This window comes from Chryseobacterium sp. 22543 (assembly GCF_052044565.1).
Taxonomy (GTDB): Bacteria; Bacteroidota; Bacteroidia; order Flavobacteriales; family Weeksellaceae; genus Chryseobacterium.
In genome coordinates, this window is sequence record NZ_JBQENH010000001.1 from 344183 (window position 1) to 401853 (window position 57671).

The window sequence follows — 57671 nt, forward strand, 5'->3', positions numbered from 1 at the left end:
GTCTAAACTAGATTTGGCTGAAAAATGGTTTTCAGTTGCTTATTCGGCAAAAAAAGATGATTCGGAAGACGCTGATTTAAAGAGAGATTCACATCTTAACAACCTAAAATCAAGAAGATTTTATGCAGGAGCTAAAGGAGTTGGTCGTTTTTCTTGCGACAGATTAGGAAGCAAATTAAAATTAGTTACTTCAAAGATCTTGTCAAATCAGGCTTATAAGGTACAAGTTAATTGGGATGAATTTGAAGTTGATGCGAAACAAAGTTTTGGATCAATTAATATTCCATTTGAAGAAATTTCTAATACCTATATTTTTCCCAGATCCTCTAAAAACGGAACTATTCTAAAAATTACAAATCTTAATTCCATATGGAATAAAAATAAACTAAACGAACTTAGAAGATCTTTAGAAAAATTAATAAATCCATTTTCTAAACAAGATGATTTTTCAATAGAAATTGATGCATCAGAAATCATTGATGATCTTTCTTTTCCAAATTCTAATCTAAAAATCAATGGAGTTATTGATAATTCTATTTTAAAAGTTCTAGACTTAAAAACAACTCAAATTGATTTAGTTGTAAAGGACGATTTAATTACTACAAAAATTACTGATAGAGGGGCTTTAATTTATCATATTGAAGAACCTAATATTTATAAATCACTAATTGATAATCTAGAAATTAATCTTTACTTTTTAAATAAAAGTGCTAAAATTAATTTTGGTAAATTAATGGATATAGAGCCAATTAATTATGGGAACGTATTCTTATTTAAAAATGGTTTTAGAGTTCAACCTTACGGAAATGTTGGAGATGACAGTTGGGAATTAGATAACAGAAAACAACAGGGCTATAATCGGTTTTTAGGAACAAGAGACCTATTTGGTTCAGTAGAATTAATTACTGAAAACTTTAATGAGTTTAAAGAAGTTTCCAGCCGAGATGGCGGTCTGGTTGAGACCATTGGTAAAAGAACATTATTTGACTTATTTAGACAAAAGGCATTTTTAAGGCTTGAAAGATACGTAGTGGGTGTACTTTGGGGAGAAGCTTTTAAGAAAAAAAATTATTTTTTAGATGTTGATATTGCACAAAAGCACAGAAAGGAATTATCAGGAGATAAAAACAAAGATATATTTGAAGATGCATTGAATAATTTAGGTAGTAAAATTGATTTTGTTAATTTAATTAAAACATTAAGTGATGATAAAAACATCACGATTATATCATATAACAAAGATTTAGTAAACCTAGTAAATGAAAAGCTAGATATTGTTCAACCTAAATTCATTTCTGATTTAGAAAAAATTGCCGAAAAAACAAATGATAATATTTTATTGAATCAGATTAGATTAACTGAAAATAATTTCAATAAAATTTTAAAGGAGAAATCAGATGCTTTATTAAGAGAGGAACAAGAACGTAAATTACGTTTAGAAGCTGAACAAAAAGCTAAACAAGAAGCTGAAAAAAGAGCTGAAGCTGAACGTAAACAAAAAGATGAGGAAGAAAAAAGAAGAAAGGCCGAATTAGAAGCTAAAGAGAATGAGGTAAAAAGACGCGAAGAAGAAGTAATGCGTAAAGAAGCTGAACAAAAAGCTAAAGAGGAAGAGGAAAATAGAAAAAAAGCTGAACAAAGAGCTGAAAACCAAAAAAGACAAATTGATAGATTCCGATCTGCTGAAACTGTTACATATAAAGATTTAAGAGACTCAAACCATATCATAGGTGTTTATGCGGACGATATTTCTAAGAAAATTCAACTTTTTAAAAGAAAACTTGATAAAAATAATAATCTATCAAAAAGTGTCATTATTGATTTTCTTCAGGGAATAAGTCTAGTAAATGAAAAAATAAATACAATAACTAAATTTACAACTAAGTCTAATTTTTTAGAAGCGACATTATCCGCAAATGAGGATATTGTACATTATATAGAGAATTATGTACTCAATATATATGGAGCATTACATAAAGAGCTAAAATATCAAATAATTACTAATAATATTAAGTTTGAAAAAAGTTTTCAACCAATTGAGTTATCAGTAGTTTTAGATAATATCTTAAATAATTCTAAAAAGAAAAATGCATCTAAGGTAATTTTTGAATTTCACAAAATTGAAAATAACTTAAGCTTATCAATAAAAGATGTAGGCAAAGAGCTTGATAAATCAATTCTTGCTGAGCTAATCTTTGATGAAGGAGTAACTTCTACTAAAGGTGCTGGTCTAGGACTAAACCATGTTAAAAGATTACTTGAGCAATATTTCAATGCAACTATCAAATATAATCCTGAATATAAAAAAGGATTTGAATTAATAATAACTTTTACTAAATGAAACTAAATTACTATTTATTATGGGTTGAAGATGATGACTCATGGTTTGAAACAACTTCGGAATTGTTCAAAGAGACTATAATTGATTACGGTTTTAGTCCAGTAATTGAGAGAAAGGTAAGTTTAAATGAAGTAGTAGAAGAAATTGTAGCTTCCAATTTGAAAAAATATGACATACTATTAATTGATTTCAATTTAAAAGATTCTAAATCTGGAGATTCCATTATTGACTTTTTAAGGGATAAAGATGTTTACACTGATATTGTTTTTTATTCAAGTGACAAGAGTTTAATTTTAGAGTCTGTCAGCAAGCATCAATTTGAAGGTGTTTATCACTCTGATAGGAAAGAGATCGAAGATAAATTTGAAAAAGTTTTTAAAACAACAATTAAAAAGATAGAGGAAATAAATTCAATGCGAGGATTAATAGTTGGAGAGACATCAGAATTAGATGCACTCATAGAAGAACATCTATTAGTATATATTCAAAAACCTTATATTGATAGTTTTGATTGTGATAAATTTTTAAAGACTGAAATTTTTGATAGTTCTCAGAAAAGACTCGAAAACTTGAAGACTTCTTATTCTGAAAAGGGAATCAGTGAAGTATTCAAATCTTTCGATGCTATAAAAAAATGGAAATTACTTAGAGCGATTTTAAAAAAGAATCTGGATAAGGATCAGTACATTACAGAATTTTTAGATGCAAATAAAGAATACAATGATGAGGTAATCGATATCCGAAATAAATTTGCTCATGCACAAGTTATTGTATTAGAAAATGGAAGAGAAGTTTTAAAATCACAATTTGGAGATGATCATTTTGAATTTGGAGAAAATGAATTCAAAAGAATTCGCGAAAAATTAATTCTTCATAGAGAATCATTATTAAAATTAAAACAAGCTAAATCATTCTCCTAGTAATCAACTTCTGAGATTATATTTTAAGCGACCAACAACGAAAACAATGTAAAATTTGTAATCTTTACTAAGAGTATTCAAATATTTCCACAAGAATTGTTTTTTTACACTACAAATACTATCTTAAAAAATAATATCACGCTCTCCAAAGTCTCCCAACTTTGGAGATTCTATTTCAAACAAATACCTATTCTATTTGTCAATATTGAAGAGAGTTGCCTATATTTGAGATTTATCGAAATTGTAGAATACCCCCAACACTTACCATATGAAAACAAAACTTAGCTATCTGTTTATTCTGTTATGTGCTCTTGTAAGTGGTCAGGAAAAATCTATCATTAATGACCTGAAGTTTTCTAACTATTTCGGGCATCCCAAAACCATCACAGAGATCATCACTTATTCACCGGAGAATATCTATAAAAACATTTCCTATTATGACAAAGAGGGTTTTCTGAAAAAAGTAGAATATTACAATGCTATCGGAAGCGGACCTTCTCATGAAAGGTCTATCAATAAAATCATTACCTACCATTCTAAGGACAAAGCCAAACGCCATTTTGAAGCCTTTAATCCTGGAAATAAGAAGATAGAAACTACAGGCTATTTTGAAAAAGTTTCGGATTCTCTGTACAAAAGAGTTTCAAATGATTCTGCTCACAATATATCCCTTAGCAAGCTATTTTATTTCGACAAAAATAGCCGTCTTATAAAAACAGAAGAAACCGGAATTTTTTTTGAAACCCCAGTTAACAGCACTATTTTCTACACTTACATCAATGAAATGAGAAGTGAAACCCTTCTTGAAGATGCCACTAAGCAAAAAAAATCTAAGCTCATTTATAAGAATGTAAAGCTTGATCCGCAAGCCAACTCCATTTATGAAGAATTAGTAGATGATCAGGGAGAAATACAACAAAAAATAGAAAGAGTATTTGAATATTATTAACCAGATTGGTTCACCGCTTTCATAAACCTCTTACCCCCCTTAAAAATTAATCGGCAACACTTACTCAAGTGTCTGAAACCACTTACAGAAATAGCTTCAGCTTCTTCCTTAGTCGTTCTGACCACTTAAAGAACTGTCTACTGACACTTAGATAAGTGTATATTGACAATGATATAAGTATGTCCTGAAACCTACAAACTACCTCCAGACCGTTATCTAAGGGGCTCTACCCACTTATCATACCCTCTCCAGGGACTTCCGAACAGCCTCTACCCCCTTGAGCAAGGGGCTCTACCCTGTTCAGTAAGGGTATCTACCCCCTTGGGTAAGGGGGTATAGGGGGTTGCACAAGGGGGTGAAGGGGGTTACATAAGGGGCTCGAGACCGTTATCAGAAGGGGGCTAGCCCCTTATCATACTGTCTCGAGGGACTTCTGAAGGGGGTAAAGGGATAAAGCTTGTTTGTAGCTATCCTTTCTGCAAAGTCATTCAACATTATAGTTGAGGTTAAGATTTTCGGTTTCTAATAATTAATTCCAAATTTCTAATCAGAAAATGAAGGAAAACACCGATACCGATACAATAGATTATGATATAATGAATCGTATAAAATATATTAGCTGTTGGTGTTAATGGAGACATATTTCCTGTGAATAGAGAAGATGCACTATATGGAAGTAATGTTGTATAAGTCCAAAAATTATTTTTATCTAATTCGGCTTTTTTAACTTTGTAAAAGTTTAATTCATTCTTAAGATAGTTAATATCTTGGGTGATTACAGTTCCGATTTTCATAGAATCCAGACCAATTTGGCTTCCAATTTTGTGTAGTTTCTTTTTTAAAATACCTTTCCTATCGAATATGTAAATAGTTGCAGTAAGGTCATTACCCCTTTGAGGAAAGTTAAAACTAAAATCTGTATGTATTATATAATTCTCTGTAAAAGTCAATTGCTCTAATTCTTTTAACGACTTGTTTAAGATCGTGTAATTTGACGATTTAATATTTTCAAGATATTTAATTTGATATGGAATATCTTTAGAATCATCAATCCACTCATTCATCACTACCTGCTTTTGACTATCATGAATAGCAGTTTTAAATTCAAAGCTATTGGGGTTACTCTTGAGCATTAAAGTATACAATAAAGGGAAGACAACTAAATGTAATACCAACATGATTGCAAGAGATGAAATTGCATATTTAGATTTCTGATACTTTTTAGAAATCCTATAGAGATATGCACAGATTGATAAAATGACTAAAATTATAAATGTTGTAGAAAAGAATTCACCAATACCAAATGAGATATTAATTAAAGTTAGTAGCATAGTTTTTATTGATAAAAGTAAAAGAGATTATAACATTCCAATTATGGGAAACCGTAATTACACTTACACTTCAGAGAATCATTACTACTGAGTTTTTTTAAATGATTTGTTTACAGATAAGCTTAAAATCAAGAAATTTTGTGCAACGTTGAAATTGTTTTTGAGCCCAATATTTAATTATATTTGAAAATCAACCAACACACCATTCCAAATGAAAAACAATGCCAATGAAATACAGCTCAGGCCGACTGTAGTGGCTGATCTGGATGTTCTTTTTGAATTTCAGCTTGATCCTGAAGCCAGGCATCTGGCAGCCTTTACTTCAAAAGATTCCACCGATAAAAAAGCTTATCTGGCCAAATACACAAAATTGCTGGCTGATCCTACCATCAACAACCAGACGATTATCGCTGATAATGAAATCGCCGGAAGTATTGCGAAGTTTATCATGGAAGGTGATGCAGAAATCACTTATTGGATTGATAAGTCTTTCTGGGGAAAAGGCGTTGCCACCACAGCGCTGAAAGATTTTCTTACCCTTGAAACCACCAGACCTATTTTCGGACGTGTTGCCTTTGACAATCTGGGTTCACAGAAAGTACTGGAAAACTGTGGTTTTGTAAAAACCGGTACAGATAAAGGCTTTGCCAATGAGAGACAAACCGAGATTGAGGAGTTTATTTACAGACTTGACCGTTAATGCAGCCATGTACAGTAGAGATTAATTGAAAGACTTCCTGAATTCTAAAGGAGAAAGTTTGGTTTTGGTTTTAAATAAATTACTGAATGACTGGGAATGCTCAAACCCCAGTGCATATGCCACTTCACTCACAGACAGATTGGTGGTGGAAAGCATTTCTTTGGCCTGGCTGATCAGTTTATCATGAATATGCTGCTGGGTACTCTGCCCCGTTAAGGAACGCAGCATATCACTTAAATAGCTGGGTGAAAGATGGAGGTTTTCTGCAAAATAACTCACCGTAGGTATTCCTTTATTAAGAGACATTTCATCTTTAAAATATCCATCCAGCAAATCTTCAAATTTTTGCAAAAGAGTGCTGCTGGTTGCTTTACGGGTGATAAACTGGCGCTTATAAAAGCGGTTGGCATAGTTCAGAAGCAATTCTATCTGAGAAATCATCACATCATGGCTGAAATCATCAATACGGCTGTTGAGTTCAGATTCAATAAAATTGAAAATAGAAAGTACCGTATTTTTCTCTTCCTCAGAAAGATGCAGGGTTTCTTTTGTGGAATAGGAGAAAAAACCATATTGTCTGATCTTCCTGGCGATGGGATATCCTAAAAAGAAATCAGGATGAATGAGCAGAGAATATTGTGAGCACACCGTATCACTGTTCCCGTTCCCTCCTATCACCTGGCCGGGTGCTGCAAAGAGCAGTCCGCCCTCATTAAAATCGTAGTAGCCCTGTCCGTATTCTATTCTGCCTTCCAGTTTGGGTTTATAGGATATTTTATAGAAACTCAGAACATGTTTTTGAGACAATCTATCAGTAGCGACCAGATTATGCGCCCCATTCATTAAGCTAATGAGAGGGTGCTTCGGTTTTGGCAGTCCGAAAAACTGGCTGGCCTCTGATAACGATTCAAATTTGAACGGAGTTTGATCTGTCTTTTTCATAAATGGTATTTTAAAGGTACGAAAAACCGGCTATAATTTTATAACCGGTTGTTACAGTTTATTATGATCCCTGCGCGGCACTGGAAACTTCATCCCAGGCTTCCCAAAGATTGATTCTTTCTGCATATACAGACTTTACCAAAGGAAGATTATGACTTCCGAGATGAAAACGTAACGGTGGATTTTCAGCATCTACCACTTTGAAGAGCGCTTCCGGTGTTGCTCTAGGATCTCCTTTCTCATAAGACTGAATGATCTTCATAAATTCTGTCTTAAAGTCATTGTACACCTCCATGTTCTGGGAAAACTTCAGGGAATCCTGACTTCCGAATTCTGTAGCATAGGCCCCAGGTTCTATAATAGTCACTTTGATCCCGAATTGCTTGATCTCTTCTGCAAGGCTCTCATGGATGGCTTCAAAAGCCCATTTGGAAGAACTGTAATACCCAATGACTGGCAATGTAACGTGTCCGAGATTACTGGATGTCCCCAGAATATGCCCGTATCCCTGCTCTCTCATGATCGGCAACGCTGCCTGAATGACACTTACAGGACCCAAAATATTGGTTTCATATAAAGCACGGATTTCATCTGCACCCGCCTCTTCTATGGTTCCTACCAGCGAATATCCGGCATTATTCAGTACAATATCCAGTTTTCCGAAATGCTGATGAGCTTTATGTACAGCTTCTTTTACCTGTTCAGGATGGGTAACATCCAGTGCTAAAGTAAGTACGTTATCCCCATATTTCTCCTTCAAATCGGCTATGCTCTCCAGTTTTCTTGCGGTGGCCACTACTTTATCACCACGTTCCAACGCTGCTTCAGTCCAGATACGTCCGAACCCTCTTGATGCTCCGGTTATAAACCAGATTCTATTTTGTTGTATCATAATTTTAAATGTTTTATTGACAAAGCAAAATTATAAAGCCTGTTTCCTGAAATTGTAGTCTAATCGCAGAGCTTTGTAGGCGAATTGAGGATCTTTAATTTTTAAACCAAAACATAAGAGCTTTAAACACTTAAGTAAGTTTTGGGGGACAGAAGCATCATACTATGTAATATTCTTACCCCTAAGGTTGTTTTATGAATGACTGACCCACAAAAACTCATCATGAATATTAAAATTACATTACTACTTCTTCTTATTTCCAATTATTTTTTTTCACAAACCATCAACCCGGAAAAATTAGATCATTATTTCAGTTATATTGAAAAGAATAATCTGGGAGTGGGCAGTTTATCTATTTTTAAAAATGGTAAAGAGGTTTATTCTAAAAATTTCGGACAAAAAAATATCCCGGAATTAACTTATAATAAGAATACTAAATATCAGGTAGGCTCTGTTACGAAAATGATTACAGCCGTTTTAATTTTCAGGTTAATTGAAAAAAACAAACTGAATCTCAATACTCAACTTTCAGAGTTTTATCCGGAGATTCCCAATTCTGATAAAATGACCATTAAAAATTTATTGGAACATACCAGCGGGCTGGGAAGCTATGTGGTGAAAGATGGAGAAGTATGGGTTACCGGAAAAGTAAAGGACAAAGAGATAATGGATTTGATCATCAAACAGGGAAAGAGTTTTGAGCCCGGTGAAAAAGTGGCCTACTCTAACTCTGCTTATTATCTTTTAACGAAAATTCTCGAAAGAAAATATGAGAAATCGTTTTACAAGATCGTTCAATCAGAAATTATAAATCCTCTCCAATTAAAAAATTTAATACCTTTCAAAGCCAATCAAAAAAACATATTCCTGCCTTATCGTTATGAAAACAATTCCTGGAGTATGTTGAAAGAGGAAATAGACTTTCTCAATGTAATCGGCGTGGGTGATATCTCTTCAACACCTTATGATCTGAATATTTTCATCAACAGTTTATTCCATAATGTCATTCTGAAAAAAGAAACACTGAAACTGATGGAACCTGTATTGGGAAAGGAAAATTGGGGAAGAGGAATGGCAATCTGGGACTTTAATGGCATTACATTTTACGGCCATGGCGGCGATACCTTAGGATCACACGCTATTCTCATCTATAATAAAGAGGCAGATCTCTCCATCGCTTATAATACCAATGGAGAACGGATTAAAAAGGAGGATTTCATAAAAAATGTAGTTAATCTGCTCTATAACAAAGAAATTACGCTTCCTGAAATCAAAAACAAATTGTAATAGATCATAATAATTGCGCATGCATATCAATAAAGCACTGCAAAGCTTTGGACTGCGGTCCGTCTTTTCTGAAAACAAGAATGGTGTTCATGGTTCCCAGCTGCTTATTGAGGCCATAGGTCTTAATGTTTCTTCCTGCGTAATATTTGGAGACAATTTCTTCCGGCAGTATGCTGATTCCCAAACCTGCTTCTACGAAATTAATCACACCCTCAATAGAATTCAGGGTGGTACTTTTATAATTCAGAATTCCTTTATGGCTAAGCCACGATTCTAATCTTTCTCTGAAAATACAGCCCTCATCAAATACGACGATCTTCAGGGGTTCGTTCGCAATCAGGGTTTGCAGGTTCGGGCCTTTTGATGAGGTAAGAATGACAAGCTGCTCTTCTTTAATACAGATCTTTTCCAGTCCTTTGGCATTTACGGGAGCGGAAACGAAAGCAGCATCAAGCCTGTAATCCAGAACTCCGGAAAGTACGGCATCTCTTGTATCAGATTTAAACTCCAGCTCGATACCGGGATATTTTTCGTCAAAAGTATTGAGGATCTCGGGTACTTTCAAAGCCATTGTTGTTTCTATACAGCCTATTTTCAGACATCCTCTTATATTTTCACCGCTCAGAATATTGTTCTTTGCTTCTTCCACCAAATGCTGAATCTGTTTAGAATACTGCATCAGGATCATCCCTTCAGAAGTAAGCTCTACTTTCCTGGATGTACGTGAAAAAAGCTTAGTATCAAACTCATCTTCAAGACTTTTTATTCTTGCCGTAACATTGGACTGAACCGTAAACATCGTGGAAGCGGCTTTGGTAAAACTTCCACTTTCTGCAACGGCTTCAAATATTTTCAAATCGTTTATATTCATTTCAACTAATCATTAAAAGTGATTGTATTGATTATAATTAATCGTTTCCAGTAATCAAATATCCGTATTAATTTTGAACTGTCAAAAAAATCAATGAAAACAATTTCAAGACAATTAATTGCAAGCCTGTCGCTTGGCTTAGTGATGAGCAATATGACCATGACTCAATCCAAACAAAAATTAACTTTAAACAATCACATTATGGAAAACCATCCTATCCACTACAGAAACATTAAAGTAAATGATCTAAACCTATTTTACAGAGAATCAGGCCCAACTGATGCTCCTGCAATACTTTTACTGCACGGATACCCTACTTCATCCCATATGTTCAGAAACCTGATCCCGATTTTGAGTAAAAAATACCATGTCATCGCTCCAGATCTGCCTGGTTTTGGTTATTCTGATGCTCCGGATCACCAGCAGTTCTCATACACCTTTGACCGTCTTGCAGAAACGGTACAGGCATTTATTGATAAACTGGGAATGAAACGTTTTGCGGTTTATATCTTTGATTATGGAGCTCCGGTAGGCTTACGCCTGGCCATGAACAATCCTGAAAAGATCACTGGTATCGTCTCCCAAAACGGAAACGCCTATGAAGAAGGATTAAGCAAGGAATGGAATCCTATACAGAAATACTGGAAAGATCCCTCACAGGAAAACCGCCTTGCATTGAAAGACTTTGTTTCTAAAGAAGCGACCCAATTTCAATATTATCATGGTGTTTCTGATCCTTCTCTCATTGCACCGGAATCGTATACCCTAGATCAGAAATTCCTTGACAGACCGGGTAATATAGAGATCCAGCTGGACTTAATGAAAGATTACAGAACCAATGTAGCTTTATATCCCAAATTCCATGAATATTTCAGAAAACATCAGCCAAAGATGTTATTGGTATGGGGAAACAAAGATCCATACTTTTTGCCTGCAGGAGCTGAAGCTTATAAAAAAGATCTTCCCAATGCAAAATTAAAATTTTATGATACCGGGCACTTTGTGCTGGAAACCAACGCTGAAGAAATAGGTGCCGAAATATTTGAATTTATGGGAACACTGCCTCAATAGTAAATGCAGGTCTTAAACTAATAAAAAGTAAGCGAAATATTTAATTATGAAAACAATTGTCATAAAAAACTACGGAGGACCGGAAGTTCTGGAGGTAACGGAAAGTCCCGCTCCTTTTATAACAAATTCTTCTCAGGTATTAGTAAAAGTAAGGGCAACTTCGGTAAATCCTCTGGATTATCAGGTAAGACGTGGAGACTACGCATCTCAATTTGAATTACCTATCACAACCGGCCATGATATTGCGGGTGATGTTGTTGCCGTGGGTGAAGCTGTAACAAAATGGCAACCTGGTGATAAGGTCTATTATTCGCCACGTTTTGGCGGACCGGGCAGTTATGCAGAATATCACGTTACCGACGAATCCTCATTATCCGGAATGCCAGATAACATCAGCTACGAGGAAGCCGCTGCGATTCCGCTTATTGGAGGAACGGTATGGGAAATGCTCGTGGTAAGGGCTCAGATAAAAAAAGGAGACCGTATTCTCATTCTCGGAGGTGCAGGTGGTGTTGGCTCACTCGCTATACAGGTGGCTAAATCGCTAGGTGCTTATGTGTACACAACAGGGCAGAGCATTTTACACGAAAAGCTTCAGTATCTCGGAGCGGATGTAGTCATTGATCATCATAAAGAAAATTGGGTTGAAGAAATACAGTCTTACACCCAGGGAAAAGGTGTTGATGTCATTATCGATACGGTTGGAGGAACTACGCTCTCAGACAGCCCTCTGGCTTTAGCTGATTATGGTACTGTAGTAACGCTGGTTGATATTGCACAGCCACAAAACCTTATCCATGCCTGGGAAAAAAATGCAACGTATCATTTTGTTTTTACCAGACAAAGCAGAGACGAGCTTCATCATATTACCCAATTGATAGAAACCGGACAGGTAAAACCCGTTATAGACAGTATCTACCCTATTGAAGAGGTTCAAAAAGCCCATCAGAGGATGGAGGATTCAAAACGCAACAAACCTTTATTGGGTAAAATAGTGCTTTCATTGTAAAACACAGGGGCAGCCGTTTTTAACAACCCATAGAACAGGTGGCAAAAACTTAAAAGTATCATTGAATTCAATGATACTTTTTTATTGCATGGAGCATTATCAGTTAAAAATTATCAGTGTAAATTTTGTATCAGGAAAAATGATAAAGAAAAACCACATCTCCTGTATAAGCAGGTTTTATATGATCTTTAATGAGCAGTTTGGCTTCAACAACTGCTTTTACTGTTCCCTTGAGGTTGATTACTGATTTTACCATTGCCTGCAGCTTTACCTCACTGTTTACCGGCACAGCGTCTCCGAATTTAAGATTCTCGATCCCGTAATTGATCTCCATTTTTACATTGCGAACATCGGCAATCTGTTTCCAGAGATAAGGAATCAATGATAAGGTCAGATAACCATGAGCAATGGTTGATTTAAAAGGGCCTTCTTTTTCTGCCCTTTCTTTATCTGTATGGATCCACTGATCGTCTAAAGTAGCATCTGCAAATCTGTTGATCTGCTCCTGATCTATCATATGCCAGGCAGAATCTCCAATCATCTGTCCTTCACAAGCCTTGTACTCATCAAAATTATTGATAACAATCATATTATTTCCTGGACCTTTTAAGGGATTAAAATATGTACAGCATTTATAATGAATGCGGTAACAATTGCATATCAAGTCTCATATTTTATTTTTCAGATATCAATCTTCTTGAATCCCCGAAAAACCTCTCACATAAAGTAAGAGGCTAATGAACATAATGAAAATAAAAAAAATCTACTTACATCAATGTCTTTTCAAACAATATATCCGGATACTAAAGTGTATGGATGTTGAATTGTAAAAAAATATAAAAATATGAGACTTGACATGTCAAAAGATGTTAATTTAACATCTATGCAATTAAGATTTCAATTATGCTAACTTAACGTTAACAGCATTTAAACCTTTATCACTTTTTTGTACATCAAAAACGACTTTATCATTTTCCTGGATCGATCTTGTGTTTAATCCTGAAGAATGTACAAATATATCTTTACTTCCATCTGCTGGAGTAATAAAACCGAAGCCTTTTGCTTCATTGAAAAATTTTACGGTGCCTTCTTGCATTGTAATTATTATTAAAAATTATATATTATAGTCTGTAAACGTTACAGATTCTATTTGTAAAAATGAAATAGCTGTTCATTCTATTCCGGTTCTTGTTCTGATCCTGTAGACATAGATTCAGTGGTGTATACTGAAATTCTACGGCTGCTGGACCAATTTGCTGGTTACATGTTTGGTACGTGTAAGAAGCATTGTTCTTATGTTTTTTTTCTGCAGAGTATCAGTCTGCACATCATTTTTCTTTTCTTTTTCTGCAAAACCATCCGCCTGCTTAGCGGTCTGCGCTGCAGAAGAAACCGGACTGACAATAACCTCCACAGGATTGTTCAGAATTGTTCCGGCAAAATGCCTTACACTTCCCGGGATTGTTGTAGAAAAAAACAGATTTTGTCTTTTCTGGGGAAGCAGTTTTACTACTTTTTTTATATCATTAATGAGGCCTATTTCAAGCATTTTATCTGCTTTATCCAAAACAAATACCTCAATTTTCGAAAGATCAATATGTCTTTGATTTTCCAAATCGAGCAGCCTTCCCGGTGTTGCCACAAGAATGTCCACTCTTTTTCTCAGTGCTGCAAGCTGGCTTCCGACAGGAATACCTTCGTACACAGAAAGCTGAGACAATGGCAAATATTTACTGTAAATTCCAAGATTTTCTTCCAACTGTCTGGCTAATTCCGGTGTGGGCGTAAGTATTAAAATCCGTATTTCTTTATGTTCCGTAGTATGCCTTTTCAACAGTTGCAGAATAGGCATAATAAATGCTGCTGTTTTTCCTGTACCTGACTGGGAACATCCTACAACATCCCTGCCCGTTAAAATAAGTGGAATTGCGTTACACTGTATTTCAGTAGGTCTGGAATATCCTGCTTCTGTCATGGCACGGATAATGGGATTGATTAGGTTTAAATTTTTAAAATTCATTATAAATTCCGGCTTCCCGGTATTTCGTAAGCAAGTCTGTTTATCAGAATTGAGTTGGTATATCATTAAGGATAAACAAATAAAGAAAACTCTTTTCTGCTCATCATTTTTCTTGTTTTAGCTACAATATTATCCTTACTACAGTATGGATTATCCAGCTATGACGCATCGCTTCTCTACAATAGAACTTTATACTCTTTGATTTCTGCCCAAGAAATGAAGACTATAAATTGGTAGCTGAAAAAGCAAAACTGAAAGAAAAAAATGTGATTTTAAACTATGACAGAATAGCAAAGGCAGTGACCTGTTTTATAAATGTTTTGCAAACCTACAATAAAAAAAGGCAAATACAATTTTATTTAAATGATTGATTATCAAAAAATTATTCTTATCTTCTACCAATCAATCAAATTGTTTGCTATCGCGGATGATTTTAAACTCCGAATCATGCAAATTTCCGATCCCATAGCCAAACCTCATCCCAAAACTCTGGAATCACCTACAGGCCCGCATGTAAGGATTGCTTATTTTATTATGGTACATCATAAACCTGAGGTATTTAAAGAGATGTTTCAGAAGATTTATACAAGGGATCAGTTTTATCTTATCCATATCGACAGGAAAGCTAAGCCCGAATTCATTGAAGAAATACAGCTGTACATCGTTCAATTTCCGAATGTCTATATTCTGGACAGCCTGAATATTGTGTCAGGAGGCTTCAATATGGTTCAGGCAGAGCTGAATGCTATGGAATTTCTATTAAATGTAAGTAAAGAATGGGATTATTTTATCAACCTAAGCGGGGAAGATCATCCTCTGAAATCACAAAATATCATCCGCCAGTTTCTTTCCACCAATAAAGACCGGAATTATCTTTTTTATTATGACCAGAAATTTTACAGACCGGATACTCTGCAGAGAATACAGAATCATTTTACGGAATTAGCCTATATGATCTCATCCTTCATCTATAAAAGAACATTTATGAAGGGAGTGGTCCCCTATATTGGCGGAAAATGGTTTATTTTCACCAGAGAAACCTGTACATTTTTAACCAGTAACAAAATAGTAATGGACTTTGAAGATTATTATCTTCATACTTTTCTGCCGGCAGAATCATTTTTTCAGACCGTTCTTATGAATACTTCATTTAGTGATATCATCATCAATGATGATAAAAGAGCGGTAGTTGAGAAATCAATTTTTCAAAACACACAGGACACATCCACTTATATTGAATCCTTACAATCCGGAAATCAGCTTTTTATCAGAAAAATAAATGGCAAAACTGATGAATATATAAGAAAATACATTGAAGAAAGTTTTCATCTCCCGTTGCCCTATGTAAATGAGATTGAAAGAGAATTAAAAAGGGATAACGACCATAACAACTGATGCTTCACCTGTATTCTGTCACCAGCCATCCCATGCGAGTATTTAAATGACATCTTACTCAAAGCTTTCGGTGGAATCATTATATTTGAAAAAATATCACAAACAAATCTGTTTTCTTCGGATATGGAAAAGAAGTTGACTTTGGAGCATTTAAAGCTTGCAACATTAAATAGTCAGGGATTAACCCAAAATACACCATTCGGAACCGGAAAAGATGCGGTTCTTCATGCATTGGAGCATCTCGGATATATACAGATTGATACTTTGTCTATGGTGGAGCGCGCCCATCATCATACGCTCTGGACCAGAATCCCGGACTTTAAAGCAGATGATCTGGAGGAACTGGTAGGAGAACGTAAAGTATTCGAATATTGGTTTCATGCCGCTTCTTATCTTCCAATGCAGGATTTTCGGTATGTTTTACCTCAAATGCTGACCATCAAACGAGGGGAGTCCCGTTACTACAATGCAGACCCAAAAGTAATGCAGTACGTTACAGATACCATCCGCCACGAAGGCCCTAAACGGGCAAGAGATTTCGAAAACGAAAGTCATAAAACAGGAACCTGGTGGAACTGGAAACCTGCCAAACTGGCTCTTGAAAGACTTTTTATGCAGGGAGACCTGATGATCAGCGGACGTTCCGGTATGCAGAAAACATATGACCTGGCCGAAAGAGTTCTACCCACTTCTATTAATACCACAGAACCTACTCCACTTGAGCTGGCGGAATATCTGGTAACAACCAATCTCCGTGCTTATGGATTTACTACGGTAAAGCAGATTACCCATCTTAGGAGTGGAAATGACCTGAAGAAGAATGTCAATATAGTGTTACAAACTATGCTGGAAGAAAACAGAATATCGAAAGTCAGGGTTGATGGAGGAAACTCCGTTTTTGTTCAAAATGATCTGCTGGAAAAAACATTTGCTCTGACAGAATCCAGTGTACGGCTGCTGTCACCGTTTGATAATTCTATTATTCACCGTGACCGGATCAAACAGATTTTTGATTTTGATTTCAGGCTGGAATGTTATACTCCAAAGGAAAAAAGACAATATGGTTATTTCTGTCTGCCGATACTGTTTGGAAATCAGTTTATAGGAAGAGTTGATTGTAAAGCCCACAGAAAAGAAAAAAAATTTGAGCTTATTCATTTACATATTGAAAACAATACAATAGCTCCTGAAGTATGGCTTACCCCTTTTGTAGAAACCGTAAAACGTTTTGCAGTCTTCAACGGTTGTGAATCGTTAGTATTGACAAAGGTAAGTCCATCAAAATTAGGTACTGCTGTAAAAAAGGAGTTATCCAGATCAAGGCTTACAAAATAATCTTCATCAATCTATAAAAGGCAAAAGACCATCTCAAAAGTGTCATTCTGAATGAAATGCAATGTAATGAAGAATCTCATATGTTTGATCGTTAATGAGATTCTTCCTTCGTCAGAATGACAAAAGTCAAATTGTTCGACGTTTGAGACAGGCTCTTTATTTTTTCCGGGAAACCCCTGATTAGTTTAATTTCTGATTTGTTTTCTGGACAAAATCATTCCATTGCTGGTTCAGATAGGTTAATGATTTCTTTTTCTCATTTTCATTCAAAGAAGAATAATTAATGGAATTGAAAACCAGTTTTTTCAATGCTTTTACATCCAGTTCCCAATACACCAGCGCTACCCAGAAATCATAACTAAGCCCTGCGTATCCATAAACTGAAGGATCATCACTGCTGATGGAACACTGTATTCCATTGCTTAACAATACTCTGGCAGGGTGATTTCTCATATCACTCACATATCCCAGAACCTGGTTACTGATGGGGCTTACTTCAACCAGTTTATTCTGTTTTCTGATCTGCTCCATGGTTTTGGGGAAGTAGATAAGATTCAGTCCGTGTCCAATTCTTTTGTTGTTTAATAAAGCTACATCCAGAACATTTTTATTCAAGGCGGAGTTACTTTCTCCGGCGTGAAGGAAAAGAGGTATTTCCACACCATACTTCTTGTTAAGTTCATTCAGTTTTGCCCAGTTCTTCTCGAAAAAACTGATGTTATGTCCCGCAGCTTCATCTGCTACAAGATCAAAACCTGAGATCATATCCGGAAATTCTTTCTTCATCTCAAACGCTGTTTCAAGCTGTTTTCCGATACTTTCATTATCCAGGAATTTAAAGCTTGAATAGATCAGTTTCAGGGTGAACTGCGGATCAGACTTATGTATTTCTTTAAGAATGTCCTGCAGATCTGTGATGGAAGTTTTTAGAGGATATTTCCCATGCTGGAAATCGTAAAGCTCATCAAAAATATATCTGATTTCTACGTGCTGTACTTTATCTTTGATCAAATCCTGAAATCCTTTCAAATAATATTCTTTAAAGAAAGGACGATAAGGAAGCAGCAGATTGATACGCTTAAAACGTTTTTCAAATTCAATCCAATAATCTGTGTAAGAGCATAAGCTATCACGTTTCAGAGTGAGAAGTTCCTGTAATTGTTTTTCAAAATCCGGGGTTGAGTTCAGTTTTTTATCAAGGCTGACAAATCCATTCGGAACTTTTCCTTTTTCAAAAAAAGCCAGCTGTCCAAAAATGAACTGATCATTATCTTTCTGATCGTAAACATAGCATTCCTGATATTTTCTGGCAGCCGAAATAATCCATTGCACCTCCGTTATTCCTCCGCTGTGGGTGTGCAGTAAACCTCCTTTCGGCATGGTCTGTAGGAGTTCATACAGCTTACTGCTTTCTATTAATGGTCTTAATTCATAAAAAGAGCTGTTGTATAAAGATATTTTTTTGGATTCTGTATCGCTCAGAAATTGCTTACGTATTTGGAATATCTTTTTATCCAAAGCTGTTTCAGCATCAGACAGTTTTATATCAGCGTCAAATGCTATATCCTCATTTTCCTTCTCTAACGATTTCCAGTTTTGCTGGTAAGCAGATGTTTCAGTCCCTTTATTTTGCCCCCAAAAGAAAGGTGCTCCCAAAAGTGCTATATAAGTAAGGTATTTTTTCATCATAATATTGGCGTGGTTTTCTACAATTGTTATGCTTTATCGCTCATGATAAAGAATTGTGCAGATAAAATAATTATCAAAAATATAATTAATTTTTCTGTAAAAGAACACCAATTCCATTAAGAATGATGAGAGATATCAATTTTTTAAATTTCAGAAACAGTTTTTCAAGGATGGCAGCAGGTGCAATTCACTGAATTACAAAACAATCTTAAGAAAAAGGCTGTCTCCTCTGTGAAACAGCCTTATTTTTTTATTTTTTTATCAAAACTATAAGAGTTATTTATTTTTAGATATTCTGACAATCAGGATCGGATAATTATGGAGTACAGCATTAATTTATTTTATCAAATTCCGGATATGGAAAGCCTTTTCCTGTTTCACAAAGAGATTTCAGACTTCTGAAAAATAAGGCCCAGTCAAAACTGCAGGATGCAAATTCTGAATTGTATGATTTCCAGCCATCATGATGGAATAATAAAACACATCCTTTTTTATGAGGTTCCAGCTCAAAAGTGAGTGTAGTACCAACCCAGTCCACAAATCCCTTGATACAACGCCACTTCACCAGACTATAAGGTTTCAGATCCACCACTTCCATCTTTTTAAAATAATCAGGTCCAAAACCAAATCTCAGCATACTGCCTATCTCAGCTTTTGCTTCCGTATCCGGAGTCCACCATCCGGCTAATCCTTCCTGGGTAGTGATGGCTTCATATACTTTTTCAACAGGTACAGTAATGAGCAATCTATGATAAATGCTTTTCGTATCTGTATTTTCCTCCGGATGATCAGAGACCGTAAAATCTTCTTTTGGAGTTGCTTTCCCCTGACCTGTCGTAATAAGGGATTTCAGACTGTCCTGAATATAATGAGTCCAGGCGTCATGGCAGACCTCGTAGCATTCACCTTCAGGAATCAGCCCCTGATGGGTAAATGTAAGTTCTGTTTTTCCTTCTTTTTCATGGATATCAAATACGATATGAGTGTCTACCCATTCTGTTTTATCTTCAATGAAATTAAAATCATTATCCAGAACATGCCACATCACTCTGGTATTGGGCTGCATTTCTGTAATTTTTATCCTGCACCGGTGGACATCACGATAATGATAGGCAAATTCGCTGTTCAGTACAGATGTAGATCCTTCAATGTTTTCAGACCACCAGCCCCGGACATTATTAATGGCATCAAATACCTGCTGTGGCGCAGCATCAACGGTAATACTTGTTGTAAAATCCTGTGATTTCATAATTTTATTTGTTATTAGTGTTAGTTTTTTCTTTTCTGCCATCCTTTCGGACTGTATTCTCTTATTTACTTATTCAAAGGTAAGAACATAGAAAGACCTGTAAGGGGTGTAAAATAGACATTATAAGAGGTTGATCCGGACATCTTATTTTTTTATATTTGTATGATACAGATGAGGTTACAATCGGCACAATTTATTCACCTTTACATTCTGCGATATGAAACATTTAACCATATTAGTTCCCGATGCACAGACAGCACCCAATACATTATCCTGTATTATAGGGACCTATCATATTTTTACGGAAGCAAACAGGTATTACAGCCACAACAATAAAGATACGGTATTCACCATCGAGCTGGCCGGAGTTTCTGAGCATTCTGATTTTGTAAATGGTTTGCTTACCGTGATTCCACAGAAAAATATTGCAGCAGTCCAGAAAACCGATCTGATTGTCATTCCTGCCATTGCCCCGAATTTCACAAAAATAGATGACCAAAATACGGCACTTGTCCATTGGATATCGGAACAGTATAAAAAGGGAGCGGATGTAGCCAGCATGTGCACTGGAGCTTATATATTGGCTTCTACAGGACTCCTGGATTCAAAAAGCTGTTCTATCCACTGGAATACGGTTGCCAATTTTAAAAAACTGTTTCCCAAAGTGAATGTAAGGGCAGAAAAAATCATTACGGATGAACACGGTATTTATACAAATGGCGGAGGGTATTCTTTCTTAAACCTTCTTCTTTATCTGGTTGAAAAATATTACGACAGACAAACGGCTATTTATTGTTCCAAAATATTTCAAATTGACATCGACAGGGAAACACAATCGGATTTCATCATCTTTAACGGGCAAAAATCGCATGGTGATGACATGATTATTCAGGCCCAGGAATACATTGAAAAGAATTTTTCTGAGAAAATATCCATGGAAGCACTTTCCCAGAAATTCACAGTTGGAAGACGAAGTTTTGACCGCAGGTTTATAAAAGCAACCGGCAATACTCCTCTTGAATACCAACAAAGAGTAAAGGTGGAATCTGCCAAAAAAGAACTGGAAATCTCCCGAAAAACCATCAATGAAGTGATGTATGAAGCAGGCTATTCTGATGTGAAAGCCTTTCGGGAAATATTCCGCAGAATTACGGGCTTATCTCCTATCGAATACCGGAATAAATACAATAAAACAGGGATTAAATCCAAACAGCACCATTCATAATAAAGCCGTTTGTATCTTATCTTTATCTTCTACTGAAAAGAGGTTCTGAACTCCAGCGGAGAAAGCCGGGTTTTATTTTTAAATAGTTTTGTAAAGGACTGTGGATGCTCAAAGCCCAGTTCATAAGCAATTTCACTTACTGAGAGATCTGTCGTAGAGAGTTTTTCTTTCGCTTTTTCAATCAACTTATCATGGATAAACTGCTGGGTACTTTGCCCGGTAAGGGTTGTTAATAGCCGGCTAAGATAATTGGGTGAAATTCCAAGTTCTTTTGCTGTAAACTGTACCGTAGGCAACCCTTTTGACACCAGATCATTATCATTGAAATAATCAACCAATAAAGTTTCTAAACGGGTAAGAATGTTATGATTGGTTATTTTTCTGGTAATAAACTGCCTTTCATAAAACCTTTCGGAATAATTGAGCAGTGTTTCCATATGGGAGATGATAATATTCTGGCTGAATTTATCAATTATCCCATGATATTCCTGTTCAATATGTTCTATAATTCCATTGATGGTAAGCTCTTCTTTTTTTGAAAGAAACAAAGCTTCATTCACTGAATAGTCAAAAAAATCATATTGTTTTATGGTCTTTGCCATTGAGGTGTTCCACAGAAAATCAGGGTGAATCAACAGCATCCAGCCGGATTGTTTATCCTTCATACCGGAATCTGCTTCAATTCTGAAAACCTGATTCGGGGAAATAAAAAACAGAGTTCCTTCATCAAAATCATATTCCTGCTGGCCATACTTCAGCTTTCCATTCATTCCTGTTTTCAAAGAAATCTGGTAAAAATCCAGCATCCAGTTAACTTCTCCGATATCAGCAGGCCGCTTAACATTTTTGTAATCAATCACACTGATCAGCGGATGCTCAGGAGGCGGTAATCCTCTTGAGCGGTGAAATTCTGTAATGGTTTTTATTCTTTTTGTAACCCGTCTTTCCATATCTATAAAATTACAAATTGTTTTACCACAGAGAACATCGATTTTCACAGATGCTGTGGTTATTATTGTACACTTTTAAAAATCAAAGATTCTAAAAACTTATGTGTTCTTCTTTTGCGTAACAATATCCTCTAAAGTTTATTTAAGTGTTTAAAGCTTTTGTGACTTTTGTTGTTCAATATTTTACACTTCCTCATTTTGGTAAGCAGCGGCAAATTCTTTTGCAAAATCTGCCAGTTTCACCTTCCCCAGGACAGGTGGATGCTGATAATAATCTTCGTACAGAATTCCACTTGCCTGACTTGCCTGAGTTTCTACAAAACCTTTAGCTACCTGTTCATTGAAACCGATGTCAAGCCAGCTTTTCAGTAATTCCTGATCTGAAATCACTTTCCATGACAGCTCTGCCTTCCCGATTGATTCTCCCAAAGATTTTGCAATTTCATTGGGAGAAACCTCATCACTGGCTACATAACGTACTGTCTTCCCATCAAATGGTTTTTCAATTTCCTCAGCTACAACATCTGCAATATCTAACGGAGAAACCCACGGTTCTTTCTGATCACCTCCCCAATTGGAAACAATGGCTCCTTTGTTTTTTATCGTACTGATGAATGAAAACATATTGAAATAAATACCGACAGGACGAATGAATTTAATTGCAATATCATCCGGCAGCTGCTTCAGGATCTGCTCTACATGATAATGAAAGACAATAATGCCTGTCCCCTTATCTGTATGGGCACCAATGCTGCTGAGATGGATAATCTTCTTCACTCCTGAACGTTCTACAGCAGTTTTGTAATGACGACCGATTTCACCGATCTTTCCGATAAAATCAATGTTTTTATCAAACATATCTCCTGCGGCTTCCATTGTTTCCATTAAATAAACAATGTCTGCTCCTGTAAAAGTTTCTGTAAGAAATTCTGCATCAAACATACTGCCTATGGCGGCTTTTGCTCCCAAAGCTTCTATAGCAGCTATTCTTTCTTCCTTACTGCTGATTACTGTAACTGAGTGTCCTTTTTGTACAAGTTCTTTTGTAAGTGGTTTTCCGATGTTCCCAATGGAACCTGTTAAAACAATATTCATTTATTTAATTTTTTGTTGGTGTAAAATTCTGAAATGCATCTAAAGAATATTTCACCAGATCTATCCTCTTCTTAGCCAAAACCAAACCTCTTACAAAAATTTCACTTGCTCAATTCCCAGTTCAGGCAGCAGCTTGTGTTATAAAATAAATAAAAAGTCTACAAAAACAATAGACTTATTATATTAACGTTAATTCACAGTTTCAAATCTTATTTTTTTATAATTTTTTTAACATTTCAGATGATTAATTAAATTAATGGCTATCAGACACATACAATAAAAAAATTCTATAATTTTCAATTAGTCTACTAATTTAGTAGGTTAATATGATTTATCTCATACGTTCTTTTTACTGGGGTTCATCAATTATTAAATAATTTTGACACAGTTAAAAAAAAATAAACTCTATTCTCATGAATAAGAACTACTTTGATTCTTACCTATGCACTATTATGGTGGCAGCTCCGGCACAGCAAAAGTGTTGTAGAATGTCTGCTTTTTCACAGCACACCTGTATTTCTCAAGACATGTGCTTTGATATGATGTGCAACATGATGATGTCATAACTTTTTAAGAGATACATTCATTACTGTAGGAATGAAAGCCATAAGTTCAAGGCTTCTTTAATCCGGGTACATCTCCTGTACATTTTATTATTCTATTTCTTATATCTCCCTGAAAAAGGAGGAGGAAAGTTATTATTGAGTACAGACAGATCAGCAGTAATACACAGTTCAATTTAAACCTTGATTAATATAATGAAAAAGAAACAATGTAAACTTGGTGTATTAGCTTTGCTCCTATTCGCGGAATATGGCTATGCCCAAACTAAAGACAGCCTTTCCAAAGAAACTTCAATAAAGGAAGTGGTTGTGGTAGCCTTCGGGAAGCAGAAAAAAGAGGAGATCACAGGATCTGTACAGTCATTGAAGGCAAAAGACCTGTCTAATCTTCAGAATGGAAATATTCTTCAGGGAATTGGAGGAAAAGTAGCAGGTGTACAGGTGATCTCTTCCGGTCAGCCTGGTTCTCAGCCAACCATCAGAATGAGAGGAATAGGTTCTATCAATGCTTCAAGCGACCCACTGATTGTACTGGATGGTATTCCTTACAGCGGAAACCTGAACAGTATTGCCGCATCGGATATTGAAAGTATTTCTTTTCTTGAAGATGCTTCTTCTAATGCTCTATACGGATCCCGAGGGGCCAATGGAGTGATTATTGTGAATACGAAAAGGGGGAAGAGTAAAGGAGTAAGTATTGAAGCCGATGTAAGAACTGGTGTCAATTTCAGATCTATTGAGGATTACTCCGTTTATACTTCTCCACAGGATTATTATACTGCTTATTATAACAGAGCCAGAATTGGTGAAATTGCAAGACTGAAGCAGCCCGGTGCAGTTCCTTCCGGACCAAGCCCGCATGACGTGGGACTTGCAGCGCTTACCAAACTGGGGTATAATGCTTATAGCGTTCCTTTTAATCAATTGATTTCAAAGGATGGATCTTTCAATCCTGATGCGAAGCTATTGTATCAGGACAACTGGAAGAAACTGCTTTTCAGACCTGCATTGAGAAGAGAAGCCACGGTAGGAATCAATGCCAATGGAGATCAGGTAAAGTCTTATACTTCCCTTAATTATCTGGATGACAAAGGGTATTTAATATCTTCCGGTTTTGAAAGATTCGGGATCAGATCGAATGTAGATTACTCCATCACATCAAAACTGAAGTTGACCAGTGCTTTGTCTTATACCTACAGTAAGCAGGATTTTGGGGAAACAGGAGGCTTTTCCAACCCTTTCCAGTTTGCCAGAAATATTGCACCATTTTATCCTGTTTTCCTCAGGGATAACAATTATCAGCAATTGTATGACAGCAACGGAAATGCTCTGTATGACTATGGAGACGGACAGGGACCCAATGGGGCAACAAGGTCTTACGCCGTTTTTGAAAACCCTGTGGGCAACCTCCAGAAAGATAAATCTCAGATCATAAGTAATATCACCAATCTTAACCTTGGTTTAAATTATGAAATCATCAAAGGACTGGATTTCACCTATAACTTTGGAGCTTATCTTGAAAATACAAGAAATCTTCAGTTCGGAAATACGGAAGGCGGAACTTCATCTTCTGTAGGAGGTACTATTTCGCAAAGTTCAAATTTTAAATATACTCTGAACCATCAGCAATTGCTTACTTATCAGAAAAAACTGGGAAATCACAGTTTCAATCTTCTTGTAGGTCATGAATTAAACAAAATAAAGGATGATGGTTTTTCAGGTTCAAAACAACAGCTTTTATTACCTGATTCTCAAGCCTTCGATAATGCCGTAAAAATTACCGGGCTATCAGGAAATGGCTATGAATATGCTGTAGAAGGGTATTTCACAAGGCTATTGTATAATTATGATGGAAAATATTTCTTTAATGCCAATATCCGTAGGGATGGTTCTTCTGTCTTTTCTCCGGAAAGCAGATGGGGAAACTTCTATGGATTGGGCCTGGCCTGGAATATTGCAAAAGAAGATTTTCTTAAGGACAACAGCGTAATTAATTCTTTAAAATTGAAAGCTTCTTATGGGCAGCAGGGAAATGACAACATTCTTTTAGGAGGTTCCAACAGAGATTATTATGCTTACCAGGATATCTACGGAATTAATAATTTCGGTGATGACAAACCCGTTCTTTCGCTTAAAAAACAAGGAAATAAGGATTTAAAATGGGAAACTTCCAAAAATCTGAATGCCGGTTTTGAGCTGTCACTGTTAAAAAACAGAATCACCCTGAATGCAGATTATTTTGAAAGAAAAGTATCGGATATGATCTACACGCTTCCTCTTCCTCCATCCAATGCAGGTTCTTATGTGAAATACGGAAATATAGGAGATATGACCAACAGAGGTGTTCAGGCTAATATAAGTGTGGATATTCTCCGTGGTGGTGAGTTCCAATGGAGCGCTTATGCCAATGCCACTCATTATAAAAATAAGATTACAAGATTACCGGCTGAGCAGAGAAATACAGGTCTGGTTTCCGGATTATTTATTCTGACAGAAGGTGGAGACCGCTATACGTATTTCCTTAAAGAATTTGCCGGAGTGAATCCTGAAAACGGAGATGCTTTATGGTACCGTACATCCATCAATCCTGCCACTCAGAAAGAAGAGAGAACTGTCACCAACAATTATAAGGAAGCTACAGATTATAACACTGGTAAATCAGCAATTCCAAAGGTATATGGTGGATTCGGAACAGATTTCAGCTATAAAAGATTCAATCTGGCAGTGAATTTTGCCTATCAGTTCGGAGGATATGGATATGATGATATTTACAGAAGCTTATTCCATTCGGACAGCTACGGATCTAACTATTCAACGGATCTGGATAAAACATGGACTCCTGAAAATCCAACTGCTGAATTACCAAGAGTAGATCTTAATGCTACCAATCAGAATGGAAATTCAACGCTTTATCTGATTAAATCGGATTATATCAGTCTTCAGGATGTAACGCTCTCCTATCAGCTTCCTGATGGTTTCGCACAACAGGCAGGCTTATCAGGTCTGAAAGTCTATGTGACAGGTAACAACCTGTATTTGTGGTCTAAGAGAAAAGGATATGACCCAAAAGCTTCATTAACAGGAGTTTCTGACGCCTACCGATATTCTCTTTTATCAAGTGTCTCTTTAGGTTTTAAACTTAATTTTTAAAAGAACAGGAATGAAAAAAATAAAATACTTTTTAGCAGCGGTAACCATAGGTTTTATGATCACCAGCTGTGCCAATGATCTCAACACTTTACCGGAAGGTGATATTTCAGGTGAACAACTGAATAACGACTCTTCCAGTCCCGAAAAAATTCTTGGCGGAATCTATCTTGATCTTCGCAGTAATGGTGCCGGCGGTACTACCGTTCACTCAGATTTTGGAATTATGGGAATTAAAGCAGGTTCCGACCTGATGTCCAATGATATCATCCAGTCTACGAACCAGCATTTGGGAATGTTTTATAATTACGAAGCTACCAATGCCAGCAACATCGCTTCTGAGATTGTATGGACTACTTTTTATGCAAGAATATTTGTGATCAATAAGCTTCTTGATGGTTTAGATAAAAATGCGAGTGCAAAGAACAGAGCCATTGCAGGACAGTTATTAGCTTTAAGAGCCTACTCTTATTTTTATTTAGTCCGTTTTTATGCCAACGATTATGGCGGTCATCAGTCTGAACCGGGACTTCCATTGGTGCTTACCGCAAGCAATCCCAGCCAGGGACTTCCCAGATCAACTGTTGCTGAGGTGTATGGACAAATCAAAAATGATATTGAGGAATCTATTACACTCTTAGATACTTATGCACGTCCGTCCAGAGCCCAGATCGATAGAAGAACCGCCAAGGCCATTGCAGCTGAAGTATTTCTGGAAACGGGAGATTACATCAAAGCGGCTCAATATGCTGAGGAAAGCAAACAGGGCGTTGGCCTTATGACAGAAGATGATTATACCACCACCGGATTTTCCAATATCAATAATCCTGAGGTAATATGGGGTTTTCATAATACGATTTCTACCATGAGCATTGGAAATTATTATGCCTCATTCTTCTCAATGTTTGATAATACCAACGAAGGATATGCCGGTGCTGCTCAGATCCGTAAACTGATAGACAAACGGCTTTATGAAGCAATTCCGGAAACGGATTACCGTAAAAAAGTGTTCAATGGCAGTCAGGCTGCGGCTTATACCTTTAACGGAAAAACAAAAAACTACCCACCTTATGTAAGCTGGAAATTTAAAGATCCTACTCTTTTTGAAGGAGATTATATTTACATCCGGGCTTCCTCATTATATTATGTACAAGCTGAGGCCCTTGCCAGACAGGGAAGAGAAACGGAAGCAAGACAAGTATTATTCGAGATTACCTCGAAAAGAGATAAGGCGTATACACTCTCTACAAAATCTGGTAATGCCCTGATCAATGAGATTGTCCTTCAAAAAAGGATAGAACTTTGGGGTGAAGGCTACGCGTGGTTTGATATGAAACGATTAAACACCCCTTTAGAAAGAGTATACACAGGGACAAATCATACTTTTGGAAGGTTCAACCTTACTCCTGATAAATTCAGATTCCAGATTCCTAATAAAGAGATTAATAATAACCCACAAATCAAACAGAATGAATAGATAAGCTAAAACAATTTTACATTCAAATATATTCAGTGACGAGGCGCCATTTACAAGTAAATGGTGCCTTTTTTATTAATAATGACTCAGTTGTATGTTTTTCAAACGCAAAGTTTTTATTATTTAAATTATAATTAAAGCAAGCGACAAAGCCGCATGAAGCTTTATGACAGTACGTCCGCTTCAACAGAATCAATGTAGTTGATTCCACCTTTGCTTCCTCAAAAAAAGTAAGGATAAAAAAATAAACTTTGCGTCAAATATTTATCTATTTTACAATAATATCAGACTTATAATTGTCTTTTAAAAGCTCTCCATTTTTATACAAACGCTGGTTAATGACCTTCCCCTTTTCATTGAAATAAAGCCACAAAGCATTTTTCCTCCCTAAAGAATCCAATCGCCCCATTTCTTTCGGCATTTTGTTATTGTGAAGAATCTGGATCGGAAACAGGCCTTTCAAATCTTTTAGAGAATCCATTTTTTCAGGAATCAGTTCCGTTTCATTTCCTATTTTGAAAGTATACTTTTTTCCTTTATCACTTTTAAGAATAAGCTCATCACCTGATATCTCATATTTTCCCTCTGAAAATGGAGCTGTTGAAATCTGATCATAGCTTATATATTCTGTTTTTAAAAATTCAAAAGTTCCGTTTTTTATATACAATGAATATACTCCGCCTCCGGATTGCAGCTCAACATATTTCGGATATTCTTTGTCTTTTTTACAGGAAATAATCGTGAAAAGAATGATAAAAAGGCTAATAGTTTTTATTTTCATGGAACTAAATTATTAAAATATTTACAATAGAAGAAGGAGTGGAAATACATATATTTGGAAATCAAAAAAACTTTAAAACCAGATTCAAATGCAGAAAGGAATTATTTTCACGCTATTTGCGCTCTTATTCAATCTCCTTATTTTTTCACAGCACAAGAAATCTCCTGATCTTAAGAAAACCATTGAATCTATTATCTCCAATAAGAAGGCAGATGTGGGTGTTTCAATCATTGGACCTGATCAGAAAGAAACAATACAGATTAATGGTAATACATTGTATCCCATGCTCAGTACAGTAAAGTTTCCTATTGCTTTAACGGTGTTGAAAAAGGTAGAAAAGGGTGAACTTTCTTTACAGCAGAAACTATTCATTAAAAAAGAAGAACTTCTTGAAGATACCTGGAGTCCGTTCAAAAAAGAACATCCTGAGGGTAATATAGAAATCAGCCTGGAAGAAGCTCTGAAATGGATCGTTTCCTACAGTGACAATAATATCAGTGATATCCTGATGAGGTTGGTTGGCGGGTCGGAGCCTGTTCAGCAGCTGGTCAACAGTAAAGATTGTATCATTCAAAACAATGAAGAGGATATGCACAAAGACTGGGAATCTCAGTTTGTAAATAAAATAACACCCAACGAAGCTATCCGGCTCCTTACAGCATTCAGTAATGGAAAAATACTGAATAAAGAACATAGCCTGTGGCTCTATAACATTATGCTCAATAACACTGCCGGACCAAAAAGGCTTAAGGGCAGTCTTCCGCCGCAGGTAAAAGTAGCCCACAGAACTGGAACATCTTTTACCAATAAAGAAGGAATGACAGGTGCCATCAATGATTTCGGAATTATTGAACTTTCAGACAACAAAAAGATATACATCGCTGTTTTTGTTCATGATACCTATGAAAAGTTCGAAAATGCAGAAGCAATTATTGCAGACATCTCGAAAGCAGCTTATGACTATTACCATAAAAAATAAGGAATGACCCAAACACAATTATTCTTCACAGCTCTGTTTTCAGCAGTACTGTCTGTTACCGCAACAGCTCAGAAAAAAGACATTTATAAACACAAAATAGACAGCATTATAACGGCTTCCAGTCCAATTGCATTCAACGGCGTTGTCTTGGTTACTCAGAAAGGAAAAATCCAATACCTGAAATCCAATGGGTACAAAGATTTCGAAAAGAAAATCCCGGTGAAAACAGATGACCAGTTTGAAATCATGTCCAATTCAAAGCAGGTTACTGCTGTTTTAATTTTACAGGCTGCAGAACAAAGAAAACTAAACCTCCACACCCCTATTAAAAAATATCTTCCCGCTCTTACCCAGACCTGGGCAGATACTGTTACTGTACATCATCTTTTGAACCATACTCATGGCATTACAGATATAAATAAACCGACAACGTTCAAAGCCGGCTTCCAATTCAAATACGGTAACCTCTCCTATATGATGTTGGGGGAAATCCTTAAAAACACAACTGGAAAAAGCTTCACAGAACTTGCCACTTCTCTTTTCAAAAGGCTAAAAATGGATAAAACACTGGTATTCAACACCAGGAACAATCAGTCTCTTGTTCCCGGCTATATGAACGAAGACAATCAGTTTGAAAAAGTGAAACAATCATTCCTGAATGATAATATTTCTCCTGCAGCTGGTATCATTTCTACGGTGCAGGATCTTGCTAAATGGGATGCAGCATTATTTAAAGGAAAACTTCTCTCTCCTGAGTTTCAAAAGCAGATGCTGACTCCTTCCACAAGCTCCCAGCACAACGTTTTTGGAAAAGAAAGTATGGGGTTTGGTTACAATGTAAGATTTATCAAAGAAGCAGGTCTTGATTATTTTGCAGTGACAGGTCTCGGAGATGGTTTTACATGCCTTAATGTCTATTTTCCTTCTACAGATACTACTTTGGTCATTTTAGAAAATCAGATGCCTGAAAAAAGTGAATACTGGAGCTTTAAAGAGGCTTCGATAAAAAATGTGGTTCTAAAAGCGATGACTTCCAATCAATAATTTTTTATGCTAACTATTTACGAGTCAGTTTCTATTCCGAAACTGACTCTTTTATTTTTTATGCTCCCGCAGATTTAGAAGGCTATACAGATTTTTTTAAAACTTTGGATTTAAGGACAGAGAAAGGTTTTTCAATAACCAAACGGTAAAACAAGCCACCCAAAATACAAGCAAACAGACAAATCAAAAGAGTAATATTATCTGAGGTTTCAAATTTAAAATAGTCAAAAAGTCCCTGCACCATATGAATAATTCCTTTATGTGAAAGGTAAACAGTATATGACAGAGCTGCCAGCTGAGCGGTAATATATGACTTTGAACGATACAGGAAAGACGATTGTGAAATGGCAGCCATCAGAATAATTCCATAGCTTACCGCCACCAGTGTAAACCCAAATACAGAAGCCGTTTTGGAAGCCTGTTCATTACATATCCAAAATGAAATTCCCAGCAATACTATTCCAAGAAAGAAAAGCTTATTTCCATTGCCGGCAACTATTCTTTTGAATATTGAAGAATACTGCATGAGATAACCGATCATGACACCCATTCCCAGGCCATCTAACCGTGTGTGGGTAGGATAATATATTTTCATATACCATAATTTCCAGAAATCTGTGGAAGAAGTATCTGCCACCACAATAAATTCATTCCATGCCATCAGCCTTGCTATAATAGAAAATCCAATGACAGCCATCATCAGAACGGCTATATATCTGTACAGTTTTGTTGGCATAACAATCAAAAGAAACAAAGGAAGAATAAGGTAAAACTGTTCTTCAATACAGAGTGACCATGCATGAGAAAATGTTCCAAAGCTGATGACATCCAGTCCATAATTTTGAGTAAAAGTGACAAACTTCCATAAAGGGGATAAAGCTTCCCTTTCTCTGAAAAAAGGAAATATAAAATAGAGAAAAAGAGTAAAAAAGTAAGCCGGAATAATTCTGAAAAAGCGTTTTATATAAAATGCTTTCAGACTGATATTTCCCTTATCTTCTATTTCTTTGAACAACTGGCCTGAGATCAGAAACCCGCTTAAAACAAAGAAAAGATCCACTCCTGTCCAGCCAAATCTTCCAATGCTGTCGATCCAGCCGGGATGCTTAAATGCCCGATAATGATATAGTAACACGAGTAAAATAGCAGCAGCCCTGAGGTGATCCAACCCGTAAAGCCTTTCAGAACGTTCCGTCATTATTTTTTTATGCAAATATTGACCAATTTCCAACTCCTTTCTTTCATAGAATCCGAACAACGGCCTATTCAGTACCGACAACAAAACAGGAAGTTTGTACCATAAATGATGTTATCTGACATTATTTTAAAGTATTCTGCATGACATTTCTCTGGCGTAACTTAAGTTTTTATATTTTTGAAGATGATGAAAACTCCATCAGGAACTCAGATCAGACAAACTCTATACTTCCAGCTGTTCTTCTGGATTGCTTTATTTTTATTCGGAACGGCAAGAATGTATGGAGAATATGAAAGTGGAGCTTTTAAAGAAATAATGATTTATAACTTTTGTCACTGGATTTTCCAGATTGCAGGAGCCAATTTTATTTATTTTGTGCTGGTCCGCCATTTTTTTGACCGGAAAAAGTATATTACATTTTCACTGTATCTTATTCTCAGTCTTTATCTTATTTCTGTCATCAACAGGTTTTTCCTTGTTTATATTGCAGAGCCTCTTTTTACCCGGGAAGTGAAAGACAGTGTTTTCAGTATTTTCACAGATATTCCTTACCTCTTGCTCCATTATACATTTACTATTATCAGCGGGGCATTTATCTTTATTTCAATCATGTTTTTTATAAGGTATAAGGATGAAAAGGAACGAACAATCAAACTGCAAAAGGAAAAAACAGAACTGGAATTACAGTCTCTCAAATCCCAGCTCAATCCCCATTTCCTCTTTAATACCCTGAATAATATTTATTCGCTGTCGATCAGTAATTCTGACAAGACTTCACAATCAATCAGCCAGCTTTCTGACATACTGGACTATATTTTACACAAAGGACAGAAAAAATGGGTAACCGTTTCTGATGAACTGGCTATTATTGAACATTATATTGCGCTGGAAAGCCTGCGGTATCATAATGAAAGGTTAAAAATCCAGAAACACACCAGGTTAAACTCCCCAAATACCATTCCGCCCCTGCTCTATCTTACTTTGGTAGAAAATGCCTTTAAACATGGAGCCGGAAAAAGTTCCGAAACCACAGAAATAAAGATTGAAGTGGAAACAAATGATCTTCATTCTGTTTTTAAAATTGAAAACACTTTCTCAGACCACCAGACAGCCAATGAAAAAGGAATCGGGCTGCAAAACATACAAAGACAGCTGCTCCATCATTATCAGAAAAATTTTACCTTCAGTATCTCACAGGAAAACAATATTTTTAAAGTTGAAATAAGTACTCCTTCACATCATGATTAACTGTATTATTGTAGATGACGAACCTCTGGCTATGTCATTACTGGAAAACCATATTTCTAAAATCGACGATTTAAAGTTGGTGGGAAAAGCTCAAAATGCAATGCAGGCTTATAAAACACTGCAAAATCAGACTGTAGACCTTATGTTTCTGGATATTCAGATGCCTCACCTCAATGGAATTGATTTTCTGAAGTCACTGTCTCAGAAGCCCAATACTATTTTCACTACAGCTTACCGGGATTTTGCCATTGAAGGTTTTGAACTGGAAGCGGTAGATTATCTCCTGAAACCCATTACTTTTGAACGGTTTTTCAAATCTGTAGAACGTATCCTGAGAACTACAGCCGACCATACAAAAGATTATATCCTCGTCAAAACTGAAGGAATGCACCGGAAACTTATGCTTTCGGAGATCGTTTATTTTGAAAGCCAGGGAAATGACATCAAGGTAGTACTCGTTACCAATGAAAGGTTTATTTCGAAAAGTAAGATTACAGATCTGGAACAAACGCTATCTGGTAAAGGTTTTGTAAGAATTCACAGATCTTTTATCATTAATTCTACTGTTGTGACGGCATTCAGTAATAATGAAATTATTGTCAACAACCATAAGATTCCCGTAGGAAGAAGTTATAAACAGGAGTTTGATACCTTGATATCTTCTGTTTCAAGAAATAAATTGTTATAAAATTGTTTCCGAAAATTCCACGGTCATGTTTTCTGCTTCTCTTGTAGAATTTAATCTATAATGACATTTTTTTAACATTAATTTTAAATTAGTCATTAGCTCAGCCTTATTTGAGTGATTTCCAATCTGTTTTTCAATGCATTACATCCTATAAATAATGATCAGTCAGTCTTAAAGCAAATTGACTCTGCGCTCACAAAAAACAACCAAACAATTAATTAACAAACACTTACATAAACAATGAAATCCATAGCATCCGCGGATTATCTCATCATGATATTAAAAAAAAATATTACTTTTGCTTAAACAAATAAAATTGTTTTTTAGCTTTTTTATTAGTAAATTTATGTACACCAAGTTGTAAAACATTAAAATTCATTTTATGAGAAAAATAATTCTACTTATTACTTGTATGTTCGGTATTTCAGTTTTCTCACAGATTAAAGTGTTGAAGAATGAAAGTTTGGTGGAAATTGGTAAAGATAATTCTGTTGGTCTCTATAAAAAGGAAGATAAATTTACAGTCAACTACCAGGATCTGAACACCGCCAACCTGAATACAATCCGATCTTTTTCATTTCAGAATATTAATGGTGATGTTACCGGATTATTTAAACTTATTATGGATGGGTTTATCTCTGCACCTGGTGAGAATATTATCCTGGAACTGCCTAATGATATCATTGAGCTTCATTATGAAAAAAACTATGGCCAGCCAACTGTACAGTTTATCCAGGTGATCAATAAGAACCGGAAATATATAGGAAAATCACAGTTTTTGACCCAAAAACAAGTGGAGAAAATTTTCGGCAGAACCAATGGAAAGTATGCCATGTATGACAGCCCCGGTTCTGTAACCAAAGGAGCTGGTAATAGTGCCTCTACTGCTGCTCCGGCAACAGGTGGAACCAAGAAAAAATCAAAAAAATAATTATATTTTATAAATATTGCGAAACTCATTCTATCGGATGAGTTTTTTTATTTTATTTTTGCAGAAAGACATTAAAACTTATGCCGCTTCAGATAATCAATTTAACCAAAAAATTTGGTGAGCAGACTGCCCTTGACAATATCAACATTTCTATTGATAAAAATGAGATCATCGGTCTTCTTGGCCCAAACGGTGCCGGAAAATCTACCCTGATGAAATCTATTGTCGGAGCACTGAAAATTGACCAGGGTGAAATCATTTTCAATGGGATGAATATCTCAAACCATGAGATTGAAAGCAAAAAGAAAATAGGCTTTCTTCCTGAAAACAATCCGCTTTATCTGGAAATGTACGTAAAAGAATATCTTCAGTTTGTAGCCAATATCCACAAAATATCAGAGTCCAGAGTAGATGAGGTGATAGAACTGGTAGGAATCACACCAGAAAAATCTAAAAAAATCGGACAGCTTTCTAAAGGTTACAAACAACGTGTAGGATTGGCTCAGGCTATTATTCATCAGCCGGATTTACTGATTCTTGATGAACCTACCAATGGTCTGGATCCCAATCAAATCATTGAAATCCGTAATGTGGTAAAACAAATCGGCCAGCAGAAAACCGTTTTACTTTCTACTCACATCATGCAGGAAGTGGAAGCACTTTGTTCAAGAGTTATTCTTATTCATAAAGGAAATATTCTTCAGGACTGCCCTATTGATGAGTTCAAAGGTAAATTTGAAAGCCTGGAAGAGGCGTTTGCAAGTTATACAGTATAAAGAAATACAAAATCGCCCGGAAAAATTTCCGGGCGATTTTTTTTAAATTATTCTTCAAGTTAAAATCAAGAATTGTTATCCGGTTTCTCCTCAATTACAGCAGCCGTTTCAGCATTTTTCTTTTGTACCTGTTCCAAAAGCTGAAGTCCTAAAAGTCCGCTAATTCCGCCATTCGCTGAATCTCCGTTTCCTCCGATTAATACTTCAGGCATTATTCTTACATTCTGGCTGGCAATATTTTCCATGATTTTCAATTGGGTAAAGTTATTTCCGCCCATTGCTTCTACAGATAACTTATAGGATTCTGCATTAGATTTACCAATGGCCAGAATTTTTTCTGCTTCTGCATTACCTGTTAATGAAATTTGTTCCGCATTTGCTTTTGCCAGCAACTCTATCTTTTCTGCTTCAGCTTTTGCGAGAAGTCTTGTTTTTTCTGCTTCACCTGTGGCCAACAGCTTCAATCTGTCTCCTTCTGCATTCGCCTGCAATCTTACGGAATTGGCATCTCCGGTTGCTTTTTTCACTGATGCATCAGCTATTCTTTCCGCAATCACAACACCCTGATCCGCTTTTACAATTTCTTTCTGCATATCAGCAACAGCCGTTTCTTTTTCCAGAGCCTGACGCGTTTCCTGAGCCAGCATTTCAGTTTCGTAAGTAATTTTCTGTTCTTCCGCCAATTTTCTATCCGTTAAGGTTTTCATTAAACTTTCCGGAGGAACAATCGCTCCTATCAAAGTATCTACTGCATTTACATTATATTGTTCCAAAACACTGCTGATGTGGTCTTTTGCCGACTGCTGTCTTTCTTTTCGCGTTCCCAGAAATGCAATCACATCACTATCCTGCGCTGAATTTCTAAAATAATTCCCAATAGTTGGCTCTAAAACCTGGCTTACAAGATTGATCATATTTCCAAAGCGTGCAATTACTTTTGGAGCTTCATACGTCGGAATATGGATGATTTGCGAAACATCAAGATTGAAAGGGAAACCGTCTTTACTTCGTACCGTAATCGTTGAGAGGTTTTTATCCAGCTGGTGAGATTCGCTTCTTTCATAAGCCCAGTTCAGTACCAAATTGGTGGTAGGAACAAGTTCAACCTTCATAATATAAGGATTGATGGGATATTTTCCGGGACCAATGGGTTCTGCCCAAACTCCTTTACGGCTTTTCTCAACAATGTTTCCATGTTTAAAATCAATCCCGCTCAAATCTTGTCCTTCTTCTCCTACATAGCTGATAATAACTCCCACATGGCCAATTGGAATTTCCGTCATTTTCACCATTTCAACTTTTGTAAACCAGGGATTCAGGAAATAAGAACCCGCCAGAATTACCTGCTCCTGAAGACCTTTAAATCCTCCGCTATTTAAAAAAGTATCTACATCCTGAAATTTATTATGTCCATTGATAATTTTACCCGCAATCTGACCTTCTGCTAAAGGGTCTCCTTCCATGGTTGTGATAACCCCCACTGCATTATCAGGAATCTGAGTCATATCCGTTAATTCTATTTCAAATAATAACGTGTTGATTCTATAGGATCCTGGTGCAATAATCGCGGTCTGACGGCCTTTTCTTCCTCCGTTTTTCAAAAAAGCTTCAGCATCCTGAAAAGAATCACAATCAACTTTTCTACCTAAGATTCTTCCGGTTTCTAGTTCTACCCCATCTTTTGCCAGCAATAATCCTATTTTTCCGGTCGGAATCACTGTAAAAGATTGAAAATCGATAGTATATTGCCATATCCATTTTCTGAAATATACGCCCGGAGCTAATGTCTGAGCCTGAAAACCCGCTTCTCCACCGGTTGCAATAATTCTTCCTTCCGGAAGTTCCTGCTTGCCAACCAACACAAATTTCTTGGTTACCAAACCTATTTTGTCCTGAGGAACAATGATTAATCCAAAGAAAATTCTTAAAATGAATTTATAAAAAAGTACGCACAAAAGTGCAATTACGGCCGGAACCATCCAGCCATGAAAAGCTAATTCCATAGTTTTGTTTTTTATTTTTGATTATAATTGAAAACAGGGGTTGTGCTCTGATTCTTCAGAATATGAAAAAACAGAGTACGAATTATGTGATAATTCTTTCGAAAAAATTAAGAAATTACAGGAGGAGATGTATTAAAAATCGTGAAGATGATTTCTGATACTTTTAATAGAAAAAACTTAAAATTAATTAGTTTCATTTTGATAATAAAGGAACGAGATCCTTTGATGGTACAAATGTACAGAAGAAAAGTATTCAGTTGTTTCAAAAACTGACAATATTTCACAAACAAAAATACAACAAATTGATAATCAATACAATTATTTCTAAAAATAAATATTTAGCGGTCTCCGAAATCTCTTTCCGACACTCTATATTCTTCTTTTTAATTAAAATATGGCGCTATATTTGATAGACTCTGAAATGTTAACCAATAACCACTCAATATGATAAAGCACATTTTACTAGGAACTTTCTGCTTGGCTCAATTTTCTTTTGTTTATGCCAAAGAGGTTCCGAATCCGAAAACAGATATTTCTGTAGCTTCTTCTGCTCTTCAACAGGTACCCAAAACAGTTATTATTAAAACCAAAAAGTTCAAGATCAGAATCGACAAACAGCCAAACGGCAAATACCTTTATCAGTCATGGAATGCCAATGCAAAGATCACAGCAAAACCAAGCATGATCATCAGCGATGGTGAAATGATTCCTGACGGTACTGGAGGGAATTATTATATCACTTTCAGCAATGAGGGGCACAGCTACCAGATCTGGAGAAATTACCTTACAGATTCTCCTAAAAAAGCGCCTTACACACTGGTTGTCAACGATGCCAATGATAATGAAATTGTACGTCAGGACGGATATGTAGTCAAAAATTAGAATGAGATAAAAGCTGGAAGCTGGAGGAGAGAAACTGGAGGTTGTTACAGTCTGTCTATAACTTTACTTTAAGAACTCAAAATTCGCCTTCCTTTTGTATAAACTAAAATCCTGCGTTGATGCGGGATTTTTTATGTTCCCGACTGTTTTAATTCTTCAAAATAACCACTGGTTTCATAGCTTTCTTTAGCTGCTTTATAACCGATATTGAAAATCTGTTCCAGCCTGTCTTTTCCACGTTCAAAAGTACCGTAAGCCGCTAGTTTTTGAGAGGAAATGAACCAGTCACAGTAATCAAATTTTATTTTTTCAATTCTATAGGAAAGTAAATCATAGGAACGGGAAACGATTGCTTTAATGGAGTTCAGGTCTTTGATTTTAGCTTCGTTGGGTGGAGAAACAAATACTCCGATGAGCTTATCACAGTCATCTCTGATGATATCTGCCGGAAAGTTGTTCAGTACACCTCCATCACAGTACATTTCCTCTCCAATAATGTAAGGGGTTGTTATTCCGGGAATGGAACACGAGGCAATGATAGCATCCACAATCTCAAAATCTTTGTCAAAAATCTTCTGGGTTCCGGAAACCAGCTCTGTGGCCACAATTTTTACTTCAATATCGAGATCACCCAATTTCATTTCATGAAAAATAGGCTTCAGATAGTTCCGGAAAATCACTGAAGAAACAAACCCCGGCTGATTGAATGTAAAATGTTTCCAGTTGAAAAAATATACAGAATTGAAAAATTCCAGAATTTCTTCCGGCGTTTTTCCGATAGCATGAAGACATCCTACAATAGATCCTGCACTACAGCAGGAAAGGATATCTACTTCAATTCCTTTTTCCTGTAAGAATTTTAATACTCCTGCATGAGCGATTCCTTTGGTACCGCCGCCTGATAAAACAAGTCCTACTCTGTCAAAATTCATAGAATAAATGTAAGGAAACAGCCTGAAATAATCGAGTTAATTTTTATAAATATGCTGATTTTAAAATTATTTTAATAAAATCAATGGTTTTATTAATGTATTTCAACGAAAAAGCCCGGATATCTCCGGGCTTTTATATATTGATTTCTGTATATTTCAGATTAAATGTGAATCACTTCACCGTAAGCAGCAGCAGCAGCTTCCATAATTGCTTCAGAAACTGTTGGGTGCGGGTGAATAGACTTGATGATCTCGTGACCTGTAGTTTCCAGTTTTCTAGCTACCACAGCTTCAGCCACCATATCCGTTACTCCTTCACCAATCATGTGGCATCCTAACCATTCACCATATTTAGCATCGAAGATTACTTTGATAAACCCGTCTGTGTTTCCGTTTGCAGTAGCTTTACCACTTGCAGAAAGAGGGAATTTACCAACTTTGATTTCGTATCCTTTTTCTTTAGCCTGCTTTTCAGTAAGACCTACAGAAGCTACTTCAGGGTGACAGTAAGTACATCCAGGAATATTGCCATAGTCGATTTTTTCAACGTGCATACCTTTGATTTTCTCAACACAAGTGATTCCTTCTGCAGAAGCAACGTGAGCCAAAGCCTGAGTTGGGATAATATCTCCGATTGCATAGTAACCTGGTACTGAAGTTTCGTACCATTCGTTTACCAATACTCTTCCTTTATCTGTCTGGATACCTATTTCTTCTAATCCGATATTCTCGATATTAGCAGCAATACCTACAGCAGATAATAAGATATCAGCTTCCAGAGTAATGTTTCCGTTAGCTGTTTTAACAGTAGCTTTTACTCCTTCACCACTTGTATCAACACTTTCTACAGAAGCGTTTGTCATAATCTCGATTCCTGTCTTTTTCAGAGATTTCTCTAAGTGTTTAGAGATTTCTTCATCTTCTACTGGAACGATGTTTGGCATAAATTCAACAACAGTTACTTTAGTTCCCATTGTGTTATAGAAGTCAGCAAATTCTACCCCGATAGCTCCGGAACCTACAACAATCATAGATTTCGGCTGCTCAGGAAGAGATAACGCCTGTCTGTATCCGATTACTTTTTTACCATCCTGTGGTAAGTTTGGTAATTCTCTTGAACGAGCTCCTGTAGCGATGATAATGTGGTTAGCTGAATATTCAGTTACTTTACCCTCTTTATCTGTCACAGAAACTTTTTTACCTTTCTGTACTTTTGCAGTACCAAGAATTACGTCAATCTTATTCTTTTTCATCAAGAATTCGATTCCTTTGCTCATTTTGCTGGCAACACCACGGCTTCTCTGAATTACATTCGGGAATTCAAAGCTAGCCTCCACTTTATTCAAACCATAATCTTCAGCATGGTTGATATAATGAAAAACCTGAGCAGATTTCAATAAAGCTTTAGTTGGAATACATCCCCAGTTAAGGCAGATTCCTCCTAAATTTTCTTTCTCGATAATTGCGGTTTTGAAACCTAATTGCGCTGCTCTGATCGCAGTAACATATCCACCAGGACCACTTCCAATGACAATAATATCGTAATTCATTACTTTAAAAATTTTTATGCGAATTTAAGGAAAAATATTGGATGTTTGATGTTTCTGTAAACCGATCTTAAAATGCATCAATAAAGCTATTTTCATTCAATTTTAAACAAATAAAGAGGATACAAACGCATCCTCTTTCAATAAATTTTATTTTATATTGAAAACTTCTCAAAATTTAAAATATAAAAAACGGCTTTTTTTATTTTAATAACCGCAAAAATTCTGTATTATTTAGCCTGTCTAAGTAATCGTTTTTCAGTCGCATATCTTTGATTTAAGGCTTTCATCTGATCCCTTTTCATCTGTTTGGTAGCAAGCGGATGATTAAGAATGAGCTTTTTCTCAGTATTATATTTTTTGGTGAGCTCTTGCATTTTAATATTAACCAATTCCGTTTTTGATGGATGTGGAGGAGCTGGTGGACGTTTCTGGGCAGAAACATTCATTGATAAACCTAATAATAATAGTGTTGAAATTAAAAACTTTTTCATGATGTTCATATTTTTGAATGACTTCAATAAATTTTATAATTTTCATTAAATTCATTCCGGTTCGTTATAAATCTTGCATATATCATACCAATATTTTTTTGGAAAGTAAAACCCACACTGCAAAATTATTGGCTCATTTGAAATAATGGCTGTTAATAACGGCCTATTTTTCATACATTTATTTTTTAATAAGCACCTATGAAAACGTCTGTAAAAAAGGGCAATCTAACCAAAGACAGTATCTGGATGAAAGAACCTGAAGTCCACGATTTTCCTGCAGCACAGGATTATCTGGAACTGCTTTTTGAACCGGATAAAGCCAGAAAAATGGTTGAAAAATTAAAGGCAGCCCCTACCATTACAAAAAAATCGAAAGATATTTTAAGAGCCAGCAAGCTTGCCCTTCTTCCTGAAACCAATATTCATGTAAAAGAAAACCTGAAAAAAGTAGAAAAAAATAAAAAACTTTCGCCCATACTTTTGGTAAGAGGTGAAAATGAACTGATTATTGCAGATGGTTACCACCGCCTTTGCTGCAGCTATTATCTTACCGAAGATCTGGAAGTCCCGTGTAGGCTGGTTTAATATTTCTCAACAGTTATTACATTCTTAAATAGTGATTTATTTAAAAATATATAATTTATTAAGTTTTATTTAATTTTTAGTTATTTTTTTTCTATATTTGATCGAAACCAAATTTCCAACACATGAAAAAATACATTTTGATCCTTTTATTTGGAACCCTTCCCTTAACTGCACAAGTAGGTATTAATACTACAACTCCTAACAGCACACTTGCTGTAAATGGTTCCTTGAGGGCTGGCTATAGTGAAGTCACCGCCACTGCTTATAATATTCTGACTACTGATCATTATATTACTTATAATGGAACAGCCGATGCCACATTTACCCTTCCTGTCATCGGAACCGGAACAACGAGTTTTACGGGGAGAATTTATAAGATCAAAAACATTTCGCCGAATAATATCACACTTCAGGCTTCCAGCGGTAATACCCTAAGAATTGACAACACTCCTGTTGCTTCTTTTGTGATTCCAATCGGTGCCTATGCTGAAGTTGTGAACAACAGCAATACAACTGGCGGAACATGGGATTTGTCTTTTACAGTTCTTCCTAAACCGAGCAATGTGGAAATCTATGGAACGCAAGTTCTCATTCCTCCTCATAGACTTGGAACAGCACCTGTTGCCGACTGGACTAACCATGGTAATCCTGGTTATGATACAGGAACAGCCAATGACAGATGGTGGATCATTAGCAAAACATCAGTAGATAATGCTCACACGTCACTCTATTCCAATGCCAGCAGAATGACCTTGGTTTATGAATATCAGGGTACTCCGTTCAACGTTACCAATATGTATCCAATCCTTACAGCAGGAAATAATTCAAGTTTCCCGGATGTATTTACAGCATCTTTTGTAAGCCTTGCCAATAACGGTACTGCCGGAAGAACAAGACTTACTGTATCTGTAGCCCGTATAGATTTCATTGGAAATAACGGATCTAATAACAGTAACTGGACAGGAACATTCTTACTGAACGTTCTACTAGCCCGAAAATACTAGATATCTTCAAAAAATTAAAAAAACAAAAAGAGCAGGAATTTCTGCTCTTTTTGTTTTTTAATTTAATCTACAAAACTTCAATATTTTGTTTTAATGGCAGGTTCTTGGATGAATTGCCAACCATAATTCTGTAAGTTCCTTTTTCTACAACCCATTCCATTTTTTCATTCAGGAACTGTAATTGCTTTATGGGAACTTCAATGGTGATAGATTTTGATTCTCCGGGCTTCAATTCTACTTTCTGAAATCCTTTAAGCTCAATCACCGGTCTGGAAACAGTTGCCAATAAATCTTTTACATAGAGCTGAACAACTTCGCTTCCTGCTTTTGCTCCTGTATTTTTTACATTGACTTTAGCAATAATAGTTTCATTTTCTGAATATTGGGTTTTGTTCAGCTGTAAACCGGAGATTTCAAAGGTGGTATAACTTAAACCAAAACCAAACGGATACAATGGCTCACCACTCAGGTCATAATAATCATTTCCTCTTCCCGTTGGATGGTGATTATACGTCAGAGGCAGCTGACCTTCTTCAACCGGAAAAGTGATGGGCAGTTTCCCTGATGGATTTTCTGCACCAAAAAGAGTTTTTGCCACAGCATTTCCTCCTTCTTCTCCCGGATACCAAACATCTAAAATAGCACCTACTTTATCTTTCCAGACAGTTGTTTTTATAGCAGATCCACCTACTAAAACTACTGTTAGCGGTTTTTTCAATTTTGAAACTTCATGAATAAATGATTCCTGATTTCCGGGTAAACTCAGTGAAGAACGGTCCTGAAATTCGCCTTCATGAATGCCGGCAGTAACAATGATATAGTCTGCATTCTGAGCAAGATCTAAAGCTTCTTCATACTCTTTCCGGTACTTATGAAGTCCATAGTTCCAGATCAGCTCAAGGTTTGCTTCTCCCCGATTTTCATGAAACTCAATGGTAATGTCATATTTTTCACCTTTTACGAAATCTAGATCAACCATTTTGGTGGAATAGCTTAGTTTTTCCCATTGGTCAATGATTAATATTCCATCAAGGTATAATCTGAAGCCGTCATTTCCGCGCAATCCTAACTGATACTTTCCTGAATCCGGTGCTTCCAGTTTTCCTGTCCAGCGGATGCTGTAATGATCAGGTTGAAGTTTTTGAGGATCGGGTGAGTATAAAGTCCATTTAAAATTGAGCTGTTCATCCTGTTTTTCAAAAGCCGGATTTCCTTTTAAATTGGCATTAGAGAAATAGGTCCCTTTTAATCCTTTTTTGTTTTCGGAGGATAAATATTCATTGGAAATTGTAGTAAAATCCTTTACATTCCAATCAATCCCTTTTGAATAAACGACTTCAATATTTTTATCTCTGGTATAATTTTTAATTCCGTCAACAATATTAATCTTTTTGTTTCCAGGCCCTGAATAACCGCCTAATCTGGCATCAACAGCATCTGTTCCTACCACCAGAATTCTTTTTACATTTCCGGGAACAGGAAGGGTCTGATTATTATTCTGGAGCAAAACGAAAGACTCTGCAGCCGTTTTTTCTGCCAGCGGTTTATGATTCAGTTTTTTTAATTCTTCAATTTCTTTGACTGAAACATAAGGGTTTTCGAATAATCCAAGCTCAAATTTAGCTCTCAATACTCTTGCAACAGCATCATCAATTCTTTCTTTTGAGATTCTTCCATCCAAAAACGGAGGAATAAAAAGCTCATAATGTTTATATTCTGTCTGAAAAATCACATCCAGCCCTGCATTGATGGCCTGTGCGGAAGCATCATCATAATCTTTTGCTGTAAAATGCAAGACATTTGCGCCTCCTACCGCACTTGCATCACTGATGACGAAGCCCTTGAAATTCCAGTCTTTTTTTAACTTTTCTGTTAACAGCCAATGATTAGCGGTTGAAGGTCTTCCATCAAGAAGATTATAAGAGGTCATTACTGAACGGCTTTTTCCTTTTGTAAAAGCATTGTGAAAAGGTATTAAATGTGTTTCCTCAAGGTATCTTTTGCTCCAATGAATCGGATATGAATCTCTTCCACCTTCTCCTACGTTGGCAAGAAAATGCTTCGGAGTAGTAATGATTCCCATATTTTCAAATGAACTGACAAAACTAACTCCCATTACTGAGGTCAGAAAGGGATCTTCACCGTAAGTTTCCTCTGTTCTGCCCCATCTCACGTCACCTGCCAGATTTACTACAGGGGTCAGAATCTGACGGATTCCTCTCAATTTGGATTCTTTTGCAATCGCTGTTGAAACCTTGTTCATCAACTCCGGGTTGAAAGTGGCTGCCAAACCGATGGCCTGAGGAAAAGCGGTAGCTCCTTCTCTTACCAATCCGTGTAATGCTTCGTCAAAGGGAATAATCGGGATTCCTAATCTTGATTCTTCTACAAAATACTTCTGAATAGCATTGATTTTTTTCACCAATCTTTCGGCATCTTCATTGGCGTTATATTTCAACAACTGCCCTGCAGCGCCGCCTCCCTGGTTTCCAGCACTTACCTGCAATCCAAAAATCCCATGAGAATATTGTCCCTTTGGGACGTTATCCAAATCTCCGGGAATCATAAAACACTGCCAGAATTTTTCTTCAGGGGTCATTCTCTTCAGCAGATCCTGAACTCTGGTTTCAATGGATTGTTTTGGGTCTTTATATAAGGGTTTTTGAGCAGAGAGAAATACTGAACTCAACAAGAAAATTCCTATAATTTTAAATCGAAGTTTAAAACACATCTCAAGAATAATTTAGTTTAAAATTTGTTCTTTTACCTTGAAGCAAAAGAACCAAAAGTTCAAGACTTGGAACTCTCCGCTAAAAATAGAATCTGCTCTCTAAAAATTCTAAAACTCGTGTGAATTTAATGTTAGTTTTCCTGTTCAACAGTTGTCTCGCACTCAAACACTAGAATTTTCTTAACGTTCACAGACTATATTTTCTTAATGCTTCGATTTCCTATGTCACTTTAATATAAAAATAAGTCACTAATTCAACTATTGCGTTATTTGAATTACAGTTGAATATTCTAACTTATTTCTTTCTTTAGGTAAATTAATTTCAATTGAATTTCCTAATTTTTTCCATTGAATTTTGTTTGACAATCCTAAAACTTTCAAAGATTTTGGTTTAAAATTATCAGGAATTGTAAAACTTAATGTTGATGGAGCCTTATATTCTGATTTTTCATCAAGATGGAAAACATTTACCGTATGATGGTCTTTGCTTTGGGTATAATAATAATCTCCTTCGTGATAGGGAGCAATGCTTCTTGTAGCAAAAACAGCAGACTGATTTTTGTTCATCCAGCCGGAAATCTGCTGTAATCTTTCATACACTATGGGGTCATAATCACCATTAGGTCCGGGAGCGATATTCATCAGGTAATTTCCTCCTCTGGAAATGATTTTCACCAAGGTTTCAATAATCTTTTGGGAGGTTTTATAGTTGTCATTGGGAACATAGGAAAAGGAATCTCCCATGGTGATACAGCTTTCCCAAGGGATGGGAAGAGCATGTTCCGGAACCGCCTGCTCTGGTGTAACATAATTTTCCCATTTTCCGGGAAGGGTACGGTCTACAATAATAATTCCCGGCTGATTTTTCCTGGCCATTGTTCCTATTTTATCCATATCAATATCCTGCTCTACTTTGATGGTGCGCTGCCATTCAACTTTCGGATCAATGGTATGAAAAGGACGTACCCAGCCTCCATCCAGCCAGAGTATATCAATTTTACCATAATCGGATGTGATTTCGTTCAGCTGATTGAAGGTGAATTTTTTAAAACTCTCCCATCTTTCCGGATATTTTTTAGGGTCATAATTTACATTTCTGTCTTTCGGCGGAAAGTAAGGCCACCAGTAATCATCGGAATGCCAGTCAGGTTTTGAAAAGTATGCTCCAATTTTGAATCCCTCTTTTCTGAAGGTATTGAAGATTTCTTTCGTCACATCTGATTTTGGATTTTTTGAAAAAGGAGTTTTAGGAGAAGTGATTTTATAATCTGAATGCTGGGTGCCAAACATCGCAAAACCATCATGATGCTTCGTGGTAAAAACCACATATTTCATTCCAGCTTTTTTTACTGCATCAGCCCATTTTTGAGGATTAAACTGAGTGGGATTAAAAGTTGTCTGAAGGTTTTCATAATTCTTTACATATTCGTCATAAGATTTCCCATGCTCAGGTTTTCTCTGCGTCCAAGATTCGTCTTCAGGGCATAAGCTCCAGCTTTCAACAATTCCCCACTGGCTGTAGGTTCCCCAATGCATAAACAGTCCGAATTTCATATCCTGCCACTGGTCCAGATTCTGAACAACAAGAGGGTCTGTGGGTTTCTGATATCCGTCAGACACATTATGAGCCTGTGAAAATACTACTGAACTTATTAAAAAAGATGAAAGGAAAAAAGGTTTTAATTTGGGTATAACCAACATATGGAATAGTTTTCCGCTAATTTAATTATCCTTTGGGAGATCCGCAAACATTAGGATTCCAAGAGATTAAGAATAGCTTCGTCAAATCCGGAAAATGAAAACTGAAATCCATTTTTTATCAATCTTTCTGGGTACACATTACGGCTTTTTAAGAGTAATTCGGTTTCTGTATTCAGGAATACAGATGCAATTTCCAGCTGCCAGACAGGAGTATTGAGTCCAAAAGGAACATTCAGTTTTTTTCTCAATTTTTTCATCATATTTTCATTGGAAACCGGTGCAGGAGCGGTTATATTGATCGTTCCTGACATATTCTCATGCTGAATAATCCAGTCTACCGCTTTACAAAAATCATCAATATGAATCCAGCTTACCATCTGATTTCCACGTCCCTGTTTTCCTCCCAAGCCCAATTTTGTAACCATTTTCAGTTTTGGGAAAGCTCCACCATTATTCCCCAAAACAATTGATGTGCGGAGGGCAGCTTTTCGTATTCCTTCATTTTTGACTGCAAAGAATTCTTTCTCCCAGCTTTTGCAGATATTCATTGAAAAATCATCTCCTATAATTCCGTTTTCTTCTGTATTGAGATGTTTTTCAGAATGAACGTAAATGGTAGCAGAACTAGCATTCAGCCACACTTTTGGTATTTCAGAACATTGATCTACTGCTCTTTGCAATATTCTTGTACTATCAATTCTTGAAGAATAGATTTCCTGTTTATTTTTCTCATGATAACGACAGTCTACAGATTTTCCTGTAAGATTGATCAGAACATCTGCTTTTTCCAAAGTGTTTTTCCATTCACCCAATGTTCTGGCATCCCAGTAAATTTCGTTTTTACGTTGAGGATTACGGGTCAGGATATAGACTTGGTTTCCTTTTTCCGTAAAGTATTTCTCCAGATTTTCACCAAGAAATCCGGTGCCTCCGGCTATGATTATTTTCATTGTTTTAAAATTTTGAAGATTTGAATGAATATCTTTGATTTAATTCTTCCATATTCTGAAGCCTTTCCAAATTAAAAAAATCAGCAATCCTGCTATAACCAGATTTTCAATTTGTAAAACAGTAATCAGATATCTTGACCTACTAGTATTGATACTTCTCTGAAATAAAAAAAACAGAATGACAAAAGAAAAATTTAAAATAGCACTGCATACAGTCTTAATTTGATAACGACGAAGGATTATATTCATGACAATCAATAACAGAATAGGCAATAGAGTCGATGCTAACAATGCAAGTAGTATTATATATCCTAAATCGGGAAACAGTCCAGTCATAGTTATTATCGTAAAGATTATTGTCTTATTAATTTTTTATCAGATTTTCATAGATACTTTAATCTCATTATTTTTTAGCTGATACATTTTTTGGTTTTGACTTGAATTTGTGAGCCTTCGGCCAACATTACGGAAAGAGGTTTCTGATGATTCAAACATTCAAAATTATTTCCGTAGATCTTTTGAAAGTCAATATCCACATGATGCTCTTTTACGGTGTAACAATCCCATTTTGGATGGCATACTTCATATTCGGTGGTTGTATTTTCCTTTTTTGTAAAGCCAAAATAATGTTCTGTGATAAATTCAAACTCTGAGTTTTCTTCCATAAGTTTTGCCGTACGATCAGCCATAATTTCAATAGAATGCCAGCTTTTATCTTTCCATGAATACCGGATCAGCAGTTCGTCCCCACTTTCATGAATCTGGTTTTTCATTGGCATTGTGTAATAATTTTCTTTGTACAAAGTATTGGCGACAAAGCTCAATGCAGGTTTGGGAACAATTTCTTTGATAAATACCACACCTCTTTTCCAGACTCCTTTTTCTTTTTTCTTTACATAAAATCTTAGGTTCACTTCCTCAAAATTCCGGTGAAAAGGAATGGGTAATCCCAGCAGTTTTGTATTTAAAAACATGAATCCTACTAAGCTTACATAATATCTGCCTCTGTAAAAATCGAGTTCTGTACCTTTAGGTAAATAAGGCAATAAGATTTCAGGATCTATTTCGTAATTGATGATGGCCAGCTTCCGCCATTCTGCTTTTAAAAAATTCATAATACTGTGTTCTTTAGGTTAAAAAATGGCTATTCCGTCATGGGTGGAAGATTCTGCAATGGTTTTGATCATCTCATTTCTTTTGAGCAGAAAATCCTTGAGATATCCTGTAAGAAAAATGGCATTAAACAATTTCCCTATGATTCCCAGTGGAGATTCAAATTCAAAAATATCGGTCATTAATGTTTTTCCGTTTACAGATTTAAAGGTATGTCTGTGTCGCATAGATTTGAAGGCTCCTTTCTGCATAACATCAATGAACTGAACCGGTTTCTCCATACTGACAATTTTTTTGGTAAGGTTCTGATAAATTCCCAGATGTTTTGCCCGCCAGGTTACGGTTTCGTTTTCTTCAATCAATCCTGAAGTACGTCCTGCAATTGCTTTTTCATGAGATACTGAGGTTGACTGCTGGTGCAGATCAATGTTTCTTGCCAGATCAAAAACATAGTGAATATCTGCATTGATTACGGTGTTTAAATAGATGGTTGACATTTTCAGAGGTGTTAAGTTTGTTAAATTTTAAATTCAATGGTTGTCAGAATGATAACGACCAACGCAGTGATTCTGAATACTATCCAGGAAATGGTAGGGAGAAAGTTTAGTTTTAGTATTCTGCATCTTCTTATATGTTCCAGAAGCATGATCAATACTACAATTCCAAAGTATATCAGATAAAAAACAGGGGTGAAATCGATCATCAGCGCAGGAATTAAAAGTAAGGTTCCAATTAAAGAAACAGTCATCATATTTCCGAGATAATCCCAGATTTTATCTTTGAGATAAGTTTTTAAAAAGAGGATCTGCCAAACGAGCTGACCAAGGCAAACTGTAAATTCTCTCAGGAAATTTCGTTCTAAATCAAAATTCAGCTTTACGGAAAATTCACTTAGGATATATGCTGAAAAAATAACAACAAAACTGATGTAGGCCATTCTGTATTTCAGGTTAAAATCCGGGATACATGATTGTTCTGTACCGTCATTTTGGGAAGGGATAATCTGTTTTCTATTGTAAGAAATGAAGGAATACAGCTTTTGAAAAAACCAATACAGAGGTTGTATTCGAGCAATTTTTTCCAACAATGGCAAAGAGTTTCCAATGATGAGAAGCAGACTGTCCAGCCCGTAAACGACTTCATTTTTGTCGTGATCTACCAGAGCAATTTCATTTTTCGCACGATTGAAATCGATTAGGTTTTTATTTCTAACAGAAAGTTCTGTAAATGCTTCTCTTCCATCTTCATCCAGCATTCCACATTTTGTGAAACCTTTGGAATAGAGATTACACATCGGGCATTGATTGTCGTAGATTAATGTGTGGTTTTTGAGCGTTTTCATAATTGTGATTTATAAGGTTCATAAGTATTATAGCAATCATAAACATATGCTGCTGCCATCACGGGACTGTATAAAAGAGCAGCCATTAAAACATATCCAAAAAAATCATTGATATGTTTTTCTGTAAACAAAATCAGTACAATAATCCAAACCGGTAGTATTACAATCCTATACGCGATATACAATGCTGATTTTTTTGTTCTAAGAAATAGTTTGACCAGAAAGCTTATCAATTGAGGGATTCCTACTATAAAATAAAACAGAACAAATCCCGACAAACCACCAAATATAAAAGCCTGAGGCCCTATTATTATAAAAAACAGCTGAATGTAATAATCATATTTTGCAAATGTTTTCATGGCAATGACTGTTTAAAGTGATCCTTTTCTTCTGAAATAAATAATCAGAAATAAGTGAACGATTAAATTTTTCATACTTATTGTTAATTTTATATTTTCAGTAATTTTTGAAATATAATTCCAAATAAAAAATTAATTTCTTTCAAGATCAGCATTTCTTTCACTTACTACTTTTTCTTTGTTCAATGCGTGCTTACGTCCTTTCAGGAATAACAATAGATTCAAAAGCATCATTATTCCTAAATAAATTGAAAATCCTCCTATTTTTTTGCTCAGCGCAACGACCAGCCTTTCTATGGTTTCAATTTGAAAAAATTCAATGATGCATAGAGCAAAACCTATATTTAAAAGGTAAAACCCAATTTTAAATAATGAATTTGTTGCCATTGCAATGTCTTTTTTCTGGTGAAAAATATCAATCATGAATGTTTTTGAATTTTTAAACAAAAATTGGGATACCAATACTGTAAGGGTAATTACAATAGGTAAATAGATCATGTACGCAGAAAAATTATACGTTGTGGTTAAAACTGTAGTTGTCATAATAGTATTATTTTAATGTTAATTTATTTCTCAGGAAGTAAAGGATAAAAATGTTCATATAATGCAGCATAGAAAGGATTAAAATGATACTTCCAACTCTCGTAGCAGTAATGGTTATCATTTCTTCGAGACTGCTTATTTTGTTCCATATTGTAAGGTTTATTGCGATAAAACCAAGATTCACGAGATAATAACAGCCAAGAAGTATCCTGTTAATTGTCAGGCAAAGACCTTCATCATGAAGTAAGTATTTCAAATAGGCTTTTCCTTCATGGTAACATCTTCTTCCTACATCAATTGTGACATAAGAACTGATACTTAAGAAAATTATATAAGAAACAATATTAAACATTTTATAAATTTTATATTTTCAGTAATTTTTGAAAATCAAATTGAAATAAAAAAGGATTTTAACCCTTTTTCAATTTTTCTATTTCAACAGATTGGTAATCTTTCCTACCAGCCAGTGATCATCGCTTTTTATCGCCAGATCCATAATATTATTTATTTTTCCGGTTACAGAACTGAAATCATTCATCAGTTTGATAAATTCCTGAGCTTCTTCTGAGTCTTTATCTTCAATATTTTTTAATTCTTCAAGAAAAGAAATTACAGGCTCAATTTCTCTTTTTCTGCGTTCTTTGGTAATCTGTTTGAAAAGGTACCACACATCTTTTTCTGCCACGAAATATTCTTTACGGTCTCCTTTCACAAATTCTTTTTTCACAATTCCCCAGTCTATCAGGGCGCGAAGATTCATATTGGCATTTCCTCTTGAAATTTCCAGCTGTTCCATTACCTCATCAGTAGAAAGGGGTCTGCCGCTAGCCAAAAGCAATGCATGTACCTGTGCCATCGTACGGTTGATTCCCCAATTGGTGGCAAAGGTTCCCCAGGTCTGAATGTATTTTTCTTTTGCTTCTGAAAGTTGCATTTTATTTTCCTTTTAGATTTCTGAAACAAATGTAATTATATTTTTTGAATTTTCAATAATTTTTGAAAATTAATTTATAAAAAATTAAGGTTAAGGCTCAATAACAGCCGTTATCCCCTGATTCCAATGCTTTGCTTCCGGCATATAATAGAGATACACATTGCTTGATTTACCAGTATAAATTCCTGCAAATTCCACTTTGAGATCCAGATTGATGGTTTTTGTTTCCTCTGCATTGAAATGTTCCCAGTAAAGTACCAGATAATTGTCAAAGATTTCATAGTAAGAAATCTGTTTTTTATCAATCAGATCTTTCAGCAAGGCATTTTGTAGGGTCAGGCCTGCAGGAATACCGATCTTCGCTATAGTCATTGGCAGCTGGCCGTTGATTTTATTTTTAACGGTAACCGTCATTCTGTTGGTCTCACCTACTTTGGATACCGCAGATTTTAGTTTTGTTTCCATTATAACGGGAATATCTTTGCTTTCCGGGGCCTGAAGTGTATAATACTGATATTCTAATTGATAAGGCAGTCCATTTTTGGTTGGATAATGAATACTGATCTTATTTTCTCCGGCCTTATATGCTGATGAAAGACTGATATTAGGATAAGTAACTGCTTTATTGATGGTGATAACCGGTCTTTCAGCTCCATATAACTGTCCATTTTTAGAGAAAAACTCGGACAAAGCCTGTATGGCCAGCGTTGTTGCCTGGGTAGAACCGAACCCGAAATATCCATTGAAATTAATAAGCTGATCAGCAGCTTCTGCAATCTTCAACTGATTCAGTTTTTCATCTTTCTGAAGTGCCATGATATATAATGAAAGGGTTTCCGCATCTGCAGACAATCCCCATGAACCTGTAAAAGTGATTTTAGATTTTATATTTTTCGTTTCATATTGTTGGTCCAGAAGCTTTATCAGATGATCATACTCCTGTTGTTTTCCCAGATGAGCGGCAGCATTGGCAAGCAAAGCAAGCTGATAAGAATCTTTTGTGACTAAAGCTCTTTTCATCATTATAGCAAAGGTGTCTTCTATTTCATTTTTAAAACCCAGTTTGGATAAAGCATATACCACATACATATTTCTTGACCAGGAATATTCGGAGAAATCTTTTCTTAATTCATAGGGTTTTCTTACTTCAAATAATCCATTTGCATTCTTTTGGGATAAAATAAATGAGGAAAGTCCCTGAATAAGCTTGGAATCCGGGTTTACATATTTTTTTAAATCCGTAAATTCCAGTAACGCAAATGCAGAAAGTGCCACATCTGATTCTCCGCTGCTGAAATATCCGAAACCTCCGTCTCTGTTTTTATAACTCAACATTTTCTGAAACCCTTTTTTCAGGTTTTTAATCACCATATTCTCCGTTGCAGTATCTATTTTTTTCTCTGATTTTAAATAATCCAGAATAAAAATGTTTGGGTAGACTGTTGAGGAAAGCTGTTCAAAGCAGCCATGAGGCTCTCTCTTCAGTTGTTCAATATCTGCAAACATCTGTAAAGCAGCGTTTTCAAATACATAATATGAGGAATACAGACTTCCGTTGATATACTCCGGAATATTGATTCTGATATCTTCCGTTTTGTTATTGATGATAGAAAACTTATGTGGGAATCCTTTCTCTTCTACTTTAAACGGAAGAATCATCGTTTCCCTGAAGTCTCCGGATCTTAGGGTAAACTGAATATTGGAATCCACGATTTCATCGGTCTGTATTTTGACAAATAATCTTCCTGATTCCAATGGTTTCAGGGTAATTAAACTGTCAGAGCCGATTAGTTTTACATGATTGGGAACAATAACATCCATAGTTATTTTCCTTAGTTCCGAAGAATTATTTTTAATCACAACAGGAATCGTCATCTGATCTGTTCTTGTCAGATATTGTGGAATTTTAGCATCTATTGAGATAAGGCTCTGTGCAGCATACGTAGTTTCATCATTTCCTACAAGTCCTGATGCTGCAATACCTTCTGTCATAATTCTAAAAGTGGAGTTGGCATCCGAATTATAAAATTCCACTTTTGCTTTCCCATTTTTATCGGTTTCTACCACCGGATTCCAATAAAGCGCTTCTCTGTAATCGAAACGGTAGGATGTATTGGTGGTTTTATATTCCGGATAAGCAAATTCTCTTGATCCTGCGTATGATATAAGTCTTCCTTGTGGTAGGGTTTCAACAGCAATATAAGATTTCGGGGTAATATCAAAACTGATCTTTGAACTGCTGTTTTTGTATGAATTTACAATCACGACTCCATTCACTGCCCTGCTTCCGTAAATAGCTGTAGCGGCAGCATCTTTGAGGACGGTGATACTATTGATATCATTCGGATTTATGGTAGTATTGAAGTTTTCAACAGGAGTACCATCTACAATGAACAATGGGTTCTTATTGGTAATGGATGCTTCTCCCCGTATTCTTATCTGTGAACTGGCTCCGGACTGTCCCGCTGGTGTAATTATTAACCCGGCGACTTTTCCGCTTAGTAATGACGTTACATTAGGATTCTGAATTTCCATCGAAGACATTATTGTTGTAGAAGTAACCGCGGCTTTATCTCTTCTCAAACTGTATCCTAAAACCACAACTTCTTCAATCCTTTTATTCTGAATAGTATCAGTTTTTGACCGACCGGGTTTGCTCAATGTTTGGGTATTATTTTTGTTTTCTGTCTTTATTACTTCTTTTCTTTCAGCTTCTTTTACGATTTCTTCTACATCAATATTAGAAAGCTTCTGTTCCACTAAAGGGTTAATATCCAGATTATAAGACAATATTCTGATTTTCAACTGATGTTTAGGCTGAGAAGATCTGGCTATCATTTTATATGTATTGTCTGCGTTCAGGTCTGAAAAATAAAAACGTCCATTTTCTGCAGCGGCTTGTTTAAGAATTTTTTTATTATCCGTATTCAAAAGGAAAACATCTGCTTTCACCGGTTTTTTGTTTTCGTCTTCCACCACTCCATAAATTGTGTTTTTCTTTTCAGGAAGGTATTTGTATTTATTGGTTTTTAAAACTTCCGGGATGAGGTCGAAATATCTGTAACCGTTTGTGAGCATCACAAGATCTAAGCTTTTATCCGCTTTTTCTTCTTTTTTATCGAAATAAAACTGTGGCTTTTCAATTTTCCCTTTCAACTCAGAGTCCATCAGAAGCCAGGAAATGATATGATTCTGCTTGTCATCAGCGTATGTCCATAATTTATCATCCACTACGCTCAATCCAAGGTTGGCAGGAATAGGTCTGTTATTTTCATCAGTAGTTTCGATATCCAGCATTACTTTTTCCCGTGGCAGGTAATGTTGTTTTACAGGCTTAATTTTTATATTTAATCGATTCTCTTTATTGGTAAAAACAATACGTTCTGCAAGAGGGATATTATTCTCAAGAACGGTAAATCGGCAGATTCCTATCGGGAAGTCTTTTTCATCAATTTCAAATGAATTGCTGCCTTTTTTTAAAAGAATATCTTTAGTATACAATTCTTTTCCGCGGAAATTTCCCTTCAGGGTAATCTGTTTTTCCTGAGTTGAAATGATGGTGAAAATTATTTTTCTGTTTTCATTCTGAATATTTAAAACCAAACCTTCATCTTTTGCCGCCGGGAAATTGAAAGTTTGGTTTATATTTTCCGGCTTACTAACTTTTGCATAATAGGATTCTTCCTTTTTAGGAGTAAAACGAAAGCTTGCCATCCCGAAATTGTAGGCTGAAATTTCTTTTACCTTTTCATGATTCTGATTGTAAACAGCCAGGACAGCATCTACAGGTTTTTCAAATTCATCAAGAATTTTAAAGGCTATATTTTGTTCTATTCCATTGATAAAAGTCCCTCCTTCAGGTAAAAACTTTACATCAAGATTATTCAGAACAACCGGAATATTTCTGGAAATAGATTCTGTAAATCCATCAAAATTCACTTTAATATTCAACAGTGCATCAGATGATTTCAGAACTTCAGGGAGCTTGAAAATCAATTGATTTTTACCTTCTTTATTGGTGATGAGTTTCCCTTCTGAGACAGTTTCCCCGTTGGTCATTACCGTATAATCCGCTTCATAAAAGGGAATCGGAAGGTTGCTCAGACTTCTCATTGAAAAGTCGGCTGTTACCTCATCTCCCGGGCCATATCCTTTTTTAGGAAAATCCAGCTTCATTAATATTCTTGGGGAAACTATTTTCTGGAGGGTAATTTCTTTCTCGAAGGTATTTTTTCCTTCTTCATTCTGCATCCAGTTGGTAAAGGCTCTGATCTTATAAATTCCGCCTTTCATGTCTTCATCAAAATAGAAATACCCCTGGGCATATCCATTGGTAATTTCATATTTCATTTTTTTCAAAACGCTTCCTGCGGGATCAATAATTTCAAAATTAACAATTCTACTGTCTTCCACCGGAAGATTGTTTTTTCCTTTTACAACGTATATTT

At 35.9% G+C, this 57671-nt stretch carries 50 protein-coding genes (2 of these 50 running past the window's edge); 22 read left to right on the forward strand and 28 right to left on the reverse strand.

Translation table 11 applies throughout. The features are described from left to right. The 3 genes from ACTJIP_RS01440 to ACTJIP_RS01450 all read left to right on the forward strand — a co-directional run. Positions 1 to 2341: the 3' portion of an ATP-binding protein gene (locus ACTJIP_RS01440; RefSeq protein ID WP_440704020.1), read on the forward strand. 203 nt of this gene lie to the left of the window's left edge; the window shows 2341 of its 2544 coding nt (coding positions 204–2544); the start codon falls outside the window, past its left edge; it ends in the stop codon at positions 2339 to 2341. Next, positions 2338 to 3261, forward strand: a complete 924-nt coding sequence (locus tag ACTJIP_RS01445; RefSeq protein ID WP_440704021.1) for a hypothetical protein — start codon at positions 2338 to 2340, stop codon at positions 3259 to 3261. The genes ACTJIP_RS01440 and ACTJIP_RS01445 overlap by 4 nt, the downstream gene beginning before the upstream one ends. A gap of 268 nt (positions 3262 to 3529) precedes the next feature. Then, positions 3530 to 4210 (forward strand): hypothetical protein, encoded by a 681-nt coding sequence (locus tag ACTJIP_RS01450; protein WP_440704022.1) that lies wholly within the window; start codon positions 3530 to 3532, stop codon positions 4208 to 4210. A gap of 506 nt (positions 4211 to 4716) precedes the next feature. Here the strand turns inward: ACTJIP_RS01450 and ACTJIP_RS01455 are convergent. Then, positions 4717 to 5541: a hypothetical protein gene (locus ACTJIP_RS01455; protein WP_440704023.1), complete on the reverse strand. Its 825-nt coding sequence runs from the start codon at positions 5539 to 5541 to the stop codon at positions 4717 to 4719. A gap of 211 nt (positions 5542 to 5752) precedes the next feature. On the opposite strand from ACTJIP_RS01455, the gene ACTJIP_RS01460 reads away from it, so the two are divergent. After that, positions 5753 to 6241, forward strand: a complete 489-nt coding sequence (locus ACTJIP_RS01460; RefSeq protein WP_440704024.1) for a GNAT family N-acetyltransferase — start codon at positions 5753 to 5755, stop codon at positions 6239 to 6241. A 21-nt stretch (positions 6242 to 6262) separates the two neighbouring features. On the opposite strand, the gene ACTJIP_RS01465 is transcribed toward ACTJIP_RS01460, so the two are convergent. Further along, positions 6263 to 7183, reverse strand: a complete 921-nt coding sequence (locus tag ACTJIP_RS01465) for a helix-turn-helix domain-containing protein (protein ID WP_440704025.1) — start codon at positions 7181 to 7183, stop codon at positions 6263 to 6265. A 61-nt stretch (positions 7184 to 7244) separates the two neighbouring features. Next, positions 7245 to 8075: an SDR family NAD(P)-dependent oxidoreductase gene (locus ACTJIP_RS01470; protein ID WP_440704026.1), complete on the reverse strand. Its 831-nt coding sequence runs from the start codon at positions 8073 to 8075 to the stop codon at positions 7245 to 7247. Positions 8076 to 8297: 222 nt separating this feature from the next. Here ACTJIP_RS01470 and ACTJIP_RS01475 point away from each other — a divergent pair, with 222 nt between their 5' ends. After that, entirely contained in the window at positions 8298 to 9362 is a 1065-nt protein-coding gene (locus tag ACTJIP_RS01475; RefSeq protein WP_440704027.1) for a serine hydrolase domain-containing protein, read from the forward strand. Positions 9363 to 9366: 4 nt separating this feature from the next. Here the strand turns inward: ACTJIP_RS01475 and ACTJIP_RS01480 are convergent, their stop codons facing one another. Next, positions 9367 to 10233, reverse strand: coding sequence for a LysR family transcriptional regulator (locus ACTJIP_RS01480; RefSeq protein WP_077418644.1), 867 nt, complete (start codon positions 10231 to 10233; stop codon positions 9367 to 9369). A gap of 93 nt (positions 10234 to 10326) precedes the next feature. On the opposite strand from ACTJIP_RS01480, the gene ACTJIP_RS01485 reads away from it, so the two are divergent. Both ACTJIP_RS01485 and ACTJIP_RS01490 read left to right on the forward strand, forming a co-directional pair. Next, positions 10327 to 11304: an alpha/beta fold hydrolase gene (locus tag ACTJIP_RS01485; protein WP_077418643.1), complete on the forward strand. Its 978-nt coding sequence runs from the start codon at positions 10327 to 10329 to the stop codon at positions 11302 to 11304. Between the two features lie 46 nt (positions 11305 to 11350). Further along, entirely contained in the window at positions 11351 to 12313 is a 963-nt protein-coding gene (locus tag ACTJIP_RS01490; RefSeq protein WP_077418642.1) for a zinc-binding dehydrogenase, read from the forward strand. A 130-nt stretch (positions 12314 to 12443) separates the two neighbouring features. Here ACTJIP_RS01490 and ACTJIP_RS01495 read toward each other — a convergent pair whose 3' ends face one another. From ACTJIP_RS01495 to ACTJIP_RS01505, 3 genes are all read right to left on the reverse strand, one after another. Next, positions 12444 to 12902 (reverse strand): MaoC family dehydratase, encoded by a 459-nt coding sequence (locus tag ACTJIP_RS01495; RefSeq protein WP_077418641.1) that lies wholly within the window; start codon positions 12900 to 12902, stop codon positions 12444 to 12446. 312 nt (positions 12903 to 13214) lie between these two features. Further along, entirely contained in the window at positions 13215 to 13409 is a 195-nt protein-coding gene (locus ACTJIP_RS01500) for a cold-shock protein (RefSeq protein WP_077418640.1), read from the reverse strand. Between the two features lie 138 nt (positions 13410 to 13547). Then, a complete protein-coding gene (locus ACTJIP_RS01505; protein ID WP_257468951.1) occupies positions 13548 to 14333 on the reverse strand; it encodes a DEAD/DEAH box helicase in 786 nt (261 codons plus the stop codon). Between the two features lie 447 nt (positions 14334 to 14780). Between ACTJIP_RS01505 and ACTJIP_RS01510 the strand changes: the two genes are divergently transcribed. Next, positions 14781 to 15728, forward strand: coding sequence for a beta-1,6-N-acetylglucosaminyltransferase (locus tag ACTJIP_RS01510; RefSeq protein WP_077418746.1), 948 nt, complete (start codon positions 14781 to 14783; stop codon positions 15726 to 15728). 123 nt (positions 15729 to 15851) lie between these two features. Further along, on the forward strand, positions 15852 to 17063 hold the full coding sequence (locus tag ACTJIP_RS01515; protein WP_440704028.1) for a winged helix-turn-helix domain-containing protein: 1212 nt from the start codon (positions 15852 to 15854) through the stop codon (positions 17061 to 17063). A gap of 180 nt (positions 17064 to 17243) precedes the next feature. Here ACTJIP_RS01515 and ACTJIP_RS01520 read toward each other — a convergent pair whose 3' ends face one another. Both ACTJIP_RS01520 and ACTJIP_RS01525 read right to left on the reverse strand, forming a co-directional pair. Next, complete coding sequence (locus tag ACTJIP_RS01520; protein WP_428168249.1) at positions 17244 to 18752, reverse strand: adenosine kinase; 1509 nt, start codon at positions 18750 to 18752, stop codon at positions 17244 to 17246. Between the two features lie 331 nt (positions 18753 to 19083). Further along, entirely contained in the window at positions 19084 to 20001 is a 918-nt protein-coding gene (locus ACTJIP_RS01525; protein ID WP_219072963.1) for an SRPBCC family protein, read from the reverse strand. Positions 20002 to 20218: 217 nt separating this feature from the next. On the opposite strand from ACTJIP_RS01525, the gene ACTJIP_RS01530 reads away from it, so the two are divergent. Further along, complete coding sequence (locus ACTJIP_RS01530) at positions 20219 to 21226, forward strand: GlxA family transcriptional regulator (RefSeq protein ID WP_180564126.1); 1008 nt, start codon at positions 20219 to 20221, stop codon at positions 21224 to 21226. Positions 21227 to 21255: 29 nt separating this feature from the next. Here ACTJIP_RS01530 and ACTJIP_RS01535 read toward each other — a convergent pair whose 3' ends face one another. Together ACTJIP_RS01535 and ACTJIP_RS01540 are read right to left on the reverse strand one after the other, a co-directional pair. Then, on the reverse strand, positions 21256 to 22176 hold the full coding sequence (locus ACTJIP_RS01535) for an AraC family transcriptional regulator (protein ID WP_077418636.1): 921 nt from the start codon (positions 22174 to 22176) through the stop codon (positions 21256 to 21258). A gap of 183 nt (positions 22177 to 22359) precedes the next feature. Next, positions 22360 to 23271, reverse strand: coding sequence for an SDR family oxidoreductase (locus tag ACTJIP_RS01540; protein ID WP_440704029.1), 912 nt, complete (start codon positions 23269 to 23271; stop codon positions 22360 to 22362). Between the two features lie 413 nt (positions 23272 to 23684). Between ACTJIP_RS01540 and ACTJIP_RS01545 the strand changes: the two genes are divergently transcribed. The 3 genes from ACTJIP_RS01545 to ACTJIP_RS01555 all read left to right on the forward strand — a co-directional run bounded on the left by ACTJIP_RS01545 (position 23685) and on the right by ACTJIP_RS01555 (position 28458). After that, on the forward strand, positions 23685 to 23837 hold the full coding sequence (locus ACTJIP_RS01545) for a hypothetical protein (protein ID WP_175627275.1): 153 nt from the start codon (positions 23685 to 23687) through the stop codon (positions 23835 to 23837). Positions 23838 to 24029: 192 nt separating this feature from the next. Then, positions 24030 to 26984 carry a SusC/RagA family TonB-linked outer membrane protein gene (locus ACTJIP_RS01550; protein WP_440704030.1) on the forward strand — a complete coding sequence of 985 codons (2955 nt, stop codon included), beginning with the start codon at positions 24030 to 24032 and terminating at the stop codon, positions 26982 to 26984. 10 nt (positions 26985 to 26994) lie between these two features. Beyond that, positions 26995 to 28458 (forward strand): RagB/SusD family nutrient uptake outer membrane protein, encoded by a 1464-nt coding sequence (locus tag ACTJIP_RS01555; protein ID WP_428168253.1) that lies wholly within the window; start codon positions 26995 to 26997, stop codon positions 28456 to 28458. Positions 28459 to 28726: 268 nt separating this feature from the next. Here the strand turns inward: ACTJIP_RS01555 and ACTJIP_RS01560 are convergent, their stop codons facing one another. Further along, complete coding sequence (locus ACTJIP_RS01560) at positions 28727 to 29239, reverse strand: hypothetical protein (protein WP_077418632.1); 513 nt, start codon at positions 29237 to 29239, stop codon at positions 28727 to 28729. An 88-nt stretch (positions 29240 to 29327) separates the two neighbouring features. Here ACTJIP_RS01560 and bla point away from each other — a divergent pair, with 88 nt between their 5' ends. Together bla and ACTJIP_RS01570 are read left to right on the forward strand one after the other, a co-directional pair. Further along, positions 29328 to 30218 carry a class A beta-lactamase gene (gene bla / locus ACTJIP_RS01565; RefSeq protein WP_440704031.1) on the forward strand — a complete coding sequence of 297 codons (891 nt, stop codon included), beginning with the start codon at positions 29328 to 29330 and terminating at the stop codon, positions 30216 to 30218. A gap of 3 nt (positions 30219 to 30221) precedes the next feature. Continuing rightward, positions 30222 to 31262 (forward strand): serine hydrolase domain-containing protein, encoded by a 1041-nt coding sequence (locus ACTJIP_RS01570; RefSeq protein ID WP_077418630.1) that lies wholly within the window; start codon positions 30222 to 30224, stop codon positions 31260 to 31262. 82 nt (positions 31263 to 31344) lie between these two features. Here ACTJIP_RS01570 and ACTJIP_RS01575 read toward each other — a convergent pair whose 3' ends face one another. Continuing rightward, on the reverse strand, positions 31345 to 32460 hold the full coding sequence (locus ACTJIP_RS01575) for an acyltransferase family protein (protein ID WP_180564134.1): 1116 nt from the start codon (positions 32458 to 32460) through the stop codon (positions 31345 to 31347). A gap of 183 nt (positions 32461 to 32643) precedes the next feature. Here ACTJIP_RS01575 and ACTJIP_RS01580 point away from each other — a divergent pair, with 183 nt between their 5' ends. The 4 genes from ACTJIP_RS01580 (at position 32644) to ACTJIP_RS01595 (ending at position 36103) form a co-directional block, all read left to right on the forward strand. Next, positions 32644 to 33708 (forward strand): sensor histidine kinase, encoded by a 1065-nt coding sequence (locus ACTJIP_RS01580; RefSeq protein WP_077418628.1) that lies wholly within the window; start codon positions 32644 to 32646, stop codon positions 33706 to 33708. Continuing rightward, the gene (locus ACTJIP_RS01585) at positions 33701 to 34396 is read left to right on the forward strand and encodes a LytR/AlgR family response regulator transcription factor (protein ID WP_077418627.1); all 696 of its coding nucleotides are present in this window, start codon (positions 33701 to 33703) and stop codon (positions 34394 to 34396) included. Before ACTJIP_RS01580 ends, ACTJIP_RS01585 begins: the two co-directional genes overlap by 8 nt. A gap of 382 nt (positions 34397 to 34778) precedes the next feature. After that, positions 34779 to 35327, forward strand: a complete 549-nt coding sequence (locus ACTJIP_RS01590) for a hypothetical protein (protein WP_077418626.1) — start codon at positions 34779 to 34781, stop codon at positions 35325 to 35327. 80 nt (positions 35328 to 35407) lie between these two features. Continuing rightward, on the forward strand, positions 35408 to 36103 hold the full coding sequence (locus tag ACTJIP_RS01595; protein WP_180564136.1) for an ABC transporter ATP-binding protein: 696 nt from the start codon (positions 35408 to 35410) through the stop codon (positions 36101 to 36103). A 65-nt stretch (positions 36104 to 36168) separates the two neighbouring features. On the opposite strand, the gene ACTJIP_RS01600 is transcribed toward ACTJIP_RS01595, so the two are convergent. Next, on the reverse strand, positions 36169 to 38106 hold the full coding sequence (locus tag ACTJIP_RS01600; protein ID WP_077418624.1) for an SPFH domain-containing protein: 1938 nt from the start codon (positions 38104 to 38106) through the stop codon (positions 36169 to 36171). Between the two features lie 444 nt (positions 38107 to 38550). Between ACTJIP_RS01600 and ACTJIP_RS01605 the strand changes: the two genes are divergently transcribed. Beyond that, positions 38551 to 38988: a hypothetical protein gene (locus ACTJIP_RS01605; protein WP_077418623.1), complete on the forward strand. Its 438-nt coding sequence runs from the start codon at positions 38551 to 38553 to the stop codon at positions 38986 to 38988. A gap of 131 nt (positions 38989 to 39119) precedes the next feature. Here ACTJIP_RS01605 and ACTJIP_RS01610 read toward each other — a convergent pair whose 3' ends face one another. From ACTJIP_RS01610 to ACTJIP_RS01620, 3 genes are all read right to left on the reverse strand, one after another. Beyond that, complete coding sequence (locus ACTJIP_RS01610; protein ID WP_077418622.1) at positions 39120 to 39920, reverse strand: patatin-like phospholipase family protein; 801 nt, start codon at positions 39918 to 39920, stop codon at positions 39120 to 39122. 161 nt (positions 39921 to 40081) lie between these two features. Beyond that, complete coding sequence (gene lpdA / locus ACTJIP_RS01615) at positions 40082 to 41470, reverse strand: dihydrolipoyl dehydrogenase (RefSeq protein ID WP_077418621.1); 1389 nt, start codon at positions 41468 to 41470, stop codon at positions 40082 to 40084. A gap of 227 nt (positions 41471 to 41697) precedes the next feature. Beyond that, positions 41698 to 41961: a hypothetical protein gene (locus ACTJIP_RS01620; protein ID WP_440704032.1), complete on the reverse strand. Its 264-nt coding sequence runs from the start codon at positions 41959 to 41961 to the stop codon at positions 41698 to 41700. Between the two features lie 198 nt (positions 41962 to 42159). Between ACTJIP_RS01620 and ACTJIP_RS01625 the strand changes: the two genes are divergently transcribed. Together ACTJIP_RS01625 and ACTJIP_RS01630 are read left to right on the forward strand one after the other, a co-directional pair. After that, the gene (locus ACTJIP_RS01625) at positions 42160 to 42546 is read left to right on the forward strand and encodes a hypothetical protein (protein WP_077418619.1); all 387 of its coding nucleotides are present in this window, start codon (positions 42160 to 42162) and stop codon (positions 42544 to 42546) included. A gap of 122 nt (positions 42547 to 42668) precedes the next feature. Continuing rightward, entirely contained in the window at positions 42669 to 43550 is an 882-nt protein-coding gene (locus ACTJIP_RS01630; protein WP_440704033.1) for a hypothetical protein, read from the forward strand. A gap of 67 nt (positions 43551 to 43617) precedes the next feature. Here ACTJIP_RS01630 and ACTJIP_RS01635 read toward each other — a convergent pair whose 3' ends face one another. From ACTJIP_RS01635 to ACTJIP_RS01685, 11 genes are all read right to left on the reverse strand, one after another. Beyond that, positions 43618 to 46242: a glycoside hydrolase family 3 N-terminal domain-containing protein gene (locus tag ACTJIP_RS01635; RefSeq protein ID WP_440704034.1), complete on the reverse strand. Its 2625-nt coding sequence runs from the start codon at positions 46240 to 46242 to the stop codon at positions 43618 to 43620. A gap of 297 nt (positions 46243 to 46539) precedes the next feature. After that, positions 46540 to 47982 carry an alpha-L-fucosidase gene (locus ACTJIP_RS01640; protein WP_440704035.1) on the reverse strand — a complete coding sequence of 481 codons (1443 nt, stop codon included), beginning with the start codon at positions 47980 to 47982 and terminating at the stop codon, positions 46540 to 46542. A 50-nt stretch (positions 47983 to 48032) separates the two neighbouring features. Further along, positions 48033 to 48932, reverse strand: a complete 900-nt coding sequence (locus ACTJIP_RS01645) for a TIGR01777 family oxidoreductase (RefSeq protein WP_440704036.1) — start codon at positions 48930 to 48932, stop codon at positions 48033 to 48035. Between the two features lie 410 nt (positions 48933 to 49342). Further along, the gene (locus ACTJIP_RS01650; protein ID WP_077418614.1) at positions 49343 to 50047 is read right to left on the reverse strand and encodes a YqjF family protein; all 705 of its coding nucleotides are present in this window, start codon (positions 50045 to 50047) and stop codon (positions 49343 to 49345) included. 18 nt (positions 50048 to 50065) lie between these two features. Then, positions 50066 to 50542: an SRPBCC family protein gene (locus ACTJIP_RS01655; protein WP_440704037.1), complete on the reverse strand. Its 477-nt coding sequence runs from the start codon at positions 50540 to 50542 to the stop codon at positions 50066 to 50068. A gap of 20 nt (positions 50543 to 50562) precedes the next feature. After that, positions 50563 to 51387 carry a DCC1-like thiol-disulfide oxidoreductase family protein gene (locus tag ACTJIP_RS01660; RefSeq protein ID WP_180564141.1) on the reverse strand — a complete coding sequence of 275 codons (825 nt, stop codon included), beginning with the start codon at positions 51385 to 51387 and terminating at the stop codon, positions 50563 to 50565. After that, the gene (locus ACTJIP_RS01665; protein ID WP_077418611.1) at positions 51384 to 51746 is read right to left on the reverse strand and encodes a hypothetical protein; all 363 of its coding nucleotides are present in this window, start codon (positions 51744 to 51746) and stop codon (positions 51384 to 51386) included. Before ACTJIP_RS01665 ends, ACTJIP_RS01660 begins: the two co-directional genes overlap by 4 nt. 132 nt (positions 51747 to 51878) lie before the next feature. Continuing rightward, entirely contained in the window at positions 51879 to 52289 is a 411-nt protein-coding gene (locus ACTJIP_RS01670) for a hypothetical protein (RefSeq protein WP_077418610.1), read from the reverse strand. 7 nt (positions 52290 to 52296) lie between these two features. Continuing rightward, positions 52297 to 52641, reverse strand: a complete 345-nt coding sequence (locus ACTJIP_RS01675) for a hypothetical protein (RefSeq protein ID WP_077418609.1) — start codon at positions 52639 to 52641, stop codon at positions 52297 to 52299. 78 nt (positions 52642 to 52719) lie between these two features. Continuing rightward, a complete protein-coding gene (locus ACTJIP_RS01680) occupies positions 52720 to 53223 on the reverse strand; it encodes a GbsR/MarR family transcriptional regulator (protein WP_047388136.1) in 504 nt (167 codons plus the stop codon). A 90-nt stretch (positions 53224 to 53313) separates the two neighbouring features. Then, on the reverse strand, positions 53314 to 57671 hold the 3' portion of the coding sequence (locus ACTJIP_RS01685) for a TonB-dependent receptor plug domain-containing protein (protein WP_440704038.1). It continues 160 nt past the right edge of the window; the window shows 4358 of its 4518 coding nt (coding positions 161–4518); its start codon lies off the right edge, out of view; the stop codon is at positions 53314 to 53316.

What these genes read in the sequence shown, in the direction of transcription:
- ACTJIP_RS01445 (WP_440704021.1), top strand. Translation starts at nt 2,338, where the DNA reads ATGAAACTAAATTACTATTTATTATGGGTTGAAGATGATGACTCATGG.
- ACTJIP_RS01450 (WP_440704022.1), top strand. Translation starts at nt 3,530, where the DNA reads ATGAAAACAAAACTTAGCTATCTGTTTATTCTGTTATGTGCTCTTGTA.
- ACTJIP_RS01455 (WP_440704023.1), bottom strand. Translation starts at nt 5,541, where the DNA reads ATGCTACTAACTTTAATTAATATCTCATTTGGTATTGGTGAATTCTTT.
- ACTJIP_RS01460 (WP_440704024.1), top strand. Translation starts at nt 5,753, where the DNA reads ATGAAAAACAATGCCAATGAAATACAGCTCAGGCCGACTGTAGTGGCT.
- ACTJIP_RS01465 (WP_440704025.1), bottom strand. Translation starts at nt 7,183, where the DNA reads ATGAAAAAGACAGATCAAACTCCGTTCAAATTTGAATCGTTATCAGAG.
- ACTJIP_RS01470 (WP_440704026.1), bottom strand. Translation starts at nt 8,075, where the DNA reads ATGATACAACAAAATAGAATCTGGTTTATAACCGGAGCATCAAGAGGG.
- ACTJIP_RS01475 (WP_440704027.1), top strand. Translation starts at nt 8,298, where the DNA reads ATGAATATTAAAATTACATTACTACTTCTTCTTATTTCCAATTATTTT.
- ACTJIP_RS01480 (WP_077418644.1), bottom strand. Translation starts at nt 10,233, where the DNA reads ATGAATATAAACGATTTGAAAATATTTGAAGCCGTTGCAGAAAGTGGA.
- ACTJIP_RS01485 (WP_077418643.1), top strand. Translation starts at nt 10,327, where the DNA reads ATGAAAACAATTTCAAGACAATTAATTGCAAGCCTGTCGCTTGGCTTA.
- ACTJIP_RS01490 (WP_077418642.1), top strand. Translation starts at nt 11,351, where the DNA reads ATGAAAACAATTGTCATAAAAAACTACGGAGGACCGGAAGTTCTGGAG.
- ACTJIP_RS01495 (WP_077418641.1), bottom strand. Translation starts at nt 12,902, where the DNA reads ATGATTGTTATCAATAATTTTGATGAGTACAAGGCTTGTGAAGGACAG.
- ACTJIP_RS01500 (WP_077418640.1), bottom strand. Translation starts at nt 13,409, where the DNA reads ATGCAAGAAGGCACCGTAAAATTTTTCAATGAAGCAAAAGGCTTCGGT.
- ACTJIP_RS01505 (WP_257468951.1), bottom strand. Translation starts at nt 14,333, where the DNA reads ATGAATTTTAAAAATTTAAACCTAATCAATCCCATTATCCGTGCCATG.
- ACTJIP_RS01510 (WP_077418746.1), top strand. Translation starts at nt 14,781, where the DNA reads ATGCAAATTTCCGATCCCATAGCCAAACCTCATCCCAAAACTCTGGAA.
- ACTJIP_RS01515 (WP_440704028.1), top strand. Translation starts at nt 15,852, where the DNA reads ATGGAAAAGAAGTTGACTTTGGAGCATTTAAAGCTTGCAACATTAAAT.
- ACTJIP_RS01520 (WP_428168249.1), bottom strand. Translation starts at nt 18,752, where the DNA reads ATGATGAAAAAATACCTTACTTATATAGCACTTTTGGGAGCACCTTTC.
- ACTJIP_RS01525 (WP_219072963.1), bottom strand. Translation starts at nt 20,001, where the DNA reads ATGAAATCACAGGATTTTACAACAAGTATTACCGTTGATGCTGCGCCA.
- ACTJIP_RS01530 (WP_180564126.1), top strand. Translation starts at nt 20,219, where the DNA reads ATGAAACATTTAACCATATTAGTTCCCGATGCACAGACAGCACCCAAT.
- ACTJIP_RS01535 (WP_077418636.1), bottom strand. Translation starts at nt 22,176, where the DNA reads ATGGAAAGACGGGTTACAAAAAGAATAAAAACCATTACAGAATTTCAC.
- ACTJIP_RS01540 (WP_440704029.1), bottom strand. Translation starts at nt 23,271, where the DNA reads ATGAATATTGTTTTAACAGGTTCCATTGGGAACATCGGAAAACCACTT.
- ACTJIP_RS01545 (WP_175627275.1), top strand. Translation starts at nt 23,685, where the DNA reads ATGAATAAGAACTACTTTGATTCTTACCTATGCACTATTATGGTGGCA.
- ACTJIP_RS01550 (WP_440704030.1), top strand. Translation starts at nt 24,030, where the DNA reads ATGAAAAAGAAACAATGTAAACTTGGTGTATTAGCTTTGCTCCTATTC.
- ACTJIP_RS01555 (WP_428168253.1), top strand. Translation starts at nt 26,995, where the DNA reads ATGAAAAAAATAAAATACTTTTTAGCAGCGGTAACCATAGGTTTTATG.
- ACTJIP_RS01560 (WP_077418632.1), bottom strand. Translation starts at nt 29,239, where the DNA reads ATGAAAATAAAAACTATTAGCCTTTTTATCATTCTTTTCACGATTATT.
- bla (WP_440704031.1), top strand. Translation starts at nt 29,328, where the DNA reads ATGCAGAAAGGAATTATTTTCACGCTATTTGCGCTCTTATTCAATCTC.
- ACTJIP_RS01570 (WP_077418630.1), top strand. Translation starts at nt 30,222, where the DNA reads ATGACCCAAACACAATTATTCTTCACAGCTCTGTTTTCAGCAGTACTG.
- ACTJIP_RS01575 (WP_180564134.1), bottom strand. Translation starts at nt 32,460, where the DNA reads ATGACGGAACGTTCTGAAAGGCTTTACGGGTTGGATCACCTCAGGGCT.
- ACTJIP_RS01580 (WP_077418628.1), top strand. Translation starts at nt 32,644, where the DNA reads ATGATGAAAACTCCATCAGGAACTCAGATCAGACAAACTCTATACTTC.
- ACTJIP_RS01585 (WP_077418627.1), top strand. Translation starts at nt 33,701, where the DNA reads ATGATTAACTGTATTATTGTAGATGACGAACCTCTGGCTATGTCATTA.
- ACTJIP_RS01590 (WP_077418626.1), top strand. Translation starts at nt 34,779, where the DNA reads ATGAGAAAAATAATTCTACTTATTACTTGTATGTTCGGTATTTCAGTT.
- ACTJIP_RS01595 (WP_180564136.1), top strand. Translation starts at nt 35,408, where the DNA reads ATGCCGCTTCAGATAATCAATTTAACCAAAAAATTTGGTGAGCAGACT.
- ACTJIP_RS01600 (WP_077418624.1), bottom strand. Translation starts at nt 38,106, where the DNA reads ATGGAATTAGCTTTTCATGGCTGGATGGTTCCGGCCGTAATTGCACTT.
- ACTJIP_RS01605 (WP_077418623.1), top strand. Translation starts at nt 38,551, where the DNA reads ATGATAAAGCACATTTTACTAGGAACTTTCTGCTTGGCTCAATTTTCT.
- ACTJIP_RS01610 (WP_077418622.1), bottom strand. Translation starts at nt 39,920, where the DNA reads ATGAATTTTGACAGAGTAGGACTTGTTTTATCAGGCGGCGGTACCAAA.
- lpdA (WP_077418621.1), bottom strand. Translation starts at nt 41,470, where the DNA reads ATGAATTACGATATTATTGTCATTGGAAGTGGTCCTGGTGGATATGTT.
- ACTJIP_RS01620 (WP_440704032.1), bottom strand. Translation starts at nt 41,961, where the DNA reads ATGAAAAAGTTTTTAATTTCAACACTATTATTATTAGGTTTATCAATG.
- ACTJIP_RS01625 (WP_077418619.1), top strand. Translation starts at nt 42,160, where the DNA reads ATGAAAACGTCTGTAAAAAAGGGCAATCTAACCAAAGACAGTATCTGG.
- ACTJIP_RS01630 (WP_440704033.1), top strand. Translation starts at nt 42,669, where the DNA reads ATGAAAAAATACATTTTGATCCTTTTATTTGGAACCCTTCCCTTAACT.
- ACTJIP_RS01640 (WP_440704035.1), bottom strand. Translation starts at nt 47,982, where the DNA reads ATGTTGGTTATACCCAAATTAAAACCTTTTTTCCTTTCATCTTTTTTA.
- ACTJIP_RS01645 (WP_440704036.1), bottom strand. Translation starts at nt 48,932, where the DNA reads ATGAAAATAATCATAGCCGGAGGCACCGGATTTCTTGGTGAAAATCTG.
- ACTJIP_RS01650 (WP_077418614.1), bottom strand. Translation starts at nt 50,047, where the DNA reads ATGAATTTTTTAAAAGCAGAATGGCGGAAGCTGGCCATCATCAATTAC.
- ACTJIP_RS01655 (WP_440704037.1), bottom strand. Translation starts at nt 50,542, where the DNA reads ATGTCAACCATCTATTTAAACACCGTAATCAATGCAGATATTCACTAT.
- ACTJIP_RS01660 (WP_180564141.1), bottom strand. Translation starts at nt 51,387, where the DNA reads ATGAAAACGCTCAAAAACCACACATTAATCTACGACAATCAATGCCCG.
- ACTJIP_RS01665 (WP_077418611.1), bottom strand. Translation starts at nt 51,746, where the DNA reads ATGAAAACATTTGCAAAATATGATTATTACATTCAGCTGTTTTTTATA.
- ACTJIP_RS01670 (WP_077418610.1), bottom strand. Translation starts at nt 52,289, where the DNA reads ATGACAACTACAGTTTTAACCACAACGTATAATTTTTCTGCGTACATG.
- ACTJIP_RS01675 (WP_077418609.1), bottom strand. Translation starts at nt 52,641, where the DNA reads ATGTTTAATATTGTTTCTTATATAATTTTCTTAAGTATCAGTTCTTAT.
- ACTJIP_RS01680 (WP_047388136.1), bottom strand. Translation starts at nt 53,223, where the DNA reads ATGCAACTTTCAGAAGCAAAAGAAAAATACATTCAGACCTGGGGAACC.